The sequence below is a fragment of the Kribbella sp. NPDC002412 genome (genome assembly GCF_053592935.1).
The window spans coordinates 55117-109800 of record NZ_JBSFBL010000015.1; the positions used below are offsets into that span (position 1 = coordinate 55117).

Here is a 54684-nt window from a genome sequence, read left to right on the forward strand (position 1 = left end):
GTCGGCGTCGGACTGCGCCATCGCGCCGAGCCAGCTGCCGAGCCGGTTGAGGTCCTCGATACTCGCGGTGCTCTCGGCCCAGCCGGGGTAGATGTCCAGGCCGACCCAGATCATCCCGTGCTGGGCGGCGAACACGGCGAGGTCGACCAGGCTGTTCAGCTTGTCGCCGGACATCGCCTTGGAGTTGGTGAACCCGGCGGCGATCTTGTCCCGCCAGGCCAGGTTGTCGGCCCAGGCCCGGACACTCTCCTCGGCGAACTTCTTGAACACCCAGCTCGGGCTGCCCATGTACGTCGGGGCGCCGAAGACGATCGCGTCCGCGGCGGCCAGCCGGGCCCAGACGTCCTCGGTCAGGTCGTCCAGTGGGACCAGTTCGGCGACGGCGCCCGGTACCGACGAGGCGCCGGACGCCACTGCCTCGGCCTGCTTGGCCGTGTGTCCGTATCCGGAGTGGTAGGCGATCACGATCCGGGCGGGGGTGTTGCTCATGCTTCCTCCAGGGTCCTTAGCGGACTACAGTCCGTCTTATGAACGACAGTACCGGACCGCAGTCCGTTTCACAACGAGATCTTCCGGTCGTCGGACAGGCACGCCCGGAGCGTGCGGACGCCCGGCGGAACCGGCTGAAGGTGCTGGAGGCCGCGGACCGGCTGTTCACCGAGCACGGTGTGAAGAACGTGTCGCTGGACGCGATCGCCGCGGAGGCAGGGGTCGGCAAGGGCACGGTGTTCCGCCGGTTCGGCGACCGGGCCGGGCTGGCGGTCGCCCTGCTCGACGAACGTGAGCTCGAGCTCCAGGCCAAGATCCTCAGCGGCCCGCCGCCGCTAGGTCCCGGTGCGCCCGCGGTCGACCGGGTGACGGCGTTCCTGAATGCGTACCTCGAACTGCTCGACCGGCACATCGAGTTGTTCGTGGACAGCGAGAACGCCGCCGAGGGCGCCCGCTACCGCATCGGCTCGTACCACCTCTGGCACCGCCACCTGGCGCTCCTGATCGAAGAGGCCCGCCCGGACCTCGACGCCGACTACACGGCCCACGCCGTACTGGCACCGCTGGCCGCCGACCTCCACAAGGCCCTCCGCAACCAGGGCTTCGCCCTGGACCGGATGAGGTCCGGACTCGCCCGAGCGGTCGAGATCCTCTTGGAATCGCCGAGTAGTTGACCAGACAGGATTCGTCAGAACAGTCTGGGGAGAAGAGTCTCGCGCTGGAGGTTCGCGATGGACGAGCCGACTCGTATCTCTCGCCGTAGCCTGTTGTGGCTGACCGCCGTGGCGGCCGGTGCCGCGGCCTGTGGTGACGCCGGGGACGACGCGGGCCCGCCGGAGGCGACCGTCCCCGCTCCGAGCCCGACGATGACCTCGCCCTCGGCGAAGCTGTCCGGTGACCTGAAGATCCTGCTCTGGAGCCACTTCGTGCCGAGCCACGACGCGTGGTTCGACCCGTTCGCGAAGGGCTGGGGCCAGGAGGTCGGCGTCAACGTCACCGTCGACCACATCAACAACACCGAGATCGTGGCCCGGACCGCGGCCGAGATCCAGGCCAAGCAGGGGCACGACCTGATCCAGTACATCGCGCCGCTGTCGCAGTTCGAGCCGAGTGTCGTCGACCTCAAGGACGTCGCGCAGGAGGCCCAGCGGCGCCATGGCGATCAGTTGCCGCTGTGTGTGAAGTCGAGCCAGAACCCGGCCACCGGCAAGCACTACGCCTACTCTCCGGGCTGGGTCCCGGATCCCGGCGACTACCGCAAGAGCCTGTGGGAGTCGGTCGGCCTGGCCGACGGCCCGACGTCGTGGGACGACCTGCTCCGCGGCGGCGCCGAGATCAAGAAGTCCAAGAGCATCCAGATGGGTGTGGGCATGTCCCAGGAGATCGACTCCAACATGGCCGGCCGGGCTTTGATGTGGTCGTACGGCGCCTCGATCCAGAACGAGAACGAGGAGGTGGTGATCAACTCGCCGGAGACGGTCGCCGCCGTGGAGTTCATGCAGCGCCTGTTCAAGGACACGATGACGAACGAGGTCTTCTCCTGGAACCCCGCCTCCAACAACCAGGGCCTGATCGCCGGCCAGATGTCCTACATCCTCAACTCGATCTCGGCCTGGCGCACCGCCCAGGAAGCGAATCCGGAGGTTGCCGACGACATCTACTTCACCCGGGCGCTGAAGGGCCCGAAGGCGGGCCTCGCCGCGCAGCACGTGATGTACAACTGGATCGTTCCGAGTCACGCGCGCAACGTCGACGCGGCGAAGGAGTTCCTGCTGCACTACACCGCCAACTGGCCGTCGGCGACGTACCACTCGAAGCTCTACGACCTGCCGGCCTTCCCGGCGCTGGTGCCGCAGCTGAACAGCTGGCTGGACAACGATCCGTTCGGCGCGAAGCCGGCGAACAAGCTGTCCGTGCTGAAGAACGCGATCGAGTGGAGCACCAACATCGGCTACCCGGGTCCGGCGAACACCGCCGAGGGGGAGGTCTTCGCGACGTTCGTCATCCCCAACATGTTCGCCAAGGCGGCGCGTGGGGAGCTCAGCCCCGACCAGGCGGTCGCCGATGCGGAGCGGCAGATCAAACCGATTTTCGACAAGTGGCGGCAGCGCGGTCTGGTCGGCGGAGTGTAGGTGAGATCGCGTGGCTGTCGTCGAGGTCCGTGGTCTGCGCAAGGTCTTCGAGGGCGGTCGGGTACGTCGTCGCGGGCCGCACGGACGGGTGAACGCGGTCGACGGCGTGGATCTGGCCACCACCGAGGGCGAGTACCTCGTGCTGCTGGGCCCGTCGGGCTGCGGCAAGACCACGCTGCTGCGGACGATCGCGGGCCTCGAGCAACCAACCGACGGCGAGGTCCGGATCGGCGGACACGTCGTGAACGAGCTGCCGCCGCGGGCTCGACGGGTCGCGATGGTGTTCCAGAGCTACGCGCTGTACCCGCACAAGACGGTGCGGGCCAACATCGTCTTCCCACTCAAGGCCCAGGGCATCGACAAGGCGGAGTGGGCCGGGAAGACCGAGTGGGCCGCGGAGCTGCTCGGCATCGGGTCCCTGCTGGACCGGCGCCCGCGGCAACTGTCCGGCGGCGAGCGGCAGCGCGTCGCGCTGGCCCGGGCTCTGGTACGGGAGCCGAGTGTGTTCCTGCTCGACGAGCCGCTGTCCAACCTGGACGCGAAACTGCGGGCGAGCGCGCGCGACGAGCTCAAGCGGTTCCAGCGCCGGGTCCGGACCACGACGATCTACGTCACCCACGACCAGGTCGAGGCGATGGGCCTGGGTGACCGGATCGCGGTCATGTACGCCGGCCGGATCCGCCAGCTCGGACCGCCGGTCGAGGTGTACGACGACCCGGCCGACACCTTCGTCGCGACCTTCCTCGGATCGCCGCCGATGAACCTCGTTCCGCGCGACGGTGTCCTGGTCGGCTTCCGGCCGGAACACCTGCTACCGGAAACGCTCGTCCACGGGGACGACCGGCTGGTGGTTCCGTTCCAGGTCGACCGCGTCGAGTACCTGTCCGGTGACCGGCACCTGTACGGCACGGTTCGCGGTCTGGGCGCCGAGACCCGGGTGATCGCCCGGCTGCCGGCCACCGTGACGTCTGCGGTCGAGCCCGGTCAGGAGCACCGGTTCGCCGTCCACGCGGACCGGCTGCGGTTCTTCGACGCCGAGAGTGGAGACCGTACCGAGTCCGTCTCGGTGCGCACCGGATCATGACGACGATGGCCGACCCGCCCCAGCTCGAGAAGCCCGGCGACCTGCGGGTACGGCGACGGTTCGCCGACCGGGACAGCGTGCTCGCCTGGGTCTTCCTGCTGCCCTCGGTGGTGTACATCGTCGCGCTCGTCGCGATCCCGTTCTTCCTGGCGATCGCCTTCAGTTTCAGCGATGTCACGGCCGGAGACCCGAGCTTCGACTGGGCCGGCCTGGGCAACTACCGCAACGTGTTCGACGACCCGGTCTTCTGGCGGTCGCTGCGGAACACGATCGTGTTCACGGTGGTCTCGATGGCGCTGATCGTCGTACTCGGCAAGGTGCTCGCGAACATCCTGATCGCCGACTTCCGGGGCAAGTGGGTGGTCCGCTTCCTGGTGCTGCTGCCGTGGACCACGCCGGTGGCGCTGTCCACGATCGCCTGGCTGTGGCTGCTCGACTCGGTGTTCTCGCCGATCGACTGGGTGCTGCGGGAACTGGGCGTCATCGAGGCGAACATGTACTGGCTCGGCAAGCCGAACCTCGCCATCTGGTCGGTCATCCTGGTGCACGTCTGGCGGCTCGTCCCGCTGGCCGCGGTGATCATGATGGCCGGGCTGGTGGCCATCCCGAAGGACGTCCAGGAGGCCGCCTCGGTCGACGGGGCGCGGTTCTGGCGGCGGATGTTCGAGATCACCATCCCGCTGACGATGCCGGTGATCGCGGTGGCCGCGTTGTTCGGGGCGATCCTGACCTTCACCGACATGGCGGTCGTCTACGTGCTGACCCGGGGTGGCCCGACCAACTCGACCCAGGTGCTCGCCAGCTGGGCGTTCTTCCGCGGCATCGAGGGCGGCGACGTCGGCCAGGGCGCGGCGATCGCGTTGTTCCTGTTCCCGTTGCTGCTGGCCGGGGCGATCGCCATCCTCCGGGCGGTACGACGGATGGACGTGTCATGAAGGCCGCCGAGATCGAGCAGTTGCGGCGGCACGCGCGGCGGCAGCACGTCGCGTCCCGGATCGCCGTGTACCTGCTGGCGGTCCTGGCGGCGCTCGGTGCGGCCGGCCCGTTCATCTGGGCCGGGATCACGGCCTTCAAGGAGAATCGGGACCTCTACCGGCGCAGCAACAACCCGTTCCTGTTCAACCTGCCTCCCACCACCGAGCACGTCGACTACCTGTTCAACCGCACCGAGTTCCCGACGTTCGTCTGGAACACCCTCTGGGTCGGCCTGCTGGTCACCGTGATCACGCTCGGGCTCGCACTCCCCGCGGCGTACAGTCTGGCCCGGCTGGACCGGCCGTGGTCGGGGCCGATGGCGATCGCGATCTTCTTCGTCTACCTCGTGCCGCCGACCTTGCTGTTCCTGTCGCTGTCGCGGGTGGTCGTGGCCGTCGGCCTGCAGGATCGCACCTGGGCGCTGGTGCTCGTGTACCCGACCATCACGATTCCGGTCTCGGTCTGGCTGCTGATGGGCTTCCTGCGGTCGATCCCGAAGGACATCGAGGAACAGGCGATGGTCGACGGCTACAGCCGACTCGGCGCCTTCGTCCGTACCGTCGTACCGCTGGTGTTCCCAGGGGTGGTGGCTGTGGTGGTCTTCGCGTTCACCCTCACCGCGAGCGAGTTCATCTACGCCCTGGCCTTCGTGTCACCGTCCGGCGAGAAGCCGATCAGCACCGGCGTACCGACCGCCCTGGTCCGCGGCGACGTCTTCTTCTGGCAGTCTCTCCAGGCCGCCACCATCCTGGTCGCGGTCCCCATCGCCCTCGTCTTCAACCTCTTCCTGGAACGCTTCATCGCCGGCTTCACCCACGGCGCCGTCAAGGGCTGAGCGCCGGTCAGTTCGGCTTCTCCTCGTGGGCGGCTTGGGCTTTGGCCAGGCGTTCGCGGGCGCCGTCCAGCCAGCGTTGGCAGGTGGCGGCGAGTTCTTCGCCGCGTTCCCACAGGGCGAGGGACTCTTCGAGGCTGGTGCCGCCGGCTTCGAGTTTGCGGACCACCTCGACCAGCTCCTCGCGGGCCTGCTCGTAGGAAATCTCCGGTCGGTCGCCGCTCACGTGTTCTCCTCGGACTTGACTTCGACAGCGAATCGGCCGTCGCTGACGCGCGCCTGCAGCAGATCGCCGGCAGCCACCTGCGCCACTTCCCGTACGGCGGTCCCGTCTGCCAGCTGCAGCACCGAGTACCCCCGCTCCAACGTCGCCTTCGGACTGAGCGCCCGCACACTCGCCAGCCGGTGCGTGATGTCGTCACTCGCCCGATCCAGCCGATGGGTCAAGGTACGACGGTTCCGGTCGAGCAGCGCCGTGATCTCGTCGGACCGCCGCTGCAGATCGGTCACCGGCGCCGCGAGCGACGGCCGGCTCCGAATCGCCGCCAGCGCATGCATCTCCCGCTCCAGCCAGCCCTTGACTGCTCGCAGGCCGCGCTCCCGCAGCAGCCGCACGCCGTCCAGCTCCTCGCGCACGTCCGGCACGATCCGCTTGGCCGCATCCGTCGGCGTTGACGCGCGCAGATCCGCAACCAGGTCGAGCAAGGGTGAGTCCGGCTCGTGGCCGATCGCGCTGACCACCGGCGTCCGCGCCTGCGACACCGCGCGGATCAGACCCTCGTCCGAGAACGGCAGCAGGTCCTCCAGAGACCCTCCGCCGCGCGCGATCACGATCACCTCGACCGACTCGTCTCCGTCGAGCTTCCGCAGCGCCGTCATCACCTCACCCGCGGCCGCAGGGCCCTGCACCGACGCGTACTCCACCCGGAACGCCACCGCCGGCCACCGCCGCTTCGCGTTCTCGAGCACGTCGCGCTCGGCCGCGGAGTCACGCCCGCAGATCAACCCGATCGTGTGCGGCAGGAACGGCAACGCCTTCTTCCGGTACGACGCGAACAAGCCTTCCGCGGCAAGGAGTTGCTTCAGTCGCTCGATCCGGGCCAGCAGCTCGCCGATCCCGACGTGCCGGATCTCGTTGACCGCGAGCGCGAGCGTGCCGCGCCGGGCGAAGAAGTTGGGCTTCGCGTTCACCACCACGCGGGAGCCGTCGGTGACCGGCGGGTCGACCGCCTCGAACACCCGGCGGTTGCAGGTGAACCGCAGCGAGATGTCCGCGTCGGTGTCGCGCAACGTGCCGAACACCGTGGTCGTCCCGCGCCCGATCGACACGTCCGTCAGCTGCCCCTCGACCCACACCGCGCCGAGCTGGTTGATCCAGCTGGCAATACCGTTCGCGATCGTGCGAACGGCTGCAGGCGCATCCGGCGAGGTCTCCAAAGCCACGCCCAGACCCTACGGCCCCGCGCCGACAATCCGTCAGCTGGGCGCGGCCAGTTGCCGGATCACCTTTTCGAGCAGGCCGTCGGGGAGTACGCCGGGAAGCGTGAGCTGCTCCAGCATGTAGCCGCCCACGGTCAGGTACAGCAGCAGCGGGTCGCCAGGCAGGCCGTGCTCCCGGTGCAGGCGGATGTTCTCGTCCAGGTTCTCCCGGACCCGCGCGGCCAGCGCCTCTTGGAGCGCGGGCCGGCGGGTCGCCTCGAGGCGGAGCTCGAGGAGCGCCAGGTAGCCGGCCCGGTCCTTGGTCAGCCGCTCCTGCAGCAGGTGGAGCAGGGCGGTCAGGAACTCGGCCGACGGCGGCTGGTCCAGGTGCTCCGGAACGGCGCCCAGCCGGTCGTGGATCCGCAGCCCGGTCTGCAGCAGCAGGTCGTCACGGTTGGCGAAGTAGTTCGACGTCGTCCCGTTCGGCACGTGCGCCGCGACGTCGACGGATCGGAAGGTCAGGCCGCGGGCGCCGGCGGCCGCGAGCACCTCGATCGCCGCGTCGACCAGCGCGGTCCGCCGTTCCGGATTGGTCCGCATCAGCTTCTCCCTTGGTAAACCACTCCAAGTATAGTACTCTGCCTGGAGTGGTTTCATCAAGGAAGGCCTGCCATGCGAGAACTGACCTACTTCATCGCGTCCTCACTCGACGGCTACATCGCGGACCCGGGCGGCGGTGACCCGACCGACGTCAGCCCGGGCGGGTTCTTCCTGTCCCAGGGCGACCACTCCGAGCCGCTGATGACGTCGTACCCCGAAACGCTGCCGGGCGCCGTACGCGACCTGCTCGGGCTCGACGCCCCGAACAAGGTCTTCGACACGGTCCTGATGGGCCGCAAGACCTGGGAGCTGGGCGTGAAGCTCGGCAACACCAACAGCTACCCCCGGCTGCGCAACTACGTCTTCTCCCGCACCCTGACCGAGAGTCCGGACCCGACGGTCGAGTTCGTCTCCACCGACCCGGTCGCCAAAGTGCGTGACCTCAAGCAGGAGGACGGCCTGGGCATCTGGCTCTGCGGAGGCGGCGGCCTGGCCACCACCCTCTGGCCCGAAATCGACCGCCTGGTCGTCAAGATCAACCCGGTGCTGATCGGCACCGGCGTCAAACTCCTCGACCACGCCCCCTTCGCCGTACGCCGCCTGCACCTGGCCGACCACCAGATCTACAAGTCCGGCATCGCCGTACTCACCTACCACCGGACCTGACGTGCGCCCGCTACGGAAAATCCTTTGCCGGGAAGGGGAAACGGACGCATTCTTGAGGGGCTGGAAACACCTCCCGGGGGAGCCGTCCGGACAGGGCGGACGGCTCCTCGACGCGACCGCGGTGATGCTGGTCACAAAACCAGGCGACTCGGGTGCTGCGCGATCCGGCCCGTACCATGGGGGACGTGACTGCCCAGCCTGAGAACACTTCCACGACCGCGGTGAAGACCAAGCGGGTGCTGCTTGCCGCCCCGCGGGGGTACTGCGCCGGCGTGGACCGGGCGGTGGTGGCGGTGGAGAAGGCGCTCGACCTGTACGGGCCGCCGGTCTACGTGCGCAAGGAGATCGTGCACAACAAGCACGTCGTGCAGACCCTGCAGGCGCGCGGCGCGATCTTCGTCGACGAGACCGACGAGGTGCCCGAGGGCGAGACGGTGATCTTCTCCGCGCACGGCGTCGCCCCGGTGGTCCACCAGGAGGCGGCCGCGCGGCAGCTCAAGACGATCGACGCGACCTGCCCGCTGGTGACCAAGGTCCACCACGAGGCCAAGCGGTTCGCCGCCACCGACTACGACATCCTGCTGATCGGCCACGAGGGTCACGAGGAGGTCATCGGCACCAGCGGCGAGGCGCCGGACCATGTCCACCTCGTCGACGGCCCCGGCGACGTGCCCAACGTGACGGTCCGCGACCCCGAGAAGGTGGTCTGGCTGTCCCAGACCACGCTGTCCGTCGACGAGACGATGGAGACCGTACGCCGGCTCCGCGAGCGGTTCCCGAAGCTGCAGGACCCGCCGAGCGACGACATCTGCTACGCGACCCAGAACCGCCAGGCCGCGGTCAAGAAACTGGCCGCGGAAGCCGACCTGATGATCGTGGTCGGCTCCCGCAACTCCTCGAACTCGGTGCGCCTGGTCGAGGTCGCCCTCGAGCACGGCGCGAAGGCCGGCCACCTGGTCGACTACGCCGCCGAGATCGACGAGGCCTGGCTGGAGGGTGTCGACTCGGTCGGCGTCAGCAGCGGCGCGAGCGTGCCCGAGGTGCTGGTCCGCGACGTCCTGCGCTGGCTGGCCGAGCGCGGGTACGCCGAGGTCCAGGAGGTCACCACGGCCGAGGAGAGCCTGACCTTCGCCCTGCCTCGCGAGCTCCGCAGTGACCTCAAGGCCGCCGGCCTGCCGACCACCGGCACCTCGGACCACGCCTGGACTATTTGATCACCAGCTTGATCGTCTTGCTGGTGTCGAACGGTCCGTCGGCGCCGCAGTACCCCACCGTGTAGCGGAAGGTGTAGGTGCCCGGCTTCGTGTAGGTGTGGGTGTCGATCCGGTAGGTCTCGCGGCCGGTGGTCCGCTTCTTCGCGTTCTCGCACGTCACCGAACCGCCGTCCGAACCGCCCGGGAGTTGGCCGTCGCCCCACGAGTAGTTCGTGCCGCCGGACAGGTTGAGGAACGACGTGTCGGCAGGCAACGGCTGGCCCTCCGAGGTGATCGGCCTGATCACCGTGCCCGAGACCGTGACGTCGATGGTGACGGTCCGGCCGTTGACGGTCGGGTCCAGCTTGATGTCGACGTTGGCCGGCGGCAGGGCTGGTGGGGTCGTCGTGGTCCTGGTCGCAGTTGATCCCGGCGTGCGCCCGTCTGTTCCCTGCGCAGCTCCGGCGGTGTTCCGCGGCGTCACTGGCGAGGTCTTTACAGTCGCCGGTGGCGTCACCGTGGGGTCAGCCGTCGGCGGTCCCGTCACGACTGTCGTGGGCGCGCTCGGCGTGTTGGTCACCGGGGGACTGCTGTCGATGTCGGTGAGGTTGCCTGCGGCAACCGTGACGGCCACCACAGCAGCCGCGGCCAGTGTCACGACGCCGGCGGTACGGCGACGCCGTACCGAACGGACCCGGGCGAAGACGGTCTCGCTCGGCACCCCGCTCGGCGGTGGCGGATCGGCGACGAGCTGCTCGAACTTGTGCTTGAGATCGTCGGTCATGGTCAGCCCTCCTTCTGGACCGGGGTGGGAAGTGCGGTGATCAGTGCGTGTTCGCGGAGCTTGGCGAGCCCGCGGGAGACGTTCGACTTCACGGTGCCGACCGAGCAGCCCATGATCTGGGCGATCTCGGCCTCCGGCAGGTCCTCGAAGTACCGCAGCACCAGCGTCGCGCGGGTGCGGCGGGGGAGTGTCGCGAGTGCCCGCAGCAACAGGTCGCGGTCGTCGACCGCGCCGTACTCCTCCCGGCCCTGCGACTCGGGCAGCTGCTCGGTCGGCGTCTCGCCGCGCCACTTCCGCCGCCACCACTGGGTGCTGGTGTTCACCATCACCGTCCGCGTGTAGCTCTCCAACGCACTGCCGCTGCGCAACGAGTTCCGGTGGAACCACACCTTGGTCAGCGAGGTCTGCACCAGATCCTCGGCCAGATGCCACTCCCCGGTCAGCAAGTACCCGAACCGCTGCAATGCGGTGAACCGCCCGTCCACGAACTCGGCGAACTCGCGGTCCCGTCCTGGATCCATCCCAACCCCTATCTAGTGCAACTCGGTCAGACCTGAGATGCCCCGACCGGGAGCAAAGGTTGAGCGGCTGCGCGAGAAAGAATGTCAGGTGCCGAGCGGCTTCCCCAGGTAGCCCCGGGCGATCATCGTCACCCACTGATAGACCGCGTCCTCGGCGGGCGCGAGCGGGCCGGGCCGGAAGTGCGGCGACTCGGCCCCGCGCTGTACGGACTCGCACGCCGCCCAGTCCTCGCGGTTGGTGACGTCCCAGAACTCCACGGCGTACGACGGATCGGTCACCTCGGCCGGGAAGTACCAGGAGCACTCGATCGCGGTCACTCCCGGCGCGCGCGGCTCGAGCCGGTGCGTCATCACGTAGTCGGGATGCAACGAGATCAACAGGTTCGGGAACAGACCGAGGTAGTTCACCCGCCGCGGATCCACTCCGGGCAGCGGCACCCCGCCCGACCGCCCGTCGAGCGACATCGTCTCGGCATCCGGCCGCAGGTCCATCAGCCCGCCGACCCACGCGCCCGGCAGGTTCCAGTTGTCGCCCGAGGTCGGCGGCGACACCTTGCACAGCTCGGGATGGATGAGCGGGCAGTGGTAGCACTCGTGGTAGTTCTCGACGATCGTCTTCCAGTTCGACGCCACGTCGTACCGGTGCCGCGCCTTCAGCTCCAGGGTCTCGGGCTGGTACGGCGCGACCAGCTCGGTGATCCCGCCGAGGTGCTCGGCGAACAGGCCCGCCGTACCCGTCGCGTTGACGAACAGCCACCCGTGCCACACCTCAGCCGGCAACTCGACCAGCTTGTACGGCGTCGCGTCGAACGTCTCGCCCATCCGCGGAGCAGCCTTCACCGCGCCGTCGAGCTCGTACGACCAGCCGTGGTACGGGCAGACCACCGACCGCCGATCGCTCGACTCGTCGCAGGGCAGCAGCTCATGCCCGCGATGCCGGCAGGTGTTGGCGAACGCCCGCGGCCGATCGCCGAACGTCAGCACCACCGCGATGTCGCCCACGGTCAGCGCACGCTGCGTCGTCGTACCAGCGGACAACTCGTCGACCCGGCCGAGACAGGTCCAGCTCCCGGCGAAGAAGTGCCGCCGCTCCCACGCGAGTACGGCGGGATCCGTGTACGCCTCCTGCGGCAGCATCACCGACTCACCATGCGGCCGCAGCGCAGCCTCCAATCCCCGCACACCGACCGGAGCATTCGTCATCCGCCCACTATCAGCCGACTCGGTGCGCGACGTCGAGTATCCGGCATGTCGTGGGCTGCTTACTGCTGGGCTCCTGCTGCGTACTTGTCGAGGACGTAGTCCCAGCCGGTGTCGTAGTTTGCGCGGGCGCGCACGCCGTCCGGGCGGCGCTCCCAGCCGGTGTGGGTCAGCACGACCTCGGTGCCGTCGGCAACTGCGGTGAAGGTCACGGTCACGTGGCCGGCCTCCCGCGGGTCGGTCCCCGGGTGCCAGGTGAAGCTGACCGACTTCGGCGGATCCCAGTCCGACACCGTGCCCCAGGAACAGATCTCGCCGTCGTCGCCGTACTCGACGATCCGCCCGCCGACGGCGCCCTCCAGCCGCACTTCGCGCGCCTTGTCTTGCGCGACCGAATGCGTCAGCAACGGCCACCACTGCGACATCTCGGCGGTGAACACCTCGAACGCCCGCTCCGGCCCGACCGGCACCACGACCTTCTTCACCAACGGCGCAAGCTCTTGCTGGATGTTCATGTCTCCTCCTCGGTACGCCGCCCCTCGGTCCGGCGGATGTGATCGGCGTACGCCTCCAGGGCGTCGCCCCAGAACTGGTCGAGCCAGCCGCGCAGCTCGTCCAGGCCGGTCCGGTCGATGCGGTAGATGTTCCGCGTGCCCCGCGACTCGTGATTCACCAGGCCCACCGCCCCGAGCACCTTCAGATGCTGGGAGATCGCCGGCCGGCTGACCGGAACTCGCTCGGCCAACCCGCCGACCGAGCTCGGTCCACCCTGCCGCAACGTCTCCAGGATCGCCCGCCGCGTCGGATCCCCTAGGGCATCCAGCACGGCGCCGACCGTTCCGTAAGTCCCCACGAACGGTAAGTTGCCACTAACCGTTCGATCCGTCAAGACCTCATGACGGACCACCGCACCGCGACCCGGGGCGGGCCGGGGTGCGGTGCGGTGGTCTGGGGCGGTGGTCTGGGCCGGTCTGGAGTCAGTTGAAGGGATCGAGGGACAGGTAGGCCTGCTGGGGGTTGCCGTCGTGCACGAGGGACTCGTGGGCGCCGACGTCGTCGAAGGCGAACGCGTACGCCTTCCCGTCGGCCATCTGGGCGTGGATGTGGCGGGCGTAGTGGTTGGTGACGCCGTCGAGGTAGAAACCGGCGTTGTTCGGGTCCGGCTGGTTCGGGTTCGTCAGCAGCGTGGAGCGGTTGTAGCCCGCGCACAGCGTCCGGGAGATCGGGCCGCGGACCTGGTCGTTCGGTGCGTCGAGCAACTTGAAGCAGCCGAAAATGCTGGCCGAGTCGGGTTTCTGGAACGACGTGACGACCGCGCCCGAGCTGTTGGTGAAGTTCATGACGTTGCCGGAGACGCGGCCGAAGTACTTGATGCTCGGCTGGTCGCCGAACGGCGTGACCGTCAGCGTCTGCGAGCTGTACTTGGACCAGACCCGGTTCACGTAGTCGTCCATCGCGTTCGCGGGGAGCGCGCCGGTCTCGACGCCGTACAGCGGTGACAGCGCACGCAGGACGCTGCCGTTCGGTGCCGTCTGGACCAGGTTGGCCCAGCCGCCGGGCTGGCCGCGGAGCGCGTTGAGGACACCGTTGTAGCCGCCGGGCTTCAGGTGGCCGGCGTACTTGTCGGTCCCGTTGGCGAGTTGCACGCCGACGGCGTACGGCGCCGAGAACATGTCGACCTGGGTGCTGTTGATCCACAGGCCGGCGTCGTTAAGTGTGTACTCGGACCAGTTGAACAGGATGTTCCGGTTCGGGTCGCTCGGGTTCTGTACGGCGGGCTGCACCAGGCCACCCGTCGTGAGCTTGAAGACGAGCTTCTGGCCGTAGGAGAAGTACACCCGGCCGGAGAACTTCGGCATCCGGATGGTGAGCGACTGCCCGTTCGCCGGACCGGCGATCGAGGCGTCCGGCGCGGGAGTCGGCGGGTTGCCGCCGGCCGGCCAGGCGTGGAAGTTGCCCGCGGCATCGGCCCAGCCCTGCTGCCCGGTGGCCAGGTTGGTTCCCAGGTTGTAGACGTAGACCGGATCGGCGCGGCCCGAGTTGTTGGTGATCTTCAGCGGGATGGTGGTGGGAACGGCCGCTGCCGGACTGTCGTTCGTGGCGGTCAGAACGCCGGCGATACTCGCCGCGGCCACGGCGATCGCCAGCAAGTGGAGTTTGATGCGCACTGGTTCCTCCTCACAGGGGGCGTGTGAGAGCGCTCTCACCGTTTCGTGCCTCCACCGCCGCTGTCAATGCCCCGCTGCTGTCGGCTTTCCGACAGGCGCAATGGTCAGCCGGCTTGGGTCGGGGGCCACTTCCGCATCGGGTTGGGGTCGTCCAGCGCCAGGAACTCCGGAGCGGTGAGCGGGCGGACGGAGGCCTCGATCGACTCCATCGCGGTGAGCTCCGCCTCGGTGACGTGCAGGTCCCGGAGCTTCCGGGCGGTGATGAAGACCCGGCGCTCGAACGATCCGACCGTGCCGTTGTACGCCTCCACAGCAGACGTCAGCGACCGGCCGACCCGGCTCAGGTGGTCGCCCATCGTGCTGAGCCGCTCGTACAGCTCGCGACCGAGCTCGAACACCTGCTGCGCGGACTCGGTCAGCGCCGACTGGTTCCACGCGTACGCCGCCGCGCGCAGAGTGGCGATGAGCGTCGTCGGCGTCGCCAGGATCACCCGCCGCTCAGCACCGTACTCGAGCAGGCTCGGCTCGACGTCGAGCGCCGCGGACAGGAACGACTCGCCGGGCACGAAGAGGATGACGAACTCCGGCGAAGGCGACAGTCTCGTCCAGTACGCCTTCGACGCCAGCTGATCCACATGCGTCCGCAAGTGCCGGGCGTGTGCGCGCAGCCGGTCCTCCCGGAAATCGGCGTCGTCCGACTCGGCCGCCTCGAGGAAGGCGGCCAGCGGAACCTTCGAGTCGACGACCAGGTTCTTGCCCTCGGCAAGCCTCACCACGAGGTCCGGACGCAGCAGCCCGTCCTCGCCGACGGTCGTCGTCTGCTCGGTGAAGTCGCAGTGCGCGACCATGCCGGCGAGCTCGACCGTACGGCGTAGATGCAGCTCACCCCAGCGTCCCCGCACCTGCGGCTTCCGCAACGCCGTGGACAGAGACGCCGTCTCCCGGCGGAGCGCCTCACCGCTCATCCGCACTTCGTTGACCTGTTGATGAAGCTGGCTCTGCCAGGCCGCGCGACCTTGCTCCAGCTGGTTCAGCTGCGCGTGCAGGCGATCCAGCGCTTCCTTCACGACGGCCTGACCGCCCATCTGCTGGCCGACCGTGGTCCGCTCCTGGGTCAGCTCGACGACGCGATCCTCGGCCGCGTCCCGCTCAGCCGTCACCCGCGCGAGCTGCGCGCCGTCGCGCCCGCGCACCCAGAGCACACCGAACACGGCCCCGAGGAGCAACCCGACGAGGAGGAACAGCAGCATCAACAACACCGTCGTACCGGTCATGTGACAGATAGTGCCGAACGCCGCCGACAGTTTCCGGCAACTCGCTCGATGTCAGCAGTCCATCGCGGGGAACGAGTAGCCCTGCGCCTTCAGGAGGGGGAGCATCTTGTCCAAGGCGGCAACCGTCTGCGAGCGATCGCCGCCGCCGTCGTGCATCAGGACGATGTCGCCTCGGTGAGCGTGCGTCAGGACGTTGTGGACGATGGCCTGCGTGCCCGGCCGGGCCCAGTCGCGCGGATCGACGTCCCAGAGCACCTGCACCATCCCGGCCGCCTTGATGTCGGCGCGGACCTTCGCGTTCGTGGCGCCGTACGGCGGGCGGAAGCAGGTCGACCGGGGTCCGTCGAAGATCTCGTGGTGCCGCTTGGCGGCGGACATCGCGGTCAGCTGCGGATGGGTGATCGAGTGGCTGCCGATCGTGTTGCCGGCGGCAAGCACTTGCTCACGCAGTCCGGGGTGGGCCGCCTGCATGCCGCCGAGCTCGAAGAACGTCGCGTGGGCGCCGTGCTTGGCCAGCACCTGCAGGACCTTCGGCGTCCAGACCGGGTCCGGACCGTCGTCGAAGGTGAGGAACAGCACCTTCTTGCTGCCTGCGGCAAGCGCAGCGGTCGGGTTCGGGACCGGCTTGTGGGGCGAGACGGGCGCGTTGACGCTGGGTGTCTTGGTCGGTGTCACGGACGGCGCCGCCGCCGAGGACGTCGACGCGACGGCGGGTTGGGGCGGCTGCCCTTTGCCCAGGGCAATGACAGTCAACGCACCGACGACGAGAACGGCCAGCGCCGTACCGGTGGCGACGAACGTGGCGAACCTGCGCGACATGACGTACCCCTTGCAGATCAGGCGGATACCAGAGGAGACGCCGGATCACCTGATCTGGTTGGCGTTCTCGTGTTGCGGTGAGATCTCAGCTGCGTTGAGGTCCGTCGCCCGCGGCGTCGCGACGGTGGCCGGTGTGCCGCGGTGATAGAGCCGGCCTTCCAGCGACTTCACACTCGCGACCAGGACGAAGCTCATGCTCACCAGCAGCGCCCACGCGCCGAACTTCGCCGGATGCACGAGCCGCCAGACGTCCACCTGGTCGGGGTAGTTCCACGCGTCCAGGAAGGTGCCGAAGTTCTCCGCGACCCACAGGAAGAACCCGATCAGCCCGAACGAGACCGCGAGCGGCATCCGGTACCGCCGTTCGCCGACCGAGTAGAAGACCCAGGTACGGCGCAGCACGACGAGCAACCCGATCGCGATCGGGATCCGGAGGTCGACGATCCAGTGATGAGTGAAGAAGTTCGCGTAGATCAGCACCGCGAGGACAGTGGTCAGCACCGGCCGGTAGCCGCTCACGCGCAGGTCGAGCCGCCGCCAGGCCTGGCAGATGTAGCTGCCGACGGTGGCGTACATGAACCCGGCGAACAGCGGCACCCCGCCGATCTTCGTGTAGGCCTCACCTGGGTACTGCCACGACCCGACCTGCACCTTGAACAGCTCCAGCCCGAGCCCGACCAGGTGGAACCCGAAGATCACCGCCACCTCGCGCCACGTCTCCAGGCCGACCACCCAGAACAGCAAGGTCAGGCCCACGCAGTAGACGAGCAAGGCGTCGTACCGGGGGATCGGCAGGTCGACGTACTTGGACACGGCGAGGCCGGCGAACAGGCAGAGGGGGAAGAGGCAGGACACCGCCTCGAGCCAGCCGAACCGCAGAAGTTGCAGGCACCCGGTCACGAAGCGTGGTCGAACGGCGGCGCGATTTCCCCAACTGGTCACAGACTGGAGACGTCGCTTGCTCTCGCCCGGTTCGCACGGATACTTCATCGGCAAGAGATGGGGAGGTGGCGCGATGGATCCGAAGGTGGTCTACGAGACGGAACGGCTCGTGGTGCGCGACTGGGTGGACACCGACGAGGACCGCGTGTTCGACATCTACCGGCGCTGGGAGGTCTCGCGGTGGCTCGGCGCCGAGCCTCGCGTGATGACGGCCCGCGACGCCGCCGCCCAGGCGATCGCGCGCTGGAACGACCGCAACCAGGACCTCGTGTACGGCGTCTGGGCGGTGGAGGAGCGCTCGACGGCCACCGTCGCGGGGACCGTGCTGCTCGCCCCGCTGCCCGATCCGTCCGACGGGACCGAGCACAAGGGCGAGGTCGAGGTGGGCTGGCACCTCCACCCCGACGCCTGGGGCCGCGGCCTGGCCACGGAGGCGGCCCGCGGTGCGATCGCGCACGGGTTCAGGGGCGGCCTGGACGAGATCTACGCGGTGGTCCGCCCGGACAACGCCGCGTCCCTGGCGGTCTGCCAGCGCCTGGGCATGCGCTCGCTGGGCCGGACGAGCCGCTGGTACGGCGCGGAGCTCGAGGCGTTCCTGATCTGACCGGCGGGCCGCGGATTGGGGTGCGGCGGGGTTGGCCGCGTACCCTTGACGCCCGTGGCACTCACCATCGGAATCGTCGGGCTCCCCAACGCGGGCAAGTCCACCCTGTTCAACGCCCTGACCAAGAACGACGTGCTCGCGGCGAACTACCCGTTCGCGACGATCGAGCCCAACGTCGGCGTGGTCGGGGTGCCGGATGCGCGGCTGGGCAAGCTGGCCGAGCTGTTCAGCTCCGCGAAGGTGATCCCCGCCACGGTGCAGTTCGTCGACATCGCCGGGATCGTCCGCGGCGCGTCCGAGGGTGAGGGCCTGGGCAACAAGTTCCTCAGCCACATCCGCGAGTCGGACGCGATCTGCCAGGTCACCCGGGTGTTCCGCGACGACGACGTCACCCACGTCGACGGCAAGGTGTCGCCGGCCGACGACATCTCCACCATCCAGACCGAGCTGATCCTGGCCGACCTGCAGACCGTCGAGAAGGCGATCCCGCGGCTGGAGAAGGAAGCCCGGCTGAAGAAGGAGAGCGCCGTCGTGCTGGAGGCGGTCCGGGCCGCGCAGAAGCACCTCGAGGCCGGTACGCCGATCATCGCCACCGACGTGGACCGCGACGCGATCCGCGAGCTGATGCTGATGACGGCCAAGCCGTACCTGTACGTCTTCAACTGCGACGCCGACGAGCTCGCGGACGAGCCGCTGAAGCAGCAGATGCGGGACCTGGTCGCGCCGGCCGAGGCGATTTTCCTGGACGCGAAGTTCGAGGCGGAGCTGGTCGAGCTCGGCGACGAGGACGAGGCCCGCGAGATGCTCGCCGAGATGGGCATCGACGAGCCCGGCCTGGACGTGCTGGCCCGGGTCGGTTTCGAGACACTCGGCCTGCAGACGTACCTCACCGCCGGGCCGAAGGAAGCCCGCGCCTGGACGATCAAGCGCGGCGCCACCGCCCCGGAGGCCGCCGGCGTCATCCACACCGACTTCCAGCGCGGCTTCATCAAGGCCGAGATCGTCTCGTACGACGACCTCATCGAAGCCGGCTCCATGCCCGCCGCCCGCGCCGCCGGCAAGGTCCGCATGGAAGGCAAGGACTACACGATGCAAGACGGCGACGTAGTCGAGTTCCGCTTCAACGTCTGAGAAGAGCTAACCCCTTCGGGGGTGGTGTGGTGGAGACGGCGACGTAGTCGAATTCCGCTTCAACGTCTGAGAAAACCCTGCGGCGGTCTTATCGGCTAGTGCCCTGCAGCATGTTCCACAGGATTACGTTGTGGGCGTGCAGGGCTTTCTCGTGGCCGCGGAAGGCGATCTCGTAGGTCTTGCCGCCGGTGTCGATGGCGATCGTGCTCGAGGAGGCGAACTTACCGAGGACGTTCTTGTCGGACACGTACGACACCGACCTGATCCGGCTGTACGGGATGCTGGTCACGGCGGCCTGCTTCCCGAGGAACGAGTTGTCCTGGATGATCACTCGGGTGCTGGTCAACCCGAAGGGCGTTGCCTGCGGGGGGTGGGGTCGGGTAGCTTCGGGGGAGCGTGGTTGGGGCCGCGTCGAGACTCGCCGGAAGGCTGGAAGCCACCCTGGATGGTGGCTTTCTCTTGGGGCCTGTGCGAGTCCGGGTCCGGGAGGATCTGTCGTGAGACATTTGCCGGACAGCCCGAGTCTGGGCTTTCTGCGGAAGCAGGCGAAGGATCTGCTGGTCGCGCTACGGGAGTCGGATCCCGGCGCATCGTTGGCTACGGCGCAGCGGACGTTGGCGGTCGAGTACGGGCTGCGTGACTGGGCTGAGTTGAAGGCCGAAGCCGTACGGCGGGCCGCGTTGGCGCCTGTCGTACCTGATGGGCTGGCCGAAGCGTTGGCAGGCGCGTTCGGTCTCGGCCGGGTCACCCAGCCGGCAGCGGCGGTTTCGTTCAGTTTGATGGGGCGGTGCTGGTCGATCAGCACGGACCGCGGGCGGTGGCTGGCCGTCACCGTCTACCCGTGGATCACGGCCGATCAGGCCGAGCTGGGGTCGAAGCTTCGCGATGCGGCGGTGGCGGCCGGGATCACCGCGCCGACTCCGGTACGCAGTCCCGAAGGGCGCCTGATCGAGACCGTGCAAGGCGACAACTGGCGGGTGCACGAGTGGATCGAGGTCGGTCCGTCGCCCGTGAGCCCGACGCCGGCCGCCGTCGCGCGTGGGGTCGGCGAGATCTTCGGCACGCTGCACTCGCTGGCGATCCCGAGCGACACACCCCCGCACCCGTACGTCACCTGGCGCCGTCCGGATGCCGAGTGGAAGGAATTGCTCGACCGCGCCCGCGCGGCCGACAAACCTTGGGCGGGGCGGCTCGCCGAGCTCCTCCCGACGTTCCGGGAGTTGCACACGATCCCGGCCGACGTCGAAGGGGAGCTCATCCTCTGCAACCAGGTACTGAACCCCGAACACGTCCGCCTGAGCCACAACGACGAGCTGGTCGTCACCGAGTGGGACTTCGCCGGCTCGCTCACGCCGGAGCTCGAAGTCGCCTGGGCCCTCACCCACTGGACCTTCCGCCCGTCCCTCAATCCCACCGCCGTCGCGGCGTTCCGGGACGGCTACCTCCACACCGCCGGCCGCTGGCCCGAACTCACTCTGGCCTCGTTCGCCACCGCAGTGACCAGTTGGCTGAACTGGACCTACAACACCGTCTGCGAAGCGATCGACCCCGCCGACCCCGACCGGGCGCAGTTCGCCGAACGGGAGTCGACCGATCTCCTTGCTCGCCCGATGACCTGCCAGTCGCTCCAGCACCTGCTGACGGTCGCAGCGCCCTGAAAATGCGTCGCCCGACCCTGGGCCGCGGCCTAGGGTCGGGGGATGGTCGATGCGAAATTCGGACTGCCCCGGTTGGCTCGGATCTACGACGCGCTGGATCCAGGGCGCGGGGATCTGGAGCACTACGTCGCGATGGTCGACGAGTTCGGCGCGCGGCAGGTGCTGGACGTCGGCTGCGGGACGGGCGAACTGGCCTGCTGGCTGGCCCGGCTCGGCGTCGAGGTGGTGGGCGTCGACCCGGCCGAGGCGTCGCTGGAGGTTGCCAAGGGCAAGGAGTTCGCCGACCGGGTGCGGTGGATCCACGGTGACGCGACCACGCTGCCGCCGCTGCAGGCCGACCTGGCGGTGATGACGGGGAACGTCGCACAGGTGTTCCTCACCGACGAGGACTGGGCCGCAACGCTGCGCGGGGTGCGGGATGCGCTGCGTCCCGGTGGGCGGTTCGTGTTCGAGACGAGGGATCCCGCGCGGCGGGGTTGGGAAGAGTGGACCCGCGAGCGCACGCACGCGGTGACGGACATTCCCGGGGTCGGCGAGGTCGAGTCCTGGAGCGACCTGGTCGAGGTGAAGCCGCCGTACGTGTCGTTCCGGGCCACCTACGTGTTCGGGTCCGACGGTGCGGTGCTGACCTCGGACTCGACCCTGTGGTTCCGGGAGCGGTCGGAGGTGGAGGAGTCGCTGAAGAACGAGGGGTTCGCGGTGGACGACGTACGGGAGGCGCCGGACCGGCCCGGGAAGGAGTTCGTGTTCGTCAGTTCGCGGCGGTGAGCAGGGCCGTCAGGGTGTGGTGCGCGGTGCGGGACATCACCGGGTTGGTCTCGACGTAGTACCAGAGGCATCCGATGGCCTGGGCGAACGACCAGCCCATGCCGCGGCGCCACTCGTCGTCGTCGCTGCCGAGCGCCGATCGGAACGCCGAACGGGCGTCGGTATCCAGAAGGTTCCACGCCGGGGCGAGGTCGATGGCCGGATCCGCGACGGTGAACGTGCCGACGTCGATGACCCCGGCCAGCCGGCCGTCGGAGGCGAGCAGGTTGCCGGGCATCAGGTCGCGATGCGCCCACACGTCCGGCTCGGTGCGCGGCGTCGTCCGCAGGTCCTCCCAGAGCAGCTCGAGCGCGTCGGCGTCGATCATCCCGCGGCTGCGCTCCAGTCCGTCGGCGACATAGTCGTCGTGGGTCGTCAGTACGCCGCCCCGCCACGAGCCGGCGAACACGCGCCCCTCGGTCGGTACGGCGCGCAGCGCACGCACGAACGTGGCCAGATCCTCGGCGAACCCGATCGAGCCGGCGACGTCAGCGTCGTACGCGATCGTCCCTGGCAGCCAGGTGTAGACGGCCCACGGCAGCGGGTACCCCTCGCCGGGGTCGCCCAGCTCGAGCGCTTCCGGAGTCGGGTACGGCGAGATCGCATGCAGCCGACGTGCCGCCTCGGCTTCCGCTTCGAGGTCCTTCCGAGTCGCGGCCGCGTCACCCGGCTGGATCGGGAACCGCGCAACCAGGCCCTCTCCGATCCGGAACAGCGCGTTCACCGTCCCGTGCGACCGCACCGGCCGGACCGGCAGATCGCCCCACACCGGGAACTGGGACCGGACCAGCCGAGCCACCAGGTCAGTCGTCACGTCCAGCTGTCCAGGATGCATCGGCACGCCCAGCAGTATCGGGGACGCACTCACCCGCCGCACATCAATTAGGCCTAGTGAGTGGCGAGGGGCCGGGCGCGGTCGGTGACGAGGCGGATGGCGAAGAAGGCGAGGGCGGTGCCGGTGAGGTAGCGGTGGATGCGCATCCAGGTCGGGCGGCGGGCCAGGAAGACGGCGACCGAGCCGGCGGTGATCACGAAGACCGCGTTCACGGCGACCCCGACCGCGCTCTGGACCAGGCCGAGGATCAGGCTCTGGGCGCCGAGGTGGCCGCGCGACGGGTCGAGGAACTGGGGCAGCAGCGAGATGTAGAGGATCGCGATCTTCGGGTTCAGCAGGCAGGTGAGCAGGCCCATCCCGAACAGCTTCCGCGGCCTGTCGGGTTCCAGCTCCTGGGTCGCGAAGGCCGAGCTGCCGCCGGGGCGGAACGCGTTCCAGGCGAGCCAGAGCAGGTACGCCGCCCCCGCCAGCTTCAGCGTCAGGTAGATCTCGGGGACGAGCGCGAACAGCGTGGCGAGTCCCGCGCTCGCGGCGATCGTGTAGACCGTGAAGCCGACGCCCACGCCGGCCAGCGAGATCAGCCCGGCGCGGCGGCCCTGGGCGACCGATCGGGACACCAGGTAGATCATGTTCGGCCCGGGAGTGAGCACCAGGCCGAGCTCGACCAGTGCGATTCCGAGCAGTGCCTCACCGCTGACCAGCACGAAGATCCCCTTTCGTCGGCTCGAACCTAACAAGGTTCGCCGCGCTCGGCCGGGGTTTTTCCCAGGCTGAGACAGGCCAACGGTCGGTAATCGGGTCGCGGTCAGGGGTTACTGTTGGTTAGCGTGGGTCCGTACGCCTGACGGTTTGAAGGAGACGGTATGAGCGACAAGTCCAGCAAGCCGGCGGACGATCTGCAGAAGAAGTTCCGTGAAGCGCTCGAGAAGAAGAACGCTCATCACCACGCGCACCCGGGCTCCGGGACGCGGCGTGAGGGTGTCGGCGAGGCGCACAACGACAAGCAGAAGCGCCAATTCCGGCGCAAGTCCGGCAGCTGATTCCGCCAACTGTCCATCCATCCGCCTGAGCCCCGGGTTGCCGCCCGGGGCTCGACCATTCCAGTGCCTGGATGTCAGGCTCGAGCGGCCCGTTGAGCGTTCAGCAATCCGGCCAGCCGGCCCAGCTCCGGCTCCCAGCCCTGGCGGTGGTTGGCCGCGTCCTCGGCGGTGGTGAAGCCGGTGTGGGTGAGGAGCATCCGGGTGCCCTCGGGTACTTCGGACAGCTCCACCTGGACTCGGGTCGGCGCGCCGGCGGTGCCGTCCCAGTGCCAGCTGAAGGCGAGCCGGTACGGCGGTTCGACCTCGAGGTAGGTGCCGCGGACAACGTGTGGGCCCATCTCGACCACGTAGTCACCGCCGACCCGGACGTCCGCCTGGACCTTGAGCTCCAGCTCCGGGTTCGGGCAGTACCACTGGGTCAGCAGCTCCACCCGGGTCCACGCGTCGTACACCTTCCGAATGGTTGCCGGCAGCACCCGTTCGATCCGGATGTCAGGTTCCATCCCCGCCTCCTCGCAGCAGTTCTTCCAGCCGGTCGACCGTGCTGTTCCAGTACGTCGTGAGGTCGCCGAGCCAGTCCTCGACCTCAGTGAACGCCTCCGGCCGGATCGTGCACACCACCGTCCGGCCGACCTTCCGCCGGGTCACCAGCCCGGCATCCACCAGCACCCCGACGTGCTTCGTCATCGCGGGCAGGGTGATCCGGTGCGGCTCGGCGAGCTCGCCCATGGTCGCGTCACCCCGGCTGAGCCGGCTCACGATCGCCAGCCGGGTCGGGTCCGCCAGCGCCCCGAAGGTCGTCGTCAGCACGGAGAACACTTCACCAATTGGTGAAGTATCTGTCAAGCGTTCACAGCAGGTTGGCCAGCAGCCGGGCGGCCCGGGCGGCGCCGTCTGACTCCACTGCCCGGTAGTCGGGTTCGGTGTTCAGAGCTTTGGCGATCGTCTCAGCGAGATAGGCCGGGTCGGCGGCTTCGGTGTAGGTGAGGCGGTGGCCGGCGTTGTAGCGGTCCAGGCGGGCGGCTACGTGGAAGTTCTGCTCGAAGTGGTGCTGCAGCGGGACGTAGATGAACGGCACGCGGGCGGCGGTGAGCTCCATGCAGGTGGTGAGGCCGCCCTGGGTGATGGCGAGGTCCGCGGCGGCCAGGTGACGGTGCAGGTCCGGTAGGTAGCCGCGCAGCGTCACGCCTGGGATCGACGGGAAGCTGCTGGGATCGATCCGCGGGCCGGTGACCACCACGAAGTTCAGCTCGGGCACCAGACGCCGCGCCGCCGGGATCGCGTCGAGCACCCGGCGCAGCAGCGACGATCCGACCCCGGATCCGCCGACCGTCACCACACAGAGCAGGCCGTCCGCGGGGTAGCCGAGCGTCGTCCGGTCGACTCGTTCGGGGACGAACCCGGTGACGTAGCCGGCGAAGTCGAAGTTGCGCTCGGTCCATTCGCGGATCCTGGGCAGCCCGGGGCCGAAGGAGGCGTCGACGATGTCGTCCGGGTCGCCGACGAAGACCGACCGGTCCCGCAGCCGGCCGTACCGGGCGCGGTGCTCGATCATCTCCGCGTTGTAGTCCGCGGTCAGCCGGGCCTCGCGGGCGCCGCCGTCCGGCATCGGCAGCCAGCCGACGAAGTCCGTCATCCAGGCGTACGCGAACCGCTTGAGCTCCGGGTTCTCGTGCAGGAAGTAGTCCACCTCCCACGCCTCGTCCCCGATCACCAGGTCGTACGGGCGCTCGGCGACGACGTCGGCGAAGGTGAGGAAGTTCGCGACCAGGACCTCGTCCATCCGCCGGATCGTCTGGAACACCTGCAGGTCGTGCTCGCCGGCGTCGTACTCGATGTGCGTGGACTCGTTGCAGAGGTACGACGACGCCGGGTGGACGGACTCGCCCGCGTCTTCGAGCACGCGCGTCACCGGATGCTGCGCGAGCCAGTCGATCTGCAGGTCCGGGTGGTGCGTGCGCAGCTCCCGTGCGATCGCCAGGTCCCTCCGGGCGTGGCCGAGTCCGATCGGTGACGACAGGTAGAGCGCCCGCTTCGGCCGGCTCATCGCCCGGACCCAGGTACGCCGTACCGGCCGCGGAGCGACCCGGTCGATGAAGTCACGCAGCAGCCGGTTGACGATGACCGGGTCGCGGGCGTGTGGCGCGTGGCCACCGCCCTCGACGGTCACCAGTGAGCCGCCGGTCGCCTCGGCCAGCATCACGCCTTCGAGGTGCGGCCGGATGGCGTCCTGCTCGCCGTGGATCACCAGCACCGGGCAGGACACGTTGGTGAGCAGCTCCGGCGGCTGGTGGACCTCCCGGGCAAGCTCGGTGTCCACCAGCCGCTCGGGGCTGATCTCCCCTCCCCAACCCACGCAGTCCTCGATCTGCTTGGTGGAGTGCGGCTCGTTGAACAGCTGCTCGAAGAAGTACTCGAGGAAGTCGTCGTACCCGCCCTCGGTCCAGTAGTACCGGTTGTACTTCGCCCAGCCCTCTGTGGCCTCGTGGCGCTGGTGGAACGTCCACTGCGTACGCTCCTCCAGCTTCGGCGCCAGCCTGGTCGCCGGACCGATGCACACGATCCCCAGCACGCGCTCCGGCTGCGCCAGCGCCAGTTGCAGCGCCCACGGGCAGCCCCGGGAGAACCCCACCAGCACACAGGACTCGGTCTCGGTCGCGTCCAGTACGGCGCGTGCGTCCGCGACGAACTCGGAGTCGTTGTACGCGTCCGGGCCCACCGGCCGGTCGGAGCGCCCGGAGCCGCGGCCGTCGAAGGTGATCACCCGGTAGCGCCGGGACAGGTACGGGACCTGCGCCTTCCACATCCGGGACGGCACGATCGACCACGTCGGCAACAGCAGCACTGCCGGTCCCTCCGTGCCGTGCACGGCGTAGCCGATCGTCACCCCGTCGCGCTCCACCGTCCCCTGCAGATCAGGTGTCAGCGCAGGTCTCTGAGTCATCGCTCTGCCCCCTTGCCCTCAATGTCTCAGGGCCGTACCTCGTACACCAGGTTGAACGGCGTCTGCGCGACCGTGCGGAACCTGGTGAACCCGGCTGCCGTCGTGACGTCCCGGATCCGTGCCGGACCGGCCTGGGTGCCCAGAGCGAGCCCGACCGGCTGGGACAGCGACCCAGGAGTGCACAGCAGGGTCGAGAAGCCGTAGTACGCGCGGCCGACCGGGTTGAGGTTGTCCTCGACCTTGTCGCCGGCCATCGGCTCCACCACCATCCAGGTGCCGTCGGGCGCAAGTGCCTCCCGGACGTGGCGGGCAGCGCCGACCGGGTCGCCCATGTCGTGCAGCGCGTCGAACGTCGTCACCAGGTCGTACCCGGATCCGCTGAAGCTGTCCGCCGGCGCAGCCTCGAAGCTGATCTGCAGACCGGCCTCGGCCGCCCGCAGCCGGGCCGTCTCGATCGACTCCCGGTGGTAGTCCGAGCCGGCGAACTCGGACCGCGGGAACGCCTGCGCCATCAGGATGGTCGACGACCCGTGGCCGCAGCCGATGTCCGCCACCTTCGCGCCCCGCTCCAGCTTGTCCACCACGCCTTCGAGCGCGGGCAGCCAACTGGTCAGCAGGTTCGCGTTGTACGACGGCCGGAAGAACCGCTCGCACCCGACATGCACGTCGGAGGTGTGCTCGTGCCACCCGATCCCCGCACCGCTGCGTGCCGCCTCGATCGTCTCCGTGGTGTGCTGCACGGTGCCGAGCGCGATCTGGAAGAAGCCGGGCAGGTACGCCGGGCTGCTGGGATCCGTGAGCGCCACGGTCTGCTCCGGCGGCAGCGTGTACTCGCCGGTGCTCGGGTCGTACTCGACGTAACCGCCCGCGGCCTGCGCGTTCAGCCACTCGCGGGTGTAGTGCTCGCTGGTGTTGGTCCGCTCGGCCAGCTCTCCCGGTGTCGCCGGCCCGTCCTCGGCGAGTGCCTGGTAGTAGCCGAGCCGGTCGCCCATCACCACGAGCGCCGCGTTCAGCGTCGCCCCCACCTCGTCCACGGCCTGGTAGACCAGCCCCATCAGCTTCTCGCCGTCGATTGCGACAGTCATGTTCTCCGCCCCCTTGCTAGTCAGTACGGCGAACCTAGGCAAGGCTGCTCGCCCGTCGCATCAGGTGGCCCACCTGGTGCAGACTGCGAGACATGCTGATCGGGCGGGAGGCCGAACGCCGGGCGATCGAGCAGCTGGTCGCGGGGGCCCGGGTGGGGGTGGCCGGCGTGCTGCTGGTCACCGGCGAGCCGGGCATCGGCAAAACCGCGCTCCTCGACGAGGCCGCCGGCCTGACCGAAGGCCTCCGCCTGCTCCGCGCCCGCGGCACCGAGGCCGAACACGACGTGCCCTTCGGAGCCCTCCACCAACTCCTCCGGCCCGCGCTGCCGGACCTCGACCGGATCCCGCGCCCGCAGCAGGCGGCGCTGGCTGCTGCGCTGGCGCTCAGCCCCGGGGACAGCACGCCCGACCGGTTTGCGGTCGGTGCTGCGACGCTCAGCCTGATCTGCCGGTACGCCGAGCAGGCACCGGTCGCCGTGATCGTCGACGACGCGCACCTGCTCGACCGTCCGTCGGCGGAAGCCCTGCTGTTCGCGGCACGGCGGCTCCTCGCGGACCCGATCATGTTGCTGATCGCCGCCCGGCAGCACGAGTCACATCCGCTCGCGGAGGCCGACCTGCCGACCCTTCCGCTCGATGGCGTGCCGCTGGAGGCCGCACAGCAACTCGTGCGCGGCCTGCCGGTCGACCTGGTGGCTCAGCTGCACCGGACCGTCGCCGGCAACCCCCTGGCGCTGCTGGAGTTGGCGGGGGAGCCCGACGAGCTGCGTCGGCTGTCACCTGGTGTGCCCGTGCCTGTCCCGGCGCTGCTCGCGGAGGCCTTCACCACAAGGGCAAACCGGCTCAGTCCGGCCGCGCGCACCGCGCTGCTCGCGGCAGCCGTCGACGATGGTGAGCTGGGTGTGGTGGCGAGAGCCTGCAAGGAGCTGGGGGTCGACATCGGAGCGCTCGCCGAGGCGGAGACTGCTGCTCTGGTGGCCATGCGGGATGGTCGTGTCGAGTTCCGTCATCCGCTGGTTCGGTCGGCGATCTACATGAGTGCTGACGCGGCAGAGCGCCGTACTGTGCATCGGGCGGTGGCGGGAGCGACGCAGGACGAGGACAAGCGGGCGTGGCATCTGTCCGAGACTGTGCTCGGCTTTGACGACCAGGTGGCGTCCAGACTCGAGCTTGCAGCGGAGCACGCAGCAGGGCGTGGCGCGTACTCGGTCGCGGCCACCGCCTACGAGCGCTCGGCTCGACTGAGCGATGTACTGACGGACCGTGCGGCCAGACTGGTCGCTGCAGGTGAGGCCGCATGGTCTGCGGGCCTCCCGGACTGGGCAGACGCGCTTCTGGACGAAGTACTGGCGTTGAAGCCACCGCCGACGACCAAGCTGCGGGCGCAGGAGGTCCGCGGCGACATAGCGGTCAAGTGCGGTTCGCCTGCTCGAGCACGCGACATCCTGGTCGCGGCCGCCGTGGAGAGCGATGACGAGGCCACAGCCACTGTGCTGCTGGCCGATTCGGTCAGCGCGTGTTTCCGGATCTGTGACACGGCGACTGCGTTGGCCGCTGCGAAGGAGATCGACCGTTTGCTCCCCGCTGTCGAGCGCCAGGGGCCACGCATCATCGGCATGCTGGCCAGCGGCGTCGCCAAGATCCTTGCTGGGCAAGGCGGGACCGACCAGATCCGCCAAGCTGTCGACCTGGCTCCGTCGGACGAGCTCGACCGCGACCGGCGGCGGCAGGTGTGGATGGCGATCGCGCCGCTGTTCCTGCGGGAGAGCGGCACGGGCAGAGCACTGCTGCAGCAGGCGATGCTGGAGCGCCGGGACCAGGTCGCGCTGGGCGCGCTGCCGGGGCTGCTGTTCGTGCTGGCGCGCGACGACGCCACTACTGACCGCTGGGCCGACGCTGTCACGTCGTACGACGAAGGTGTCCGGCTGGCGCGGGAGACCGGGCAGACGACGGAGTTGGCGATGAATCTGGCCGGTCATGCCTGGCTGGCTGCGCACCAGGGCCGTGCGGAGTGCCAGGAGCTTGCAGCGGAGGCGTTGCGCATCTGCACCGAGCGGGAGATCCACCTGGGCACGGTGTGGTCGTTGTTCGCGCTGGGCGACTACGAGCTGGGTCGTGGCGATCCGGCGGCGGCGTTACCGCAGTACGAGCGGCTGGTCGACGTACTGGCGTCCAACGGGCTCAGGGACCCGGATCTGTCGCCGGCACCGGAGTTGGTGGAGGTGTATCTGCGGCTGGGGCGGCCTGACGACGCGGTGACGGTCGCGGGGGAGTACGTCGTGCAGGCGGAGGCCAAGGGGCAGCCGTGGTCGTTGGCGCGGGCGGCTCGGGTGCGGGGCGTGGTGAACGAGCGCGAGGAGGCGTTCGAGCGGGCGCTGAGGTGGCATGCGGAGACGCTGGACGTGTTCGAGCGGGCCAGGACCCAGCTGGCGTACGGCGGCTGGCTCCGGCGCGCCCGGCGACGCGTAGACGCGCGGACGCAGTTACGGGCTGCCGTTGAAGCGTTTGATCAGCTGGGAGCCGCTGGGTGGGCCGACCAGGCGGCCATGGAGCTGAAGGCGACCGGCGAGACCGCACGTCGGCGCGTGCCGAGTACGGCGGACGAGCTGACACCTCAGGAGCGGCAGATCGCGTTACTGCTCGCGGACGGGCAGAGCATCCGCGAGGTGGCGGCCCGGCTGTTCCTCAGCCCGAAGACCGTCGAGTACCACCTGCGCAAGGTCTACGCGAAGCTCGGCGTCCACTCCCGCACCGAGCTCGTGGGCGTGCTGAACAACGGGTGAACCCCCGCTGAATCACAGCGATGGGATTGTGGCGGGTTTGGCTTCGGATGGCATCCTTGGCCGGGTGACAGAGTTGATGGAGGCAGCGCGACAGCTGCTCAGTGTCGCGATGGCCTCGCATTGGCTGCTGCTTGTGCTGTTCCTGGCGGCCGCGATCGACGCGGTCTTCCCGGTGATCCCGAGCGAGGGCCTGGTGGTCACGGCCGGCATGGCCGCCGCCGCGGGACACCAGAACCTGCTGCTCGTGATCGTGCTGGCGATGCTCGGCTCGGTCATCGGCGAGTCGGTCTGCTACTTCATGGGCCGTGGCTCCGGCCCGGCCCTGCACCGCTGGATGAAGCGCCAGGAACGCAGACAGGCGGCGTACGACAAGGTGTCCGCCGCGTTGCACTCCCGCGGCGGACTGATCCTCATGACGGTCCGCTATGTCCCCGGCGCGCGCATGGTCGCCACGCTGGCCGCCGGCGCGACCCGGTACTCGTTCAAGAAGTTCTTCGTCTTCACCTTCGCCGGCGTCACCATCGCGTACACGTACGTCGCTCTGCTCGGCTACCTCGGCGGTGACGCGTTCGCGCACGACTCGCTGAAGGCGCTCGGCTTCAGCCTCAGCCTGGCGTTCCTGATCGGCCTGGTGATCGAGACCTCCCGCCGGATCGCCGTACGGCGCCGCGCGGCGAAGGTCATCGCCGAGTAGCCAGCTCCTCGACCGCGGCGGCCACCAGTTCCACCTCCGCCTCGGTGTTGTAGTAGTGCGGCGACAACCGCAGGCACCACTGGACGTCCTTGTCGCCGAAGTCGTACTGCGCGAACTCCCGGAAGCTGAGCGCCGAGTTGATCCGCCGCTTGTCCAGCTCCGCCTTGAACGGCGCGCTCTCCCAGCCGTCGATGCTGAACGTCACCAACGCCGCCGGATCTGGTCCCTGGTCGAGCACCGTCACCCCTGGCAGCGGCCTGAGCCGCTCCCGCAGCCCGGCCGCCAGCTGTCGGGCTCGGCTGCCACCAGGCTCGATCCCGACCTCCCGTGCGTACCGGACCGCCTCCGCGCACCCGAGCAGCGCGGCGTACGGGAACTCCCAGTCCTCGAAGCGAGCCGCGGTCTCCACAGCCTGGTAGCTGTCCGGCCCGCTCCACTGCGCGCCGTACATGTCGATGTACTGCGGCTCGTGGCCTGCGCGCAGGACCCGGTCGGACACGTAGAGGAAGCCGGTGCCCCGCGGCCCTCGCAAGAACTTGCGCGGCGTCGCGGTGAGGAAGTCGCAACCGATCTCCTGTACGTCGATGGGCAGCTGACCGACTGACTGGCACGCGTCGACCAGGTACAGCAGGTCGAGGTCGCGGCAGTGGCGGCCGATCTCGGCCACCGGCTGGACCAGTCCCGAGTTCGTCGGAACGTGGGTGGCGGCGACCAGCCGCGGCCGGTGTTTGCGCATCAGCTCGGCCATCGCGGCCACGTCGACGCCGCCCTCCGGCAGGTCCGGGGCGTGGATCACCTCGACGCCACGCCGGCGCCGCAGGGACAGGAAGGCGATCTGGTTCGAGACGAAGTCGTTCCGGGTGGTCAGGATGACGTCGCCCGGGGCGAAGTCGATGGCTGACAGGGCGTTCGAATAGGCGTGGGTTGCGCTACTGGCGAAGGCGATGTTGTCCGGGCTGGTGTTCAGCAGGGCGGCGACCTCGGTGTAGAAACCGCGGACGGCGGCCGAGCGCTGCGCCGCGGCCTCGTAGCCGCCGATCGTCGCCTCGAGCTCGAGATGGGCCTGGACTGCGGCGAGAACCGGCCGGGGGAGCAGCCCGCAGCCGGCGTTGTTGAAGTGGACTACGTGCTCGACGCCCGGGGTATCGGCCCGCAGCGAGTCCAGTAGCAATTCTCCAGCAGTCGCAGTAGCGCTATTGTTTGCTCTCATGAATGACAGTACCACTTCGGTCGGCGCGCTGGTCGGTGAGCTGCGTCGCACGGTTGCCGGCCTGCGTCCGGGTGATCGGTTGCCGGCCAGTCGCGAGCTGATGGCCCGGCACGAGGTCGGTCCGGGCACGGTGTCCCGGGCGATCGCGCGGCTGGTCGCCGAGGGCCTGGTCGTGGCGCGTCCAGGCAGCGGCACGTACGTCGCTCCTCGCCGCCAGGCCGCGAAACCGGCCGATCTTGGCTGGCAGTCGCTCGCACTGGCCGATCGCACCATCGACACCAGATCGGTTGCGGACGATCTCGGCGTACCGGTGGAGGGGGCGGTGATGCTGGACGGCGGGTACCTGCATCGGTCGCTTCAGCCCGGCAAGGCGATGACTGCGGCGCTGGTGCGGGCGGCGCGGCGGCCCGATGCGTGGGACAGGGCGCCGATCAGCGGTCTCGCCCCGCTGCGGTCGCTGTTCGCGGCCGCGGTGGACGCGGCGCCTGAGGATGTGCTGATCACCGCAGGTGGGCAGAACGCGTTGTCGATCGCCTTCCGGGCGCTCGCCGCTCCGGGCAGCCCGGTTCTGGTCGAGTCGCCGACGTACCACGGAGCCCTCGCCGCAGCTCGGAGCGCGGGGTTGCGGCCGGTTCCGGTGCCCGTCGACGCGGACGGCGTCCGTCCCGACCTACTCGCCGAGGCGTTCGAGCAGACCGGTTCACGGGTCTTCTACTGTCAGCCGGCGCACCACAACCCGACCGGTGCGGAGCTCACCGCCGAGCGACGAGTGCAGGTCCTGGACGTCGCCCGGGCTGCGAATGCCTTCGTGATCGAGGACGATGCCTCCCGGCTGCTCGGCCACGGGACCGGTGTGCCGCGACCGCTGCTGACCGACGATGCGCAGGGCACGGTGGTGTACCTGACCTCGTTGACCAAGCTGACTGCGCCCAGCTTCCGGATTGGTGCGTTGATTGCGCGCGGCCCGGTGGCGGAGCGGCTGCGGGCGAGTCGGCACGTCGACGACTTCTTCGTCGCGCGGCCGCTGCAGGAGGCAGCGGTGGAGCTACTCGGCTCGTCCGGGTGGGATCGGCACCTCCGCTCGTTGGCACCCGAGCTGCGGCGTCGCTGTCGGGTCCTGGCCACTGCTCTCGGTGAGCTTCTGCCTGAGTGGACCGTAGACAGGCTGCCGACGGGCGGACTGCACCTGTGGGTGCGGTTGCCCTCCGCGGACGATGAACTGCGGCTGCAGGCGGAAGCACCGGCTCGGAGCGTGGTTGTCGGCGCTGGTGCTCGGCACTTCGCTGCTGAGCCGCCGGGCGCATACCTGCGGTTGAACTTCGCAGCTGCTGCCAGCGACGCCGAACTGGTGGAGAGTGTGCACCGTTTGGCTGCATGACGCGTCTGTCCCGACTTTGCCGCAACGGCGTGTCACTGACCATCCTGACTGGTCCGGCGTGGTTCGACGGACGATCGAGGCGCGCCGCCGTAATGCGGCAGGCGATGGCGCAGCGCGGGATGCTGTACGACGCCTCCGAGCCCGGGTACCTCGCCTGGCTGACCAGGTACGGCGTACCGCGGTCGACCTAGAGCCGCAGGTAGCCGTAGGCGCTCTGCCAGGTGCCGCCGGACTTGATCCGCCCGACCACCAGCCGCTGCAACGTGGTGTCCTGCGGCAGCTCGTCCAGCTTGTCGAGGCCGTGGGTGCGGAACGTGAAGAAGATCGCGCTGTCCTGGCTGTCGTTCGCTTCCCCGTACGGCGTGAAGCGGCGGCCGAACCGGACCATGTTCGAGTCCGGCGGCAGGTTGTCGAGCAGGTACGGGTCGATCAGCCAGGACCACAGGTTCGCCGTCTTGACCGGGTACTCCGGGAAGTAGCGCGGGAAGAACTCCCGGGCCCGCGCGAGGCTGTCGTCGACGAGCTCGGGGGTCAGCGGGCCGGTCTCCGGGATGTGGACACCGATGATCCACTCACCCGGCTCGGTCCCGGGCACCGGCTTGTCGGCCGGCACCTGGTGCAGCAGGTACTGCAGCCGGCCGAGCGCGTAGAGCTGGCCGGTCCAGTGGATCGTCATCCACCAGTGCGTCTCCAGGCCGTACTCGCCGAAGGTACGGCGATGCACCTTGAGCTGCTGCCCGAGGTCGGCCAGCGAGGCCCAGCTGATGTCGTCCGGGATGCCGCGCTCGGCGTGGTAGCGCCGGATGTCCGGCAGCGTCTCGAGGAAGGCCTGGACGGAGTTGCGCGGGTCCTCGGGCATCCGCAGCTGCGGTTCGGCGCCGAGCTTGCCGAGCTCCGCCCGCAGCTGGTCGGCCAGGTCCTTCACCACGGCGGGGTCCGCCTCGAAGGCCTCGGCGGCGGCGCGGTCCTCGTCGCTGAACCCCAGCAGGCGGTACTCCTCGGCAGACGTCACTCGCCAACGGTATCCGATCCCGGCGAGTCAGAGACTTACCGCTCCTCGGCCAGACCCAGGTATGCCGCCCGATGGTTTGAGCGTGTTCCGGAGTCAGCACTGTCGGTGGCGGACGCACGACATGACGTGAAGCGGACATATCGTGAGCCCGTGGTCGCCTACCTCCGCGTTCCTCCACCCGACGAGCAGCGTGACGTCGTCGAGCACTACTGGATGATCGAGTCCGCGGGATCCAGCGAAGTGCACCGCGAGATCCTGATCCCGAACGGCCGACCGGCTCTCGCGATCGCGCTGGCAGAACCGGGCCGACGGCACGATCCGGTGAGCGGCGCGCAGTGGGTCAACGACGCCTCCCTGTTCGGCATCATGACCAGGCCGCACGTCCTCACCCAGTCCGGTCCGTCGAGCTACGCCGGCGTGGAGCTGAAACCCTGGGGAGTCGCCGCGCTGGGCGTTGCGGGCGGGTTGGTCGACGGCGTGGTGTCGCTGGACGGCTGGCTTGGTCCTGGTACGACGGACAGCCTGATGCGGGCGCTTCGACGGCGGGAGTTCGGCGCGGCGCGGGCGGCCGAGTTAGCGGCTTTCCTGCAACCCCGGCTGTGTCCGCTGCAGACGGACCTCGTGGATCGGGCCGTGCGGCTGATCGACGAGAGCCGCGGTGGCCTGCCGGTCGCGACCCTGGCCGCCGAGCTCGGTACGTCGTACCCGACCCTGCATCGCGTGTTCAGCGCGCTGACCGGTGTGGGCCCGAAGAAGTTCAGCGAGATCGTGCGGTTCTTCCACTTCGTCGGTGGGCTGCTCGGCGGACCGTCTGATGCCGCTGCGACGTTGGCGGCGCTGCACGGGTACTACGACCAAGCGCACGCGGCCCGGGACTTCAAGAAGTACACGGGTGTGAGCGCGTCGTCGTTCCGGGAGCTGGAGAACGGGATCGCAGCGCTGATGCATGAGAGATCTGTCCAAGACGCCAGCGGGCCGGCCGGGACAGGCTGAAGGCACAGACCGCAAACATCGAAGGAGTGCACGGTGGGACGGATCATTCATGTCGAGCTGACGGCTACCGACCTGGACCGGGCAGCAGCCTTCTACGCAACGGCGTTCGGCTGGACGACGGAGTCGTCACCGTTCGTCGGCGGCTACCTGGTCGCGTCGACCGGACCGGGCGACGGGATCGACGGTGCGATCATGACGCGGGAGTACCAGCAGCAGCCCGCGATTCCCTGGATCGCCGTCGAGGATCTCGACGCCACGCTGGACGCGGTGGCCCGCGGCGGTGGGGCAGCAGCGAGCGACCCACAGGAACTTCCCGGGGTCGGGCGGCTCGCGTACGTCCGGGACCCCGACGGCAACCTGCTAGGGGTGCGCCAGCACGTCGGCTGAGATCAGCCGGCGGCGGTGTCGATGTGGCGGGCCAGGACGAGGTCGTCGTCGGTGATGCCGCCGCGGTCGTGGCTGCTGACCCGGAACGTGATGGTGGTCCAGCGGATGTCGATGTCCGGGTGGTGGTTCATCGACTCGGCCAGCTGGGCGACCGTCGCGACCAGGCGGATGCCGTCCAGGAACGTCTCCCGCTTGATGCTGCGGACCAGCGCGTTGTCCGCGAACTTCCACAGCGGCAGGTGGTCGCGGATCGCAGCGTCGATCTGGTCATCGGTCAGCAGTTCAGCCATGCGCCACACTCTAGACCGAATCCACGCGGCGCACTCGACCCGCGGTGAGCAGGGTGGCGAGCAAGGTGCCGCTGACCGCGAGCGCGGTGGCGATGCTCATGGTCGCCGCCATCTGGGCCGAGCTGCTGGTGCGGCCGGAGTTGCCGGCGTCGGACAGGTCGAGGGTGAGCACCGACAGGCTCGACGAGCTCAAGCCCATGCCGACGCCCCGCGACCACCATCGGCATCGCCGTCGCCGTACCGACCAGCAACTGCGCCAGGGTGAAGGCGATCGCGCCGGTGCGCAGGGTCGGGATCGGGCCGCGCCGGTCGGACCACAGGCCGGCGACCGCGAGCAAGATCAGTCAAGACCGGCTGCTGTCGGGGAGCCGGAACACCAGCACGAGAACGCGCAGTACCAAGACCACGCAGATCACCAGCAGGTTGTAGGCGAACAGCTGGTACAGCGTCATCGTCTCGGTGATCTTCGGGCCGCCCGGCGTCCCGAGCAGCAGCACCGCCATCAGCCCGGCGGTCGCGCCGAGGACGGCGAGCAGGGCTTGGTGCAGCAGCGTGGTCATGTGCCGGCGGTCGCGGTCGTCCGCGAACAGCCGGACGTTCAGCCCGAGGCGTCCGCTCTCGGCCGCGGCGGCGATCCGGTCGATCCGGCGGGGCAGTCGCCGCAACATCGGCAACAACGTGGCGAGTTCCTCGGTCGCCGTACGGCGTAACGCGTCCGGCGCGAGGCGGTCCGTCACATGTGCCGCGGCGAACTGGCGCGACGCGGCAACCAGGTCGAACCCGGGGGAGATCCGCGAGATCGTGCCCTCGATGGTGGCCAGCGCGCGGAACACCGCGGCCACCTCCGGGGGTACGCCGAGGTCGTGCGACGTGATGATCTTGAACAGGTCGTTGAACATCGCCGGTCCCAGCGCCACACCGGCCGCGAGGTGCCGGGTCATGAACTGGCCGACGGCGCGTTCGAGACCGCGCTCGTCGATCACGTCCGGGCGGTAGACGATCTCCAGCAGGGCATCGGTCGCCGCGACCGGGTCGCCGTGGTCGATCGCGAGCAGGAACCGCTGCAACGCCTCGCGGGTGGCCGGATCGAGCCGGCCGACGGAGCCGAGGTCGAGCATGCCGATCCGGCCGTCGGTCAGCAGCAGGAAGTTGCCGGGATGCGGGTCGGCGTGGAAGACGCCGTCGATCGCGACCTGGCCGAGCAGGCAGTCGAACAACGTGCGGCCGAGCCGCGCCGGATCCAGGCCTCGGTCGGCGATCGCATCGGCGGCGTTGCCGAGGCCGATGCCGTCCAGGCGCTGCATCGTCAGCACACGGCGGGCCGAGGCGCGCGGGTACAGCTCGGGGACGACCAGGTCGTTGTTCGAGGCAACCGATTGGCCGGCCGCCACGGTGGCCATGTTGCCGGCCTCGACGGTGAAGTCGAGCTCCTCGCGCATCGCGTCGGCGAACCCGTCGGCGAGCGCGCGGACGCCCATCGCCCGGCCCCAGTCGGTGTTCCGCTCCAGCAGCCGGGCCAGTCGCCGGACGATGTCGAGATCCCGCTCGACGACCGCGCCGATGCCAGGCCGCTGGACCTTGACCACGACGTCGTGTCCCTCGGGCAGGCGCGCCTTGTGGACCTGGGCGACACTCGCGGCGGCCAGCGGCTCGGTGTCGAAGTCGGCGTACACCAGGTGCGGTGGTGCGCCGAGCTCCTCGGTGACAACGGACTCGATCTCCGGCCACGGCGCGGGGGAGACCTGGTCCTGCAGGCGGCTCAGCTCGTCGGCGACCGTGGCCGGGATGACGTCGCTGCGGGTGGAGAGCACCTGGCCGAGCTTGACGAAGGTGACGCCGGCCTCGTCGAGCGCCAGCCGCAGCGAGCGGGCGAGCTCGGCCTGGCCGGCCGCGTTCTCCCGGCCGGGACGGCGACGGCCGCGGAGGTACGGCCCGAGGCCGTGCCGGATCGCGATCCGGAGGATCTGCAGGTAACGCTTGGTGCGGGCGATCCGGCCGGTGAGGTCGCGGCGCAGATCGCGGGCCCGCGGCAACGACCCGGTCGGCACGATCGCCTCGGCGAGGACCAGGAAGATCAGGCCGGACAGCACCGAGCACAGCGTGGTCAGGGCGAACAACGCGACGGCGGCCGCGCCGGACCCCTGGAACGGCAGCGGCCCGACCAGTCCGCGCGCGATCGGGTTGAACAACGCCAGCGTCAGCCCGGCTCCGGCCGCAAGCCGCACCAGCCCGAACCGCACGCCCAGCAACCGCTGCGCGACCGGCACGAAGATCACCATGAAGATGACGATGTTGACCAGCCCGAAGATCACCGCGTCCATGCCTTGAACAGTAGGTGCTGTGCCGGCTGGGCCGGATCACCCGCGCGATGGACGTGTCCCTGAGCCGGGCAGCAGAAAGCCCCCGGTCCGGGACCGGGGGCTTTCCGCGCGACTCAGGCCGGGCGGCGGCGGATCTTGTTGCCCAGCCAGACCAGCGGGTCGTACTTGCGGTCGACGACGCGCTCCTTCATCGGGATCAGCGCGTTGTCGGTGATCTTGATGTGCTCGGGGCACACCTCGGTGCAGCACTTGGTGATGTTGCAGTAGCCCAGGCCGTGCTGCTCCTGCGCCTCGTGCTGGCGGTCGGCGGCGTCGAGCGGGTGCATGTCCAGCTCGGCGATCCGCATCAGGAACCGCGGACCGGAGAAGTTCTCCTTGTTCTCCTCGTGGTCCCGGATCACGTGACAGGTGTTCTGGCACAGGAAGCATTCGATGCACTTGCGGAACTCCTGCGAGCGCTCCACGTCGACCTGCTGCATCCGGTACTCGCCCGGCTTCAGGTCCGCCGGCGGGGTGAAGGCCGGGATCTCCCGCGCCTTGGTGTAGTTGTACGAGACGTCGGTGACCAGGTCCCGCATCACCGGGAAGGTGCGCATCGGGGTGACCGTGACGACCTCGTCCTCCTCGAACGTGTTCATCCGGCACATGCACATCAGCTTCGGCATGCCGTTGATCTCGGCGCTGCAGGAGCCGCACTTGCCGGCCTTGCAGTTCCACCGGACCGCGAGGTCCGGCGCCTGCGTCGCCTGCAGCCGGTGGATCACGTCGAGGACGACCTCGCCCTCGTTCACCTCGACCTCGTAGTCCTTGAGCTCACCGCCCTCGGCATCTCCCCGCCAGACGCGGAATTTCCCCTTGTAGCTCATCGACGTCCTCGCTTCGCTCCGGGCGCCGATGAGCAGAGCTCGCAGTGCTTGTTGATGCCTTCGCTTCGCTCAGCCATGAGCGGGCAGCTCCTCATCCGTGAGGTACTTCTTCAGCTCGTCGAGCTCGAACAGTTCGAGCAGGTCGTCCCGCATCGGGACCTGCTCCTTCTCGGTCACGGTCACGCCGCCGTCGGCGTCCAGCCCGCAGACCAGCAGCTTCTTGCGCCACTCGGCCGACATGGTCGGGTAGTCGTCGCGGGTGTGGCCGCCGCGCGACTCCTGCCGCTGCAGCGCGGCCTTGGCCACACACTCCGACACGGTCAGCATGTTGCGCAGGTCGAGCGCCAGGTGCCAGCCGGGGTTGAACTGCCGGTGACCCTCCACCGTCATCTTCGCGATCCGGCCGCGGTACTCGGCGAGCTTGCCGAGCGCCTGCTCCATCTCCTCTTCCTTGCGGATGATGCCGACCAGGTCGTTCATCGACTGCTGCAGTTCCTGGTGGATCGAGTACGGGTTCTCGCCGCCCTCGAGCTCGAACGGCGCCAGCGCCTCGCGCGCCGCACTGTCGATGTCGTCCTCGGCGATCTTCGGCCGGCTCTGCAGCGAGTCGACGTACATCGCCGCGCCCATGCCGGCCCGGCGGCCGAACACCAGCAGGTCGGACAGCGAGTTGCCGCCCAGCCGGTTCGAGCCGTGCATGCCGCCCGCCACCTCACCGGCCGCGAACAGGCCGGGTACGACGGACTGCGCGGTGTCCGGGTCGACCTCCACACCGCCCATCACGTAGTGGCAGGTCGGGCCGACCTCCATCGGCTCGGCGGTGATGTCGACGTCCGCGAGCTCCTTGAACTGGTGGTGCATCGACGGCAGCCGGCGGGTGATCTCCTCGGCCGGGAGCCGCGACGACACGTCCAGGAACACCCCGCCGTGCGGGGTGCCGCGGCCGGCCTTCACCTCGGAGTTGATCGCCCGGGCGACCTCGTCGCGCGGCAGCAGCTCCGGTGGACGCCGGTTGTTGTCCGGGTCCTTGTACCAGCGGTCGGCCTCGTCCTCGGTCTCCGCGTACTGCGCCCGGAACACGTCCGGCACGTACTCGAACATGAACCGCTTGCCCTCGGAGTTCTTCAGCACGCCGCCGTCACCGCGGACCGACTCGGTGACCAGGATGCCCTTCACCGACGGCGGCCAGACCATGCCGGTCGGGTGGAACTGGATGAACTCCATGTTGATCAGGGTCGCGCCGGCCCGCATCGCCAGCGCGTGCCCGTCACCGGTGTACTCCCACGAGTTCGAGGTCACCTTGAAGGACTTGCCGACGCCGCCGGTGGCCAGCACCACGGCCGGGGCGTCGAACAGGATGAACCGGCCGGACTCGCGCCAGTACCCGAACGCGCCGGAGATCGCGTCGCCGTCCTTGAGCAGCTCGGTGACGGTGCACTCGGCGTACACCTTGAGGTTGGCCTCGTAGTCGCCGGTCTCGGCGAAGTCCTCCTGCTGCAGCGAGACGATCTTCTGCTGCAGGGTGCGGATCAGCTCCAGGCCGGTGCGGTCGCCGACGTGCGCCAGCCGTGGGTAGGTGTGGCCGCCGAAGTTGCGCTGGCTGATCCGGCCGTCCGCGGTCCGGTCGAACAGGGCGCCGTACGACTCCAGCTCCCAGACCCGGTCCGGGGCCTCCTGGGCGTGCAGCTCGGCCATCCGCCAGTTGTTCAGGAACTTGCCGCCGCGCATCGTGTCGCGGTAGTGGACCTGCCAGTTGTCGTTGGAGTTCGCGTTGCCCATCGCGGCCGCGCAGCCACCCTCGGCCATCACGGTGTGCGCCTTGCCGAACAGCGACTTGCACACGATCGCGGTGCGCTTGCCCTGCTCGCGGGCCTCGATCGCCGCCCGCAGGCCGGCGCCGCCGGCCCCGATCACGACGACGTCGTAGGTGTGTCGTTCGAGCTCAGTCATGACAGAGAAAGTCCGTATCAGTTGAAGAAGCGCAGGTCGGAGAACCAGCCGGCCGACAACGCCATGATGTAGGCGTCGGTCAGGATCACGGTGAACAGCGACGTCATCGCGAAGGTGCCGTGCTTGGGGTTCAGCTTGGACACGAAGGTCCAGTACCGGTAGCGCATCGGGTGCTTGGAGAAGTTCTTCAGCCGGCCGCCGACGATGTGCCGGCAGGCGTGGCAGGACAGCGTATAAAGCCAGAGCATCACCAGGTTGACCCAGATGATCACCGTGCCCAGGCCGATGCCGAAGCCGCCGTCCTTGCCGTGGAAGGCGAGGATGCCGTCGTACACGTTGAGCAGGCCGAAGACGATCGCGCCGTAGAAGAAGTAGCGGTGCAGGTTCAGCGCGACCAGCGGGAACTTGCTCTCACCGGTGTACTTCTTGTGCGGCTCCGGGACCGCGCAGGCGGCCGGCGCGAAGAACAGCGACCGGTAGCCGGCCTTGCGGTAGTAGTAGCAGGTGCCCCGGAACCCGGCCAGCACCGCGAACGTGATGATGCTCAGCGGCAGGAACACCGGGAACTTGGGGAACCAGGTGCCCAGATGGCTGGAGCCGGGGACACAGGAATCGCTGATACAGGGTGAGTACAGCGGGGTGAGGTAGTGGTACGCGTCGACCCAATACCACTTGTTCATGAAGATCCGGATCGTCGCGTAGACGATGAAGAAGGCCAGGATCACCCCGATCCGCAGCGGCGCCAGCCACCAGCGATCGGTTCTTAGGGTTTTCTCCCCGATCTGTGCGCGACCGGGTGCGTCAACACCAGTAGCCATCAGGGCGCGTGCCGATCCGGCGCGCCGAAGCCTTCGTGTTCCGCGTCGGTCCACATGGACGCGTCATACTCCACGTCGGGAATCTCCTCGAGTTCCTCCGGAACGGGTCCGGGTCTGTGACGGGGGTCGGGCGGGCCTAGCTCGGCCAGGTCGTCGTTCAGCCTGGCCACGTCCGACACCAACCGGCGGATGCCGAGAGTGTCACCGTACTCCTGGCTCAGTTTCCCGACGGCCGCATGCAGCGTCTCGAGCGCCCGGACGACCGCGGCAACGCCGCTGTTGCCCTCACTGTTCAACTCAGGACCCATGCCGACTCCAGTGATGGTTTTGTAGCTGTCAGTATGCGCACACTTTGCCTCCGCCGAGCGCGCAGGGGAAGACCCCTCGGTACGGCGTGTTTCTAGTAAGGCATACCTCAGTTGCCGTGCGCGGTCGAGTGCAGTAATGGAGTGAATCCGGCCTTCAGTACAACGAGATTCGCCGGCGGCGTGAGTACGGCGACCTCGTGCAGCCCGGGTGGCCGGACCGGATCGCCGTACCCCTCCCAGGACCAGGGCAGCACGTGGTGGTCGAGCACCAGGGCCGGCCTGCCGTCGAACCGGATCATCGCTCCGTCGGGGAGTTGGTCGAGCTCCTGGATCGTGGTGCGCTGCTGCCGGGTGCGGGAGTCGACGCGCTCGAGGTGGAGCTGTGCGTCCATCGCGGGGGCGCGCGGGCGCTCGTCGAGACCGCGACCGCTGGCCCACGCGCCGGCGTACCGGAGGAAGTCCCTGCGGCGGCAGTACGCGCAGGGGCGATGGCCGGCCGCGAGGGCGACGGCCTCGTCGAAGAAGAACAGTGCGGTCCACCGGCCCGGCGGCATCGGGTCGCGCCGGACGCCCTTCCAGTCGAGCACGCAGCAGATCCAGGCCTTCGACCGCCAGCGTGTGGTGCCGAGCCGGCGGTCCGGGCCGTGCAGGGTGCCGCGGTTGCCCATCAGCAGGCCGCGGCCCGGCTCGGCGACGATCTCCTGGGTCGGCAGGACCCTGTTCTGCAGCGGCACGACCAGATCCTCTCGCGGGCCACCGACAGTCCGTCTGGCACAGTGCGTGTCCGTGAGTGAACGGCAGGTGGTGATCGGGGTCGCGGTGATCCGGCACGGCTAGGTGCTGGCCGCGTTGCGGTCCGGGCCGGCGGGCGGCTGGGAGTTCCCCGGCGGCAAGGTCGAGCCGGGCGAGACGGAGCGTGCTGCGGGCGCCCGGGAGCTGGCCGAGGAGCTCGGTGTGCGGATCGAGGTGGGGGAGTCGCTGGGCGCCGCCGTACCGATCAACGAAACGTATGCCCTCCGGGTCTACGCGGCCGAGTTGGTGGCCGGTGTGCCGGTTCCGCACGAGCACGGCGAGCTCCGGTGGGTCGGCGCGGCCGAGCTCGGCGGACTGGACTGGCTGCCGGCCGACCGGCCCTTCCTGCCGGCGGTTCGAAGATTGCTCAGTTAATTGCTCAGGTTTCGAGCGTGAACTGCTCAGTTGGCCAACCTGAACAGTCACGATTCGGTGACTAGCGCCCCCGTTGGATAGCGTCCACACTGCGAGATACGTAGGGTTCCCGGGAACCCCCGGGAGGTCCGGGGGTGGCTGGGGGTGCACTCACAGTTGAAGGGGCGAGGTGACGTTCAATGACGCTGGGGGTGTCGGAGGCGCAGAGCCCGGATGAGGGACTGCCGGCAGATCATCTGGCCGAGACCACCGAGGCGAAGCAGATCGAAGGCCGGTCGCTCGGTCAGATCGCGTGGGCCCGGCTCAAGCGGGACAAGATCGCGGTTGCCAGCGCGATCGTGATCCTGCTCATCATCGCGGTGGCGGTGTTCGCACCGCTCATCGTGAAGCTGAACGGGTTCCCGCCCGATCAGTTCAACAAGACCAACGCCGCCGGCGAGCCGCTGCTGAACACCCGGGACGGAGGTATCCCGATCGGTGGGCTCTGGGGCAGTGGCACCAGCAGCGAGCACTGGCTCGGGGTCGAACCGCAGAACGGCCGGGACGTGTTCTCCCGGCTGGTGTACGGAACCCGCGTGTCGCTGCTGGTCGCGCTCGGCGGCACCATCATCGCGGTCATCCTCGGCACCGTCATCGGCATGGTGTCCGGGTACTTCCACGGCTGGATCGACACGCTGCTCAGCCGGCTGATGGACATCATGCTGAGCTTCCCGACGCTGCTGTTCATCATGGCGCTGACGCCGGTGATCGCGGACCGCGGGCAGGCGATGTTCGGCATCCCGGACGACAACAAGTTACGCATGGGCGTGCTGATGTTCGTGCTCGGGTTCTTCGGCTGGGCCTACCTGGCCCGAATAGTTCGAGGGCAGACGCTGTCGCTGCGAGAACGGGAGTTCGTCGAAGCGGCCAGGTCGCTCGGCGCCGGCCCGCTGTACGTGATCTTCCGGCAGGTGCTGCCGAACCTGCTCCCGACGCTGCTGGTCTACACGACCCTGCTGATCCCGAGCTACATCACCGCCGAGGCGGCGCTGTCGTTCCTGGGTGTCGGGATCAAGGAGCCCACCTCGTCGTGGGGCCGGATGATCGCCGACGCGTCGGACTGGATCGAGAGCAACCCGCTGTACCTGTTCTTCCCGGGCATCGCGCTGTTCATCACCGTGCTGGCGTTCAACCTGCTCGGCGACTCGGTCCGCGACGCTCTCGACCCGCGTGCCGGAAGGGGCTGACCGATGGGCCGCTACCTGATCCGCCGCCTCCTGCAGACGGTGGTCATCCTGTTCGTGATCAGCGCGATCACGTTCTTCCTGTTCTGGGCGACCCCGGCCAACCCGGCTCTGCTGATCTGCGGGAAGAACTGCAACACCGAGACGGTCGCCCAGGTCAACGCGACGTACGGGTTCGACGACCCGCTGATCGTGCAGTACGGCACCTACATGCAGGGGCTGGTCAGCCCCGGCGGCCGCACGATCGGCTCCGAGGGCAGCGAGCGGGCGTGCCCGTGGCCGTGCTTCGGCGAGTCGTACCAGAACGGCATCCCGGTCTGGGACTCGATCTCGGACGCGTTCCCGGCGACCCTCTGGCTGGCTGTCGGAGCCGCCGTCCTCTGGCTGGTGGCCGGCGTGATGCTGGGACTTGTCGCGGCACTGCGCAAGGGGAAGTTCATCGACAAGCTGAGCGTCGGGATCGCCCTGTTCGGCGTGTCCTTCCCGACGCTGGTGTTCGGGTACCTGCTGCTGTTCGTCTTCATCGTCAAGCTGCAATGGCTGCCGTTCCCCGACACAGCCAACGCGGCGCTGTTCAGCGTCGGGCCGGTGAAGTGGCTGCAGTTCTACATCTTGCCGTGGATGACGCTGGCGCTGGTGTACGCGGCGCTCTACACCCGGCTCACCCGCGCCAACATGATCGACACGATGAACGAGGACTACATCCGGACCGCACGGGCCAAGGGCCTCGGCGAGCGGAGCGTGGTGTTCAAGCACGGGCTCCGCGCCGCGCTGACGCCGATCGTGACCATCTTCGGCCTGGACCTCGGCGGTCTGCTCGGCGGCGCGGTGATCACCGAGCAGATCTTCAGCATCACCGGGCTCGGGAAGTTCGCGATCGACTCGGTGCTCGGCAACGACCTTCCCGCGATCATGGGCGTGGTGCTGTTCGCGGCGATCTTCGTCGTCCTCGCGAACGTCGTCGTCGACATCCTGTACGCCATCATCGACCCGCGCGTGCGGCTGTCCTGAGCAGGTCGGAGGAGACGTTGTGACCGAGTCCGTGACCAAGGCGGAGCCGCGCGAGCCCGCGGTCGGCAAGCCGTTCCTGGAGCTCAAGGACCTGCAGGTGCACTTCCCGACCGACGACGGTGTGGTGAAGGCGGTGAACGGCCTGAGCTTCACCCTGGAGCGCGGTAAGACGCTGGGAATCGTCGGCGAGTCCGGCTCCGGCAAGAGCGTGTCCAGCCTGGCCATCATGGGCCTGCACAAGGGCAGCCGGGCGAAGGTGTCCGGGGAGATCTGGCTGGACGGCGCCGAGCTGGTGTCGATGTCGGTGGAGGAGATCCGCCGGCTGCGTGGCCGGCAGATGTCGATGATCTTCCAGGACCCGCTGTCGGCGATGCACCCGTTCTACAAGGTCGGCGAGCAGCTCAGCGAGGCCTACCTGGTGCACCACGACGCACCGAAGGCCGTGGCCAAGAAGCGGGCCATCGAGCTGCTGGACCGGGTCGGCATCCCGTCGCCGCAGAAGCGGTACGACGACTACCCGCACCAGTTCTCCGGCGGTATGCGGCAGCGCGCGATGATCGCGATGGCGCTGATGTGCGACCCGTCGCTGCTGATCGCCGACGAGCCGACCACCGCGCTGGACGTCACCGTGCAGGCGCAGATCCTGGACCTGATGCTGGATCTGCAGAAGGAGTTCAACTCCGCGATCATCATGATCACCCACGACCTCGGCGTGGTCGCCCAGATGACCCAGGACGTGGTGGTGATGTACGGCGGCCGCGTGGTCGAGGCCGGCAACGTCCGGGACATCTTCTACCGGCCGGAGATGCCCTACACCTGGGGCCTGCTCGGCTCGATCCCGAAGGTGAACCGCAGCGGCGACCAGCGGCTCAAGTCGATCCGCGGCACCCCGCCGTCGCTGATCAACCTGCCCACGGGCTGCCCGTTCCAGCCGCGCTGCGACTACCAGCAGCACGTCGAGGGGCACTCCTGCGTCAACGAGCTGCCCGAGCTGCTGCAGGTCGACACCAGCGGGCACCGGGTCCGCTGCCACATCGACGCCGAGCGGCGGAAACAGTTGTTCGCCGAGCAGATCAAGCCGAACCTGTGAAGCGCGAGGAGCGATCGTGAGTACGACGACATCGGCGGAACAGGCGCCGGCCGCAGAGCCCAAGCAGAGGGAGCTGCTGCTCGAGACCACCGCTCTGCAGCGGTACTTCCCAGTGACCCGTGGCATCGTCTTCCAGAAGCAGACCGGCGCGGTGAAGGCGGTCGACGGGGTCGATCTGGCCATCCACGCCGGCGAGACGCTCGGCGTGGTCGGCGAGTCCGGCTGCGGGAAGACCACGACCGGGCGGCTGGTGACCAGGCTGGACGAGCCCACCGGCGGCCAGATCAAGTTCCTGGGCGAGGACATCAGCCACCTGAACCGGGCCAAGATGCGGCCGTTCCGGCGCGAGATCCAGATGATCTTCCAGGACCCGTTCTCCTCGCTGAACCCGCGGCAGACGGTCGGCGCCATCATCTCGGCGCCGTTCGACATCCAGAAGGTGAAGACCGAGAGCGGGACCAAGAAGGCCGTCCAGGCGCTGATGGAGCGGGTCGGGCTGAACCCGGAGCACTACAACCGGTACCCGCACGAGTTCTCCGGCGGCCAGCGGCAGCGCATCGGCGTCGCCCGGGCGCTGGCCCTGCGGCCCAAGCTGATCGTCTGCGACGAGCCGGTGTCCGCGCTGGACGTCTCGATCCAGGCCCAGATCGTCAACCTGCTGGAGGACCTGCAGGACGAGTTCGGGCTGGCCTACCTGTTCATCGCGCACGACCTGTCGGTGATCCGGCACATCTCCGACCGGGTCGCGGTGATGTACCTGGGCAAGGTGGTCGAGACCGCCGAACGGGACGAGCTCTACAACCACGCCCGGCACCCGTACACGCATGCCCTGCTGTCGGCGGTCCCGGAAGCCGACCCGGACGCCGCGCTCGAGCGCGAACGCATCCGGCTCACCGGGGACGTGCCGAGCCCTCTCAATCCGCCGTCGGGTTGCCGGTTCCGGACCCGGTGCTGGAAGGCGCAGGAGATCTGCGCCGAGCAGGAACCGCCGCTTGTCCAGATCGGCGCCCCTGGTCACAAAGCGGCCTGTCATTTCCCGGAGGAACGCGATGTGATCTGAGCATTACAGACAGCATCCGTGAGATTGAGGCACGGCACTGAATGGGTCACGATCCGGTCAAACCGGCCGAACTCGATTGCGCCACTTGTGAATACGTGAGTTGATCACCGCGACATTGAGGAAGAGAACTTTCTTCAAGCCGCCGTGACCCGGCGTCGATTGTCATTTACAGGAAGGAACACTGGCCATGGAGCACGTCAAGCGAACCGGGGTGGCGATCGCCGCGGGGTTCGCCCTGACCCTGACGGCAGCAGCCTGCGGTGGGGACGAAGGGGGCAGCAGCGCCCCGAGCGGGCAAGACGCGGCCGGTGCCAAGGGGGGCACCGTCACCGTTTACCACGTGAACGACGTGGAACACCTCGACCCCGCGCGTAACTTCGTCACCGACTCCAACATGATCGGCAAGCTGATCACCAGGACGCTGACGGACTACCGGTACGACGCGAAGGCGAAGAAGCTGATCCTGGAGAAGGACCTCGCCGAGAGCTACGAGTCCAGCCCGGACTTCAAGACCTGGACCTTCAAGCTGAAGGACGGCCTCAAGTACGAGGACGGCACGCCGGTCAAGGCGGCCGACATCAAGTACAACGCCGAGCGCTCGTTCTCCGCCGACATGTCCGAGGGTGCGCCGTACGCGCACGAGTACCTCGACTGCCCGGGCTACAAGGGCCCGTACGTCGCCGGCAACAACGGCGGCAAGGGCTGCACCGCGATGGAGGTGCCGGACGACAAGACCATCATCTTCAAGCTGAACCGCCCGGTCTCGTCCTTCGACGGCACCACGAGCATGAAGGTCTTCTCGCCGGTCCCGGCGGCCAAGGACACCAAGACGGCGTACGACAACCGTCCGGTCTCCACCGGTCCGTACAAGATCGAGACCTACACCCGCAAGAAGCAGCTCGTGCTGGTCCGCAACGACCAGTGGGACCAGAAGACGGACCCGCTGCGCAACGCGCTGCCGGACAAGTTCATCTTCAAGTTCGGTGACGCCGAGGCGACCGTCGACCAGCGGCTGATCGCGGACGGCACCGCCGACAAGAGCTCGGTGAGCTTCGCCGGTGTGCAGCCGGAGAACATCGCCAAGACCAACCAGGCGAACGTCAAGGACCGCGTGGTCGAGGGCACCGACATCTGCCGCCGGTACATCGCGTTCAACGAGCAGAAGCCGCTGCTGAAGAACCAGAAGCTGCGCGAGGCGCTGTACTACGGCCTCGACCGCACCAGCTACCGCGACGGTCGTGGTGGCGAGCGGCTCGCTGCGGTGGTCGACTCGATCATTCCGCAGGACATGGAGGGCTACAAGGCGGAGGAGCACTTCAAGGCTCCGCCGGAGGGTGACCCGGCGAAGGCCAAGCAGCTGCTGACCGAGTCCGGCTACAAGGGCGAGAAGCTGGTGCTGGGTACGGCGGACTCCGGTCTGGCCGTGAAGGCTGCCGAGGCCGCGCAGGCGTCCTGGAAGGCTGTCGGGATCAACGTCGACATCCGGAAGATCCCGGGTGACAACTACTACTCGACGCAGCAGCAGGACTCCGGCGCGACCGACCTGATCACCGCGGGCTGGTGCTACGACTGGGCGAGCCTGACGACGATCGTTCCGTCCGTCCTCGGACCGGACACGACCGCCCCGGGCAAGGCTGCGCAGAACAACTACGCCCGTAGCCAGGCCGGGTGGGACAAGATGGCCGAGCTGGCCAAGGAGTCCGACAAGGCCAAGGTCGAGGCCGGCCTGTCCGACCTCTACGCCGAGATCATGAAGACGGCGCCGCTGGTGCCGACCGTTCAGGACCTCAACGTGTACGTCGTGGGCTCGAACATCGCCAACGCGGTGGCCGACCCGAACACCGGTGGTCTGCCGGACCTGACCCAGATCGGCCTGAAGCAGGCCGGCTGATCTGAGCTGATCCACAACTGAACAGCAAACCGGAGAGGGCGGTGCCTGGTGGCGCCGCCCTCTTCTGCTGTCCCCGGCCGGGTGCAGGGCCCAGTTGTATGGGTCATCTGTATGGGTTGTACCTGGTGACGGGCCGGGCCGGGCGAAAGAATCTCCACTCTGAGCCCTTGGGGAGGAGCGAGCTATGCCGGTCTACCAGGTCGTCCCAGCGGTACGCAGGGACGACGCCGCCCCGGAGATCGTCTGCGACGTCTACGAGCTGGGTGCCCGCCGCCGGACGCCGGCGGCCGTGAAGGAGCTGACCAGCCGTCAGGTCGCGATCGGCCGGATGATGTCGACCGGCGCGAAGGACGCCGCGATCGCCCGCGAGCTGGGGCTGTCGCTGCGGACGGTCCGGGCCGAGATCAGCGCGCTGATCGCCGGTCTCGGCGCCAAGTCCCGGTTCCAGGCCGGCTGCCTGCTGGTCCGCCGCTTCGGCTGAGCCGCGCTCCTGCGCCGGGCCAGCTGTCGGCGGCCCGACGTAGGCTTTCGGCATGAGTGAGCTTCCTGATCGCCGGCTGTTGCTGGTGCACGCCCACCCGGACGACGAGACGATCAACAACGGCGTGACGATGGCGAGGTACGTCGCCGAGGGCGCCGGCGTCACGCTGATCACCTGCACGCTCGGTGAGGAGGGTGAGGTGCTCGTCCCGGAGCTCGAGCACCTGGCCTCGAACCAGAGCGACCAGCTCGGCACGCACCGGATCGGCGAGCTGGCGGCCGCGATGGCCGAGCTCGGCGTCACCGACCACCGGTTCCTCGGCGCGCCCGGGAAGTACCGCGACACCGGGATGATCTACAACGAGGAAGGCAACGCCGACGTGCCGCCGCAGACCCGGCCGGACAGCTTCTGGCAGGCCGACCTGCTGGTGGCGGCCAACGACCTGGTCCCGGTCATCCGTGAGGTCCGTCCGCAGGTGCTGGTGACGTACGACCAGTACGGGAACTACGGCCACCCCGACCACATCCAGGCCCACCGCGTCGCGACGTACGCGGCCGCGCTGGCCGCCGCCCCGTCGTACCGGGAGGACCTGGGCGAGGCCTGGGACATCCCGAAGATCTACTGGAACGCGATGGCCGAGTCGAGCCTGCGGGACAGCCTGCGGAAGCTGCGCGAGTCCGGGGACACGACGACTTTCGAGGGGATGGACCCGGAGGGCCCGCTGGGGCCGTTCGTCACCCCGGACCGGTTCATCGACTGCGTCATCGACGCCGCGCAGTACATCGACCAGAAGATGAACGCGATGAAGGCGCACGCGACCCAGATCACCGTCGACGGCCCGTTCTTCGCGCTGTCGAACAACAACGGCAACGAGATCTGGGGCTCGGAGGCGTACCGCCTGGTCAAGGGCACGGCGGCGCCGGGCCCGGACGGCCTGGAGCACGACCTGTTCGCCGGGCTCTGATGCCGGCGCCCGCGGAGTTCCGTGCGGCGCTCGGGCGGTTCGCCTCCGGCATCACGATCATGAGCACGCTCCAGGACGGTGTCGCGCACGCGATGACGGCCAACGCGTTCACGTCCGTCTCGCTCGACCCGCCGCTGGTGCTGGTCTGCGTCGACAAGGGCGTCCGAATGCATGCCGCCGTCCTGGAGTGCGGCTTCTGGGCCGTGTCGGTGCTGGCCGGGGACCAGGAGCCGATCGCCGACCGGTTCGCCCGCTCCGGGCGCGATCTCTACACCCAGTTCGACGGCATCGGCACGACGCCCGGCCCGAAGACCGGATGCCCGGTCATCGAACGCTCGCTGTCCTGGCTGGAGTGCCGGACCTGGGCGACGTACGACGGCGGCGATCACACGATCGTGGTCGGCGAGGTGCTCAGCCTCGGCGTACGGGAATCGGGTGATCACGGAGCGTTGATCTACTACGACAGTGACTACCGAGAGCTATCGGACGGGTGAGCCCGGCGGGGCAACCCGGGCCTGCCCCGAGGGTCGGACTGGGCTGGCCCTTCCCGTAGGATGTGCCCTTGTGCCCCGTGCGGGCGCGGCCCGACTACGGCTCGAGCAGGAGGACTTCGTCCGGTGGGGAGACAGCAGCTCGCGGGGATCATCGCCGCGGCGGGGCTTGGTGTGCTCGTGGTGGGGTACGGAGCGGCCTTCGCGTTCGCCGGGGACAAGATCCCCGGTGACACCACCGTGCTCGGCGTCCCGGTCGGCGGGCTGTCCGAGGCTGACGCGAAGACGAAGCTCGAGGCCGGCCTGAAGGACCGGCTGGCCCAGCCGATCGCGCTGAAGGCCGGCGGATCGTCGTACAAGGTGGATCCGGCCGAGGCCGGGCTCAGCCTGGATGTGGACGCCACCGTCGACGCGGCGGGTGCGGGGCGCAGCCTGGCCCCGGGCCACATCTGGCATGCCCTGACCGGCGGCGACGAGATCGAGCCGGTGATCAAGAAGGACGACGCGAAGCTGCAGGCGGCCGTCGCCAAGCTCGCCGGCCAGGTGAACCGCCAGGCCACCGACGGCACGATCACCTTCAAGGACGCCAAGCCGGTCCAGCACGAGCCCGCCGACGGCCTGCAGATGGACAACGCGAAGGCGACCAGCACGCTGCTCGCCGCGTACCCCGCCGGCAGCACGCCGGCCGAGCTCGCGGTCACCGTGACCAAGCCGCAGGCCGACGCCGACGCGATGGCGCGGGCGATGACCGAGTTCGCCGAGCCGGCCATGTCCGGCCCGATCCGGCTGACCGTCGGGTCGAAGTCGGTCGAGCTGACGCCGGCCGAGCTCGCGCCGGCGCTGGCGGTGACCGTCAAGGACGGCAAGATCACCCCGTCGCTGAACGCGAAGACGCTCGAGCCGCTGTTCCAGGAGCGGTTCAAGGCGCTGGAGACGCTGCCCAAGGACGCCACGGTGCAGATCGTCGGCGCCGGTCCGAAGGTGGTCCCGGCCGTCGACGGCATGGTCGTGGACCGGGCCAAGGTCGGCCCCGCGATCCTGTCGGTGCTGCCCAAGCCGGTCGGCGAGCGCCGCGCCCAGGTCGGCCTGGCCGCGACCAAGGCCAAGGTGACCACCGAGGCGGTCCAGGCGCTCGGGATCAAGGAGGTGATGGGGCAGTTCACCACCCAGTTCCCGCACGCGCCGTACCGCAACGTCAACATCGGCACCGCGGCGCGCAAGATCAACGGCACGCTGCTGAAGCCCAACGAGATGTTCAGCCTGAACAAGATCGTCGGTGAGCGGACCAAGGAGAACGGGTTCACCGAGGGCAACATCATCAGCGGCGGCAAGTTCGTCCTCGACCTCGGCGGCGGTGTCTCGCAGTCGGCCACCACGACCTTCAACGCGGCCTTCTTCGCCGGGCTGAAGGACGTCGAGCACAAGGCGCACAGCGTCTACATCAGCCGCTACCCGATCGGCCGGGAGGCGACCGTCGCCTGGCCGTCGGTGGACATGAAGTTCCTGAACGACTCCGGGCACGGGATCCTGGTCCAGACCATCTTCAAGGCCTCCACGCCGGGCCGCCAGGGCAGCATCACGGTGAAGATCTGGGGCACCAAGGTCTGGGACATCACCGCTGGCCAGTCGGCCAAGACCAACCCGCGCCAGCCCGGGCTGGTCTACAACACCGAGGCGAACTGCCGCCCGCAGGCGCCGACGCCCGGCTTCGACATCACGATCTACCGGTACTTCTCCCAGAACGGCGTCCGGAAGAAGACCGAGTCCTTCGTGACCAAGTACAACGCGGCCGACGACATCCGTTGCGGCCCGAAGCCGGGCACGACCCCGCCGCCCGCGTCGACCACCCCGCCCGGCCTGGGCAAGCCGACCACGACCACCCGCCCGCCCGGCTAGCCCTGCAGCTTGTGGAGCTCGGCGGCGACCTGGTTGAACAGGTCCTCGCCGATCACCGCGCCTTCCCGCCGCACCTCGGCCGGGTCGATCCGGAGCACCCGGTCCAGGCGCACCTCGCTGCGGCGGCCGCCGCGGTCCCACGCGCCGCTGCCGATGTCCAGCCAGACCCGGCCCCAGCGCGCCTCGTCGGCTGCGTCCCGGTCGTGGTCCTTGCTGGTCAGGATCAGCGCCAGCAACCACGGCCCGTCCGATCCGACGACCAGCACCGGCCGGTCCTTGCCCCGGTTGTGGTCCTCCTCGAACGGCACCCAGGTCCAGACGATCTCGCCCGGGTCCGCCACCCCGTCGTCCGGGTGCGGCGTGTACTCGACGTGCACCGTCCCCTCGAAGTCCCCCGCGTACTCCGGCCGCTCCGCTACATGATCCGCCATGGGATCTGAGGTTAGCGGCTGGTCAGATAGCGGTAGCGGTAGGCGGGCGCGTAGCCGAGGTGCCGGTAGGCGGTCACGGCGGGCGTGTTCTCCTCCAGGACCTCGAGATAGGTACGGCGGCCGCCCAGTGGGCCTGACCAGCGCGCCAGGCCCTGCAGGAGGGCCGTGCCGAGGCCCTGGCGGCGGTACGACGGGTCCACGCGGATCGCGTCCACACCCAGCCAATGCCCGGTCATCGAGCCCCTCCCGACGGCGACCGCGCGGCCGTCCAGCGTGATCGAGGCGAACACGGCCTTCGGCGCGCCCTCCATCACGGTCGGTGCGGGCTCGGGCACCGGCCCGTCGAAGGCGGCTGCGTACCAGGCCGGATCGGGTTGCTCCGCGACCAGTACGTCGTACGCCGGAGCAGCGTTCACGTGGTCGAGGGTGGTGTGCATGACGAGGACGTCGGACTGCCCCGGACGGGCGTCGGTCCACCCGCAGGACCGGAACTCCGCCTCCTCAGGGCTGCCGAGCCGGACCAGGGCCAGCGGTGGCAGCCCGCGCTCGTCGTAGAAGGCCTCAGCGTGCTTGAGAGCCTCGGGCACCGCCATCCCGGGGTCGCCGGCGGGCAGCAGCGAGTTGGCCCGCCCGGTCCAGCCGGACGATGCCCGCAGCAACCACTCCCCGAGGTACGTCGTCTCCACGGCCGGCCGGCCGAGGGCGGTGGTCAGGAACAGCTGCTCCACGTCCACCGGCCGCAGCGGCATCTCCGGGATCGTTTTCGC

60 protein-coding genes (2 of these 60 cut by a window edge) are annotated in these 54684 nt (G+C 68.9%); 28 read left to right on the forward strand and 32 right to left on the reverse strand.

The features are described from left to right. Nucleotides 1-489: the 5' portion of a flavodoxin family protein gene (locus tag ACWCOV_RS14840; protein WP_449829773.1), read on the reverse strand. It extends 111 nt beyond the left edge of the window; only the first 489 of its 600 coding nucleotides appear in the window; the start codon lies at nt 487-489; the stop codon falls past the left edge of the window. A 38-nt stretch (nt 490-527) separates the two neighbouring features. Between ACWCOV_RS14840 and ACWCOV_RS14845 the strand changes: the two genes are divergently transcribed. The 5 genes from ACWCOV_RS14845 to ACWCOV_RS14865 are packed head-to-tail and all read left to right on the forward strand — an operon-like array spanning nt 528 to nt 5515. Continuing rightward, nucleotides 528-1163 (forward strand): TetR/AcrR family transcriptional regulator, encoded by a 636-nt coding sequence (locus ACWCOV_RS14845; protein ID WP_449829774.1) that lies wholly within the window; start codon nt 528-530, stop codon nt 1161-1163. Between the two features lie 57 nt (nt 1164-1220). Continuing rightward, a complete protein-coding gene (locus ACWCOV_RS14850) occupies nt 1221-2621 on the forward strand; it encodes an ABC transporter substrate-binding protein (RefSeq protein ID WP_449829775.1) in 1401 nt (466 codons plus the stop codon). Between the two features lie 10 nt (nt 2622-2631). Further along, entirely contained in the window at nt 2632-3705 is a 1074-nt protein-coding gene (locus ACWCOV_RS14855; protein WP_449829776.1) for an ABC transporter ATP-binding protein, read from the forward strand. Between the two features lie 5 nt (nt 3706-3710). Further along, entirely contained in the window at nt 3711-4640 is a 930-nt protein-coding gene (locus ACWCOV_RS14860; RefSeq protein WP_449829777.1) for a carbohydrate ABC transporter permease, read from the forward strand. Then, the gene (locus ACWCOV_RS14865) at nt 4637-5515 is read left to right on the forward strand and encodes a carbohydrate ABC transporter permease (RefSeq protein ID WP_449829778.1); all 879 of its coding nucleotides are present in this window, start codon (nt 4637-4639) and stop codon (nt 5513-5515) included. The genes ACWCOV_RS14860 and ACWCOV_RS14865 overlap by 4 nt, the downstream gene beginning before the upstream one ends. A gap of 7 nt (nt 5516-5522) precedes the next feature. Here the strand turns inward: ACWCOV_RS14865 and ACWCOV_RS14870 are convergent, their stop codons facing one another. From ACWCOV_RS14870 to ACWCOV_RS14880, 3 genes are read right to left on the reverse strand one after another with little or no spacing between them, the layout of a single operon-like run. Continuing rightward, nucleotides 5523-5738: an exodeoxyribonuclease VII small subunit gene (locus ACWCOV_RS14870; RefSeq protein WP_132208222.1), complete on the reverse strand. Its 216-nt coding sequence runs from the start codon at nt 5736-5738 to the stop codon at nt 5523-5525. Beyond that, entirely contained in the window at nt 5735-6955 is a 1221-nt protein-coding gene (gene xseA, locus ACWCOV_RS14875; RefSeq protein WP_449829779.1) for an exodeoxyribonuclease VII large subunit, read from the reverse strand. The genes ACWCOV_RS14870 and xseA overlap by 4 nt, the downstream gene beginning before the upstream one ends. 33 nt (nt 6956-6988) lie before the next feature. Next, nucleotides 6989-7531 carry a TetR/AcrR family transcriptional regulator gene (locus ACWCOV_RS14880; RefSeq protein ID WP_449829780.1) on the reverse strand — a complete coding sequence of 181 codons (543 nt, stop codon included), beginning with the start codon at nt 7529-7531 and terminating at the stop codon, nt 6989-6991. 72 nt (nt 7532-7603) lie between these two features. Here ACWCOV_RS14880 and ACWCOV_RS14885 point away from each other — a divergent pair, with 72 nt between their 5' ends. Further along, nucleotides 7604-8197, forward strand: coding sequence for a dihydrofolate reductase family protein (locus ACWCOV_RS14885; RefSeq protein WP_449829781.1), 594 nt, complete (start codon nt 7604-7606; stop codon nt 8195-8197). A 176-nt stretch (nt 8198-8373) separates the two neighbouring features. Then, nucleotides 8374-9411, forward strand: coding sequence for a 4-hydroxy-3-methylbut-2-enyl diphosphate reductase (locus tag ACWCOV_RS14890; protein WP_449829782.1), 1038 nt, complete (start codon nt 8374-8376; stop codon nt 9409-9411). On the opposite strand, the gene ACWCOV_RS14895 is transcribed toward ACWCOV_RS14890, so the two are convergent. From ACWCOV_RS14895 to ACWCOV_RS14935, 9 genes are all read right to left on the reverse strand, one after another. After that, a complete protein-coding gene (locus ACWCOV_RS14895; RefSeq protein WP_449829783.1) occupies nt 9404-10174 on the reverse strand; it encodes a hypothetical protein in 771 nt (256 codons plus the stop codon). The two genes, ACWCOV_RS14890 and ACWCOV_RS14895, sit on opposite strands and share 8 nt — an antisense overlap. Nucleotides 10175-10176: 2 nt before the next feature. Continuing rightward, nucleotides 10177-10695, reverse strand: a complete 519-nt coding sequence (locus ACWCOV_RS14900; RefSeq protein WP_449829784.1) for a SigE family RNA polymerase sigma factor — start codon at nt 10693-10695, stop codon at nt 10177-10179. A gap of 84 nt (nt 10696-10779) precedes the next feature. Beyond that, nucleotides 10780-11898 (reverse strand): aromatic ring-hydroxylating oxygenase subunit alpha, encoded by a 1119-nt coding sequence (locus ACWCOV_RS14905; protein ID WP_449829785.1) that lies wholly within the window; start codon nt 11896-11898, stop codon nt 10780-10782. 59 nt (nt 11899-11957) lie between these two features. Further along, nucleotides 11958-12410, reverse strand: a complete 453-nt coding sequence (locus ACWCOV_RS14910) for an SRPBCC domain-containing protein (protein ID WP_449829786.1) — start codon at nt 12408-12410, stop codon at nt 11958-11960. Further along, entirely contained in the window at nt 12407-12748 is a 342-nt protein-coding gene (locus ACWCOV_RS14915; protein ID WP_449829787.1) for an ArsR/SmtB family transcription factor, read from the reverse strand. Before ACWCOV_RS14915 ends, ACWCOV_RS14910 begins: the two co-directional genes overlap by 4 nt. 124 nt (nt 12749-12872) lie before the next feature. Beyond that, nucleotides 12873-14063, reverse strand: coding sequence for a glycoside hydrolase family 64 protein (locus tag ACWCOV_RS14920; RefSeq protein ID WP_449829788.1), 1191 nt, complete (start codon nt 14061-14063; stop codon nt 12873-12875). Nucleotides 14064-14167: 104 nt separating this feature from the next. Beyond that, nucleotides 14168-15337 (reverse strand): DNA recombination protein RmuC, encoded by a 1170-nt coding sequence (locus tag ACWCOV_RS14925; RefSeq protein ID WP_449829789.1) that lies wholly within the window; start codon nt 15335-15337, stop codon nt 14168-14170. 51 nt (nt 15338-15388) lie between these two features. Beyond that, complete coding sequence (locus ACWCOV_RS14930) at nt 15389-16156, reverse strand: polysaccharide deacetylase family protein (protein WP_449829790.1); 768 nt, start codon at nt 16154-16156, stop codon at nt 15389-15391. Between the two features lie 45 nt (nt 16157-16201). Beyond that, nucleotides 16202-17056, reverse strand: coding sequence for a DUF817 domain-containing protein (locus ACWCOV_RS14935; protein WP_449829791.1), 855 nt, complete (start codon nt 17054-17056; stop codon nt 16202-16204). Nucleotides 17057-17171: 115 nt separating this feature from the next. Here ACWCOV_RS14935 and ACWCOV_RS14940 point away from each other — a divergent pair, with 115 nt between their 5' ends. After that, entirely contained in the window at nt 17172-17702 is a 531-nt protein-coding gene (locus ACWCOV_RS14940; protein ID WP_449829792.1) for a GNAT family N-acetyltransferase, read from the forward strand. Nucleotides 17703-17756: 54 nt separating this feature from the next. Further along, nucleotides 17757-18833 carry a redox-regulated ATPase YchF gene (gene ychF / locus ACWCOV_RS14945; protein WP_449829793.1) on the forward strand — a complete coding sequence of 359 codons (1077 nt, stop codon included), beginning with the start codon at nt 17757-17759 and terminating at the stop codon, nt 18831-18833. Between the two features lie 88 nt (nt 18834-18921). On the opposite strand, the gene ACWCOV_RS14950 is transcribed toward ychF, so the two are convergent. Next, entirely contained in the window at nt 18922-19179 is a 258-nt protein-coding gene (locus ACWCOV_RS14950) for a PH domain-containing protein (protein WP_449829794.1), read from the reverse strand. Nucleotides 19180-19330: 151 nt separating this feature from the next. On the opposite strand from ACWCOV_RS14950, the gene ACWCOV_RS14955 reads away from it, so the two are divergent. Both ACWCOV_RS14955 and ACWCOV_RS14960 read left to right on the forward strand, forming a co-directional pair. Continuing rightward, on the forward strand, nt 19331-20491 hold the full coding sequence (locus ACWCOV_RS14955; protein WP_449829795.1) for a phosphotransferase enzyme family protein: 1161 nt from the start codon (nt 19331-19333) through the stop codon (nt 20489-20491). A 42-nt stretch (nt 20492-20533) separates the two neighbouring features. Continuing rightward, the gene (locus ACWCOV_RS14960; protein WP_449829796.1) at nt 20534-21259 is read left to right on the forward strand and encodes a class I SAM-dependent methyltransferase; all 726 of its coding nucleotides are present in this window, start codon (nt 20534-20536) and stop codon (nt 21257-21259) included. Here ACWCOV_RS14960 and ACWCOV_RS14965 read toward each other — a convergent pair. Both ACWCOV_RS14965 and ACWCOV_RS14970 read right to left on the reverse strand, forming a co-directional pair. Then, the gene (locus ACWCOV_RS14965; protein WP_449829861.1) at nt 21243-22133 is read right to left on the reverse strand and encodes an aminoglycoside phosphotransferase family protein; all 891 of its coding nucleotides are present in this window, start codon (nt 22131-22133) and stop codon (nt 21243-21245) included. The genes ACWCOV_RS14960 and ACWCOV_RS14965 overlap by 17 nt on opposite strands. A 53-nt stretch (nt 22134-22186) precedes the next feature. After that, nucleotides 22187-22837, reverse strand: a complete 651-nt coding sequence (locus ACWCOV_RS14970) for a LysE family translocator (protein WP_449829797.1) — start codon at nt 22835-22837, stop codon at nt 22187-22189. Nucleotides 22838-22996: 159 nt separating this feature from the next. Here ACWCOV_RS14970 and ACWCOV_RS14975 point away from each other — a divergent pair, with 159 nt between their 5' ends. Further along, nucleotides 22997-23173 carry a DUF5302 domain-containing protein gene (locus ACWCOV_RS14975; protein ID WP_449829798.1) on the forward strand — a complete coding sequence of 59 codons (177 nt, stop codon included), beginning with the start codon at nt 22997-22999 and terminating at the stop codon, nt 23171-23173. 74 nt (nt 23174-23247) lie between these two features. Here the strand turns inward: ACWCOV_RS14975 and ACWCOV_RS14980 are convergent, their stop codons facing one another. Genes ACWCOV_RS14980 through ACWCOV_RS14995 form a run of 4 tightly spaced genes read right to left on the reverse strand, consistent with a single transcriptional unit; the run spans nt 23248 to nt 27202 of the window. Beyond that, a complete protein-coding gene (locus ACWCOV_RS14980) occupies nt 23248-23676 on the reverse strand; it encodes an SRPBCC family protein (RefSeq protein WP_449829799.1) in 429 nt (142 codons plus the stop codon). Then, nucleotides 23666-23983, reverse strand: coding sequence for an ArsR/SmtB family transcription factor (locus ACWCOV_RS14985; RefSeq protein ID WP_449829800.1), 318 nt, complete (start codon nt 23981-23983; stop codon nt 23666-23668). Before ACWCOV_RS14985 ends, ACWCOV_RS14980 begins: the two co-directional genes overlap by 11 nt. 40 nt (nt 23984-24023) lie before the next feature. After that, nucleotides 24024-26117: an alpha/beta fold hydrolase gene (locus tag ACWCOV_RS14990; protein ID WP_449829801.1), complete on the reverse strand. Its 2094-nt coding sequence runs from the start codon at nt 26115-26117 to the stop codon at nt 24024-24026. Nucleotides 26118-26143: 26 nt separating this feature from the next. Next, nucleotides 26144-27202, reverse strand: coding sequence for a class I SAM-dependent methyltransferase (locus ACWCOV_RS14995; protein ID WP_449829802.1), 1059 nt, complete (start codon nt 27200-27202; stop codon nt 26144-26146). 92 nt (nt 27203-27294) lie between these two features. Between ACWCOV_RS14995 and ACWCOV_RS15000 the strand changes: the two genes are divergently transcribed. Together ACWCOV_RS15000 and ACWCOV_RS15005 are read left to right on the forward strand one after the other, a co-directional pair. Continuing rightward, nucleotides 27295-29985: a helix-turn-helix transcriptional regulator gene (locus tag ACWCOV_RS15000; RefSeq protein WP_449829803.1), complete on the forward strand. Its 2691-nt coding sequence runs from the start codon at nt 27295-27297 to the stop codon at nt 29983-29985. Nucleotides 29986-30049: 64 nt separating this feature from the next. Further along, on the forward strand, nt 30050-30679 hold the full coding sequence (locus ACWCOV_RS15005; protein WP_449829804.1) for a DedA family protein: 630 nt from the start codon (nt 30050-30052) through the stop codon (nt 30677-30679). On the opposite strand, the gene ACWCOV_RS15010 is transcribed toward ACWCOV_RS15005, so the two are convergent. Further along, nucleotides 30666-31889 (reverse strand): aminotransferase class V-fold PLP-dependent enzyme, encoded by a 1224-nt coding sequence (locus ACWCOV_RS15010; protein WP_449829805.1) that lies wholly within the window; start codon nt 31887-31889, stop codon nt 30666-30668. The two genes, ACWCOV_RS15005 and ACWCOV_RS15010, sit on opposite strands and share 14 nt — an antisense overlap. Here ACWCOV_RS15010 and ACWCOV_RS15015 point away from each other — a divergent pair. Together ACWCOV_RS15015 and ACWCOV_RS15020 are read left to right on the forward strand one after the other, a co-directional pair. After that, nucleotides 31888-33267, forward strand: coding sequence for an aminotransferase-like domain-containing protein (locus ACWCOV_RS15015; protein WP_449829806.1), 1380 nt, complete (start codon nt 31888-31890; stop codon nt 33265-33267). The two genes, ACWCOV_RS15010 and ACWCOV_RS15015, sit on opposite strands and share 2 nt — an antisense overlap. After that, the gene (locus tag ACWCOV_RS15020) at nt 33264-33458 is read left to right on the forward strand and encodes a hypothetical protein (protein ID WP_449829807.1); all 195 of its coding nucleotides are present in this window, start codon (nt 33264-33266) and stop codon (nt 33456-33458) included. Before ACWCOV_RS15015 ends, ACWCOV_RS15020 begins: the two co-directional genes overlap by 4 nt. Here ACWCOV_RS15020 and ACWCOV_RS15025 read toward each other — a convergent pair. Next, nucleotides 33455-34279, reverse strand: a complete 825-nt coding sequence (locus ACWCOV_RS15025; protein ID WP_449829808.1) for an acyltransferase domain-containing protein — start codon at nt 34277-34279, stop codon at nt 33455-33457. The two genes, ACWCOV_RS15020 and ACWCOV_RS15025, sit on opposite strands and share 4 nt — an antisense overlap. 150 nt (nt 34280-34429) lie before the next feature. Here ACWCOV_RS15025 and ACWCOV_RS15030 point away from each other — a divergent pair, with 150 nt between their 5' ends. Both ACWCOV_RS15030 and ACWCOV_RS15035 read left to right on the forward strand, forming a co-directional pair. Then, on the forward strand, nt 34430-35272 hold the full coding sequence (locus ACWCOV_RS15030) for a helix-turn-helix domain-containing protein (RefSeq protein ID WP_449829809.1): 843 nt from the start codon (nt 34430-34432) through the stop codon (nt 35270-35272). A 33-nt stretch (nt 35273-35305) separates the two neighbouring features. Further along, nucleotides 35306-35659, forward strand: a complete 354-nt coding sequence (locus ACWCOV_RS15035; protein WP_449829810.1) for a VOC family protein — start codon at nt 35306-35308, stop codon at nt 35657-35659. 2 nt (nt 35660-35661) lie between these two features. On the opposite strand, the gene ACWCOV_RS15040 is transcribed toward ACWCOV_RS15035, so the two are convergent. The 8 genes from ACWCOV_RS15040 to ACWCOV_RS15075 all read right to left on the reverse strand — a co-directional run bounded on the left by ACWCOV_RS15040 (nt 35662) and on the right by ACWCOV_RS15075 (nt 42946). After that, the gene (locus ACWCOV_RS15040; protein ID WP_449829811.1) at nt 35662-35949 is read right to left on the reverse strand and encodes a 4a-hydroxytetrahydrobiopterin dehydratase; all 288 of its coding nucleotides are present in this window, start codon (nt 35947-35949) and stop codon (nt 35662-35664) included. Nucleotides 35950-35959: 10 nt separating this feature from the next. Next, complete coding sequence (locus ACWCOV_RS15045; RefSeq protein ID WP_449829812.1) at nt 35960-36148, reverse strand: hypothetical protein; 189 nt, start codon at nt 36146-36148, stop codon at nt 35960-35962. A 145-nt stretch (nt 36149-36293) separates the two neighbouring features. After that, nucleotides 36294-38270, reverse strand: a complete 1977-nt coding sequence (locus ACWCOV_RS15050) for an ABC1 kinase family protein (protein ID WP_449829813.1) — start codon at nt 38268-38270, stop codon at nt 36294-36296. Between the two features lie 113 nt (nt 38271-38383). Further along, nucleotides 38384-39136 (reverse strand): succinate dehydrogenase/fumarate reductase iron-sulfur subunit, encoded by a 753-nt coding sequence (locus tag ACWCOV_RS15055; protein WP_449829814.1) that lies wholly within the window; start codon nt 39134-39136, stop codon nt 38384-38386. Between the two features lie 69 nt (nt 39137-39205). Further along, entirely contained in the window at nt 39206-41086 is a 1881-nt protein-coding gene (locus tag ACWCOV_RS15060; protein WP_449829815.1) for a fumarate reductase/succinate dehydrogenase flavoprotein subunit, read from the reverse strand. A 17-nt stretch (nt 41087-41103) separates the two neighbouring features. Continuing rightward, complete coding sequence (locus tag ACWCOV_RS15065; RefSeq protein WP_449829816.1) at nt 41104-41904, reverse strand: hypothetical protein; 801 nt, start codon at nt 41902-41904, stop codon at nt 41104-41106. Beyond that, nucleotides 41904-42212 (reverse strand): hypothetical protein, encoded by a 309-nt coding sequence (locus tag ACWCOV_RS15070; RefSeq protein WP_449829817.1) that lies wholly within the window; start codon nt 42210-42212, stop codon nt 41904-41906. Before ACWCOV_RS15070 ends, ACWCOV_RS15065 begins: the two co-directional genes overlap by 1 nt. Nucleotides 42213-42319: 107 nt before the next feature. Then, a complete protein-coding gene (locus ACWCOV_RS15075) occupies nt 42320-42946 on the reverse strand; it encodes a hypothetical protein (protein WP_449829818.1) in 627 nt (208 codons plus the stop codon). Between the two features lie 103 nt (nt 42947-43049). On the opposite strand from ACWCOV_RS15075, the gene ACWCOV_RS15080 reads away from it, so the two are divergent. The 10 genes from ACWCOV_RS15080 to ACWCOV_RS15125 all read left to right on the forward strand — a co-directional run bounded on the left by ACWCOV_RS15080 (nt 43050) and on the right by ACWCOV_RS15125 (nt 53486). Further along, nucleotides 43050-43379: a (deoxy)nucleoside triphosphate pyrophosphohydrolase gene (locus ACWCOV_RS15080; RefSeq protein ID WP_449829819.1), complete on the forward strand. Its 330-nt coding sequence runs from the start codon at nt 43050-43052 to the stop codon at nt 43377-43379. A 179-nt stretch (nt 43380-43558) separates the two neighbouring features. After that, complete coding sequence (locus tag ACWCOV_RS15085; RefSeq protein ID WP_449829820.1) at nt 43559-44605, forward strand: ABC transporter permease; 1047 nt, start codon at nt 43559-43561, stop codon at nt 44603-44605. A 3-nt stretch (nt 44606-44608) separates the two neighbouring features. Beyond that, a complete protein-coding gene (locus ACWCOV_RS15090; protein ID WP_449829821.1) occupies nt 44609-45613 on the forward strand; it encodes an ABC transporter permease in 1005 nt (334 codons plus the stop codon). A gap of 19 nt (nt 45614-45632) precedes the next feature. After that, entirely contained in the window at nt 45633-46703 is a 1071-nt protein-coding gene (locus ACWCOV_RS15095) for an ABC transporter ATP-binding protein (protein WP_449829822.1), read from the forward strand. A gap of 16 nt (nt 46704-46719) precedes the next feature. Continuing rightward, nucleotides 46720-47763, forward strand: a complete 1044-nt coding sequence (locus ACWCOV_RS15100; protein ID WP_449829823.1) for an ABC transporter ATP-binding protein — start codon at nt 46720-46722, stop codon at nt 47761-47763. Nucleotides 47764-47950: 187 nt separating this feature from the next. Beyond that, nucleotides 47951-49654, forward strand: coding sequence for an ABC transporter substrate-binding protein (locus tag ACWCOV_RS15105; RefSeq protein WP_449829824.1), 1704 nt, complete (start codon nt 47951-47953; stop codon nt 49652-49654). A gap of 184 nt (nt 49655-49838) precedes the next feature. After that, nucleotides 49839-50135 carry a LuxR C-terminal-related transcriptional regulator gene (locus ACWCOV_RS15110; RefSeq protein WP_449829825.1) on the forward strand — a complete coding sequence of 99 codons (297 nt, stop codon included), beginning with the start codon at nt 49839-49841 and terminating at the stop codon, nt 50133-50135. Nucleotides 50136-50187: 52 nt separating this feature from the next. Further along, nucleotides 50188-51099 (forward strand): N-acetyl-1-D-myo-inositol-2-amino-2-deoxy-alpha-D-glucopyranoside deacetylase, encoded by a 912-nt coding sequence (gene mshB / locus ACWCOV_RS15115; protein ID WP_449829826.1) that lies wholly within the window; start codon nt 50188-50190, stop codon nt 51097-51099. Next, complete coding sequence (locus tag ACWCOV_RS15120; RefSeq protein WP_449829827.1) at nt 51099-51593, forward strand: flavin reductase family protein; 495 nt, start codon at nt 51099-51101, stop codon at nt 51591-51593. The genes mshB and ACWCOV_RS15120 overlap by 1 nt, the downstream gene beginning before the upstream one ends. Nucleotides 51594-51716: 123 nt before the next feature. Further along, nucleotides 51717-53486, forward strand: a complete 1770-nt coding sequence (locus tag ACWCOV_RS15125) for a VanW family protein (RefSeq protein ID WP_449829828.1) — start codon at nt 51717-51719, stop codon at nt 53484-53486. On the opposite strand, the gene ACWCOV_RS15130 is transcribed toward ACWCOV_RS15125, so the two are convergent. Together ACWCOV_RS15130 and ACWCOV_RS15135 are read right to left on the reverse strand one after the other, a co-directional pair. Then, nucleotides 53483-53917: a type II toxin-antitoxin system PemK/MazF family toxin gene (locus tag ACWCOV_RS15130; RefSeq protein ID WP_449829829.1), complete on the reverse strand. Its 435-nt coding sequence runs from the start codon at nt 53915-53917 to the stop codon at nt 53483-53485. The two genes, ACWCOV_RS15125 and ACWCOV_RS15130, sit on opposite strands and share 4 nt — an antisense overlap. An 11-nt stretch (nt 53918-53928) precedes the next feature. After that, nucleotides 53929-54684, reverse strand: partial view of a GNAT family N-acetyltransferase gene (locus tag ACWCOV_RS15135; RefSeq protein WP_449829830.1) — the 3' portion only. Its footprint extends 171 nt past the window's final position; only the last 756 of its 927 coding nucleotides appear in the window; its start codon lies off the right edge, out of view — the gene reads right to left on this strand; its stop codon occupies nt 53929-53931.

Excerpts from the sequence above, each read along its gene's own strand:
- ACWCOV_RS14845 (WP_449829774.1), top strand. The coding sequence starts at position 528 with ATGAACGACAGTACCGGACCGCAGTCCGTTTCACAACGAGATCTTCCG.
- ACWCOV_RS14850 (WP_449829775.1), top strand. The coding sequence starts at position 1,221 with ATGGACGAGCCGACTCGTATCTCTCGCCGTAGCCTGTTGTGGCTGACC.
- ACWCOV_RS14860 (WP_449829777.1), top strand. The coding sequence starts at position 3,711 with ATGGCCGACCCGCCCCAGCTCGAGAAGCCCGGCGACCTGCGGGTACGG.
- ACWCOV_RS14865 (WP_449829778.1), top strand. The coding sequence starts at position 4,637 with ATGAAGGCCGCCGAGATCGAGCAGTTGCGGCGGCACGCGCGGCGGCAG.
- ACWCOV_RS14880 (WP_449829780.1), bottom strand. The coding sequence starts at position 7,531 with ATGCGGACCAATCCGGAACGGCGGACCGCGCTGGTCGACGCGGCGATC.
- ACWCOV_RS14885 (WP_449829781.1), top strand. The coding sequence starts at position 7,604 with ATGCGAGAACTGACCTACTTCATCGCGTCCTCACTCGACGGCTACATC.
- ACWCOV_RS14890 (WP_449829782.1), top strand. The coding sequence starts at position 8,374 with ATGGGGGACGTGACTGCCCAGCCTGAGAACACTTCCACGACCGCGGTG.
- ACWCOV_RS14895 (WP_449829783.1), bottom strand. The coding sequence starts at position 10,174 with ATGACCGACGATCTCAAGCACAAGTTCGAGCAGCTCGTCGCCGATCCG.
- ACWCOV_RS14900 (WP_449829784.1), bottom strand. The coding sequence starts at position 10,695 with ATGGATCCAGGACGGGACCGCGAGTTCGCCGAGTTCGTGGACGGGCGG.
- ACWCOV_RS14905 (WP_449829785.1), bottom strand. The coding sequence starts at position 11,898 with ATGACGAATGCTCCGGTCGGTGTGCGGGGATTGGAGGCTGCGCTGCGG.
- ACWCOV_RS14910 (WP_449829786.1), bottom strand. The coding sequence starts at position 12,410 with ATGAACATCCAGCAAGAGCTTGCGCCGTTGGTGAAGAAGGTCGTGGTG.
- ACWCOV_RS14925 (WP_449829789.1), bottom strand. The coding sequence starts at position 15,337 with ATGACCGGTACGACGGTGTTGTTGATGCTGCTGTTCCTCCTCGTCGGG.
- ACWCOV_RS14930 (WP_449829790.1), bottom strand. The coding sequence starts at position 16,156 with ATGTCGCGCAGGTTCGCCACGTTCGTCGCCACCGGTACGGCGCTGGCC.
- ACWCOV_RS14940 (WP_449829792.1), top strand. The coding sequence starts at position 17,172 with ATGGATCCGAAGGTGGTCTACGAGACGGAACGGCTCGTGGTGCGCGAC.
- ACWCOV_RS14960 (WP_449829796.1), top strand. The coding sequence starts at position 20,534 with ATGGTCGATGCGAAATTCGGACTGCCCCGGTTGGCTCGGATCTACGAC.
- ACWCOV_RS14965 (WP_449829861.1), bottom strand. The coding sequence starts at position 22,133 with ATGCATCCTGGACAGCTGGACGTGACGACTGACCTGGTGGCTCGGCTG.
- ACWCOV_RS14975 (WP_449829798.1), top strand. The coding sequence starts at position 22,997 with ATGAGCGACAAGTCCAGCAAGCCGGCGGACGATCTGCAGAAGAAGTTC.
- ACWCOV_RS14980 (WP_449829799.1), bottom strand. The coding sequence starts at position 23,676 with ATGGAACCTGACATCCGGATCGAACGGGTGCTGCCGGCAACCATTCGG.
- ACWCOV_RS14990 (WP_449829801.1), bottom strand. The coding sequence starts at position 26,117 with ATGACTCAGAGACCTGCGCTGACACCTGATCTGCAGGGGACGGTGGAG.
- ACWCOV_RS14995 (WP_449829802.1), bottom strand. The coding sequence starts at position 27,202 with ATGACTGTCGCAATCGACGGCGAGAAGCTGATGGGGCTGGTCTACCAG.
- ACWCOV_RS15000 (WP_449829803.1), top strand. The coding sequence starts at position 27,295 with ATGCTGATCGGGCGGGAGGCCGAACGCCGGGCGATCGAGCAGCTGGTC.
- ACWCOV_RS15015 (WP_449829806.1), top strand. The coding sequence starts at position 31,888 with ATGAATGACAGTACCACTTCGGTCGGCGCGCTGGTCGGTGAGCTGCGT.
- ACWCOV_RS15010 (WP_449829805.1), bottom strand. The coding sequence starts at position 31,889 with ATGAGAGCAAACAATAGCGCTACTGCGACTGCTGGAGAATTGCTACTG.
- ACWCOV_RS15020 (WP_449829807.1), top strand. The coding sequence starts at position 33,264 with ATGACGCGTCTGTCCCGACTTTGCCGCAACGGCGTGTCACTGACCATC.
- ACWCOV_RS15040 (WP_449829811.1), bottom strand. The coding sequence starts at position 35,949 with ATGGCTGAACTGCTGACCGATGACCAGATCGACGCTGCGATCCGCGAC.
- ACWCOV_RS15045 (WP_449829812.1), bottom strand. The coding sequence starts at position 36,148 with ATGGGCTTGAGCTCGTCGAGCCTGTCGGTGCTCACCCTCGACCTGTCC.
- ACWCOV_RS15050 (WP_449829813.1), bottom strand. The coding sequence starts at position 38,270 with ATGGACGCGGTGATCTTCGGGCTGGTCAACATCGTCATCTTCATGGTG.
- ACWCOV_RS15055 (WP_449829814.1), bottom strand. The coding sequence starts at position 39,136 with ATGAGCTACAAGGGGAAATTCCGCGTCTGGCGGGGAGATGCCGAGGGC.
- ACWCOV_RS15060 (WP_449829815.1), bottom strand. The coding sequence starts at position 41,086 with ATGACTGAGCTCGAACGACACACCTACGACGTCGTCGTGATCGGGGCC.
- ACWCOV_RS15065 (WP_449829816.1), bottom strand. The coding sequence starts at position 41,904 with ATGGCTACTGGTGTTGACGCACCCGGTCGCGCACAGATCGGGGAGAAA.
- ACWCOV_RS15070 (WP_449829817.1), bottom strand. The coding sequence starts at position 42,212 with ATGGGTCCTGAGTTGAACAGTGAGGGCAACAGCGGCGTTGCCGCGGTC.
- ACWCOV_RS15085 (WP_449829820.1), top strand. The coding sequence starts at position 43,559 with ATGACGCTGGGGGTGTCGGAGGCGCAGAGCCCGGATGAGGGACTGCCG.
- ACWCOV_RS15090 (WP_449829821.1), top strand. The coding sequence starts at position 44,609 with ATGGGCCGCTACCTGATCCGCCGCCTCCTGCAGACGGTGGTCATCCTG.
- ACWCOV_RS15105 (WP_449829824.1), top strand. The coding sequence starts at position 47,951 with ATGGAGCACGTCAAGCGAACCGGGGTGGCGATCGCCGCGGGGTTCGCC.
- ACWCOV_RS15110 (WP_449829825.1), top strand. The coding sequence starts at position 49,839 with ATGCCGGTCTACCAGGTCGTCCCAGCGGTACGCAGGGACGACGCCGCC.
- mshB (WP_449829826.1), top strand. The coding sequence starts at position 50,188 with ATGAGTGAGCTTCCTGATCGCCGGCTGTTGCTGGTGCACGCCCACCCG.
- ACWCOV_RS15120 (WP_449829827.1), top strand. The coding sequence starts at position 51,099 with ATGCCGGCGCCCGCGGAGTTCCGTGCGGCGCTCGGGCGGTTCGCCTCC.
- ACWCOV_RS15130 (WP_449829829.1), bottom strand. The coding sequence starts at position 53,917 with ATGGCGGATCATGTAGCGGAGCGGCCGGAGTACGCGGGGGACTTCGAG.